Annotated in this window: 51 protein-coding genes and 1 pseudogene (1 of these 52 cut by a window edge); 21 read left to right on the plus strand and 31 right to left on the minus strand. The window is 69.1% G+C overall.

All coding sequences use genetic code 11. The annotated features are described in order from the left end of the window. From ligD to E3T37_RS08070, 8 genes are all read right to left on the minus strand, one after another. Positions 1-260 carry the 5' end (the start) of a non-homologous end-joining DNA ligase gene (gene ligD, locus E3T37_RS08035; protein WP_134366280.1) on the minus strand. It extends 763 nt beyond the left edge of the window, so the window shows 260 of its 1,023 coding nt (coding positions 1-260); its start codon is at positions 258-260; its stop codon lies off the left edge, out of view. Between the two features lie 69 nt (positions 261-329). Beyond that, entirely contained in the window at positions 330-2,471 is a 2,142-nt protein-coding gene (malQ, locus tag E3T37_RS08040; protein ID WP_134366281.1) for a 4-alpha-glucanotransferase, read from the minus strand. Positions 2,472-2,503: 32 nt separating this feature from the next. Continuing rightward, on the minus strand, positions 2,504-3,025 hold the full coding sequence (locus E3T37_RS08045) for a hypothetical protein (protein ID WP_134366282.1): 522 nt from the start codon (positions 3,023-3,025) through the stop codon (positions 2,504-2,506). After that, positions 3,022-3,513: a hypothetical protein gene (locus E3T37_RS08050; RefSeq protein WP_134366283.1), complete on the minus strand. Its 492-nt coding sequence runs from the start codon at positions 3,511-3,513 to the stop codon at positions 3,022-3,024. Before E3T37_RS08050 ends, E3T37_RS08045 begins: the two co-directional genes overlap by 4 nt. Before the next feature lie 9 nt (positions 3,514-3,522). After that, the gene (locus E3T37_RS08055) at positions 3,523-4,212 is read right to left on the minus strand and encodes a universal stress protein (RefSeq protein WP_134366284.1); all 690 of its coding nucleotides are present in this window, start codon (positions 4,210-4,212) and stop codon (positions 3,523-3,525) included. 70 nt (positions 4,213-4,282) lie between these two features. Further along, positions 4,283-5,020, minus strand: a complete 738-nt coding sequence (locus E3T37_RS08060; protein ID WP_134366285.1) for a glutamine amidotransferase — start codon at positions 5,018-5,020, stop codon at positions 4,283-4,285. A gap of 16 nt (positions 5,021-5,036) precedes the next feature. Further along, positions 5,037-6,452, minus strand: coding sequence for a HAMP domain-containing sensor histidine kinase (locus tag E3T37_RS08065; RefSeq protein WP_134366286.1), 1,416 nt, complete (start codon positions 6,450-6,452; stop codon positions 5,037-5,039). Beyond that, positions 6,449-7,135, minus strand: a complete 687-nt coding sequence (locus E3T37_RS08070; RefSeq protein ID WP_134366287.1) for a response regulator transcription factor — start codon at positions 7,133-7,135, stop codon at positions 6,449-6,451. The genes E3T37_RS08065 and E3T37_RS08070 overlap by 4 nt, the downstream gene beginning before the upstream one ends. Positions 7,136-7,278: 143 nt before the next feature. On the opposite strand from E3T37_RS08070, the gene E3T37_RS08075 reads away from it, so the two are divergent. Continuing rightward, positions 7,279-8,025 (plus strand): DUF2202 domain-containing protein, encoded by a 747-nt coding sequence (locus E3T37_RS08075; RefSeq protein WP_134366288.1) that lies wholly within the window; start codon positions 7,279-7,281, stop codon positions 8,023-8,025. Between the two features lie 79 nt (positions 8,026-8,104). Here the strand turns inward: E3T37_RS08075 and E3T37_RS08080 are convergent, their stop codons facing one another. The 3 genes from E3T37_RS08080 to E3T37_RS08090 form a co-directional block, all read right to left on the minus strand. Then, complete coding sequence (locus tag E3T37_RS08080) at positions 8,105-8,482, minus strand: rhodanese-like domain-containing protein (protein WP_134366289.1); 378 nt, start codon at positions 8,480-8,482, stop codon at positions 8,105-8,107. A gap of 253 nt (positions 8,483-8,735) precedes the next feature. Further along, the gene (locus E3T37_RS08085) at positions 8,736-9,287 is read right to left on the minus strand and encodes a hypothetical protein (protein ID WP_134366290.1); all 552 of its coding nucleotides are present in this window, start codon (positions 9,285-9,287) and stop codon (positions 8,736-8,738) included. Beyond that, positions 9,284-9,757 carry a hypothetical protein gene (locus tag E3T37_RS08090; RefSeq protein WP_134366291.1) on the minus strand — a complete coding sequence of 158 codons (474 nt, stop codon included), beginning with the start codon at positions 9,755-9,757 and terminating at the stop codon, positions 9,284-9,286. The genes E3T37_RS08085 and E3T37_RS08090 overlap by 4 nt, the downstream gene beginning before the upstream one ends. A gap of 220 nt (positions 9,758-9,977) precedes the next feature. Between E3T37_RS08090 and E3T37_RS08100 the strand changes: the two genes are divergently transcribed. The 6 genes from E3T37_RS08100 to E3T37_RS08120 are packed head-to-tail and all read left to right on the plus strand — an operon-like array spanning position 9,978 to position 13,436. After that, entirely contained in the window at positions 9,978-10,922 is a 945-nt protein-coding gene (locus tag E3T37_RS08100; RefSeq protein ID WP_241976080.1) for a 1-phosphofructokinase family hexose kinase, read from the plus strand. A 51-nt stretch (positions 10,923-10,973) separates the two neighbouring features. After that, positions 10,974-11,282, plus strand: coding sequence for a hypothetical protein (locus E3T37_RS08105; protein WP_134366293.1), 309 nt, complete (start codon positions 10,974-10,976; stop codon positions 11,280-11,282). Further along, a complete protein-coding gene (locus tag E3T37_RS08110; protein WP_174235665.1) occupies positions 11,279-11,722 on the plus strand; it encodes a DoxX family membrane protein in 444 nt (147 codons plus the stop codon). The genes E3T37_RS08105 and E3T37_RS08110 overlap by 4 nt, the downstream gene beginning before the upstream one ends. Positions 11,723-11,774: 52 nt before the next feature. Continuing rightward, positions 11,775-12,122 (plus strand): hypothetical protein, encoded by a 348-nt coding sequence (locus tag E3T37_RS17355; protein ID WP_241976079.1) that lies wholly within the window; start codon positions 11,775-11,777, stop codon positions 12,120-12,122. Beyond that, positions 12,119-13,219, plus strand: a complete 1,101-nt coding sequence (locus E3T37_RS08115; RefSeq protein WP_241976078.1) for a glycosyltransferase — start codon at positions 12,119-12,121, stop codon at positions 13,217-13,219. Before E3T37_RS17355 ends, E3T37_RS08115 begins: the two co-directional genes overlap by 4 nt. Next, on the plus strand, positions 13,209-13,436 hold the full coding sequence (locus E3T37_RS08120; RefSeq protein WP_134366294.1) for a hypothetical protein: 228 nt from the start codon (positions 13,209-13,211) through the stop codon (positions 13,434-13,436). Before E3T37_RS08115 ends, E3T37_RS08120 begins: the two co-directional genes overlap by 11 nt. Here the strand turns inward: E3T37_RS08120 and E3T37_RS08125 are convergent. Further along, on the minus strand, positions 13,433-14,014 hold the full coding sequence (locus tag E3T37_RS08125) for a hypothetical protein (protein WP_134366295.1): 582 nt from the start codon (positions 14,012-14,014) through the stop codon (positions 13,433-13,435). The two genes, E3T37_RS08120 and E3T37_RS08125, sit on opposite strands and share 4 nt — an antisense overlap. Before the next feature lie 73 nt (positions 14,015-14,087). Here E3T37_RS08125 and E3T37_RS08130 point away from each other — a divergent pair. Beyond that, a pseudogene (locus E3T37_RS08130) lies at positions 14,088-14,810 on the plus strand (SUMF1/EgtB/PvdO family nonheme iron enzyme). On the opposite strand, the gene E3T37_RS08135 reads toward E3T37_RS08130, so the two are convergent. The 5 genes from E3T37_RS08135 to E3T37_RS08155 form a co-directional block, all read right to left on the minus strand. After that, positions 14,807-18,190 carry an ATP-binding protein gene (locus E3T37_RS08135; protein WP_166806083.1) on the minus strand — a complete coding sequence of 1,128 codons (3,384 nt, stop codon included), beginning with the start codon at positions 18,188-18,190 and terminating at the stop codon, positions 14,807-14,809. The pseudogene E3T37_RS08130 and the gene E3T37_RS08135 overlap by 4 nt on opposite strands. Next, the gene (locus E3T37_RS08140; protein WP_166787163.1) at positions 18,187-18,918 is read right to left on the minus strand and encodes a DUF4194 domain-containing protein; all 732 of its coding nucleotides are present in this window, start codon (positions 18,916-18,918) and stop codon (positions 18,187-18,189) included. Before E3T37_RS08140 ends, E3T37_RS08135 begins: the two co-directional genes overlap by 4 nt. After that, positions 18,908-20,413, minus strand: coding sequence for a DUF3375 domain-containing protein (locus E3T37_RS08145; RefSeq protein WP_134366298.1), 1,506 nt, complete (start codon positions 20,411-20,413; stop codon positions 18,908-18,910). The genes E3T37_RS08140 and E3T37_RS08145 overlap by 11 nt, the downstream gene beginning before the upstream one ends. A 71-nt stretch (positions 20,414-20,484) precedes the next feature. Continuing rightward, positions 20,485-22,701 carry a cation-translocating P-type ATPase gene (locus tag E3T37_RS08150; RefSeq protein ID WP_134366299.1) on the minus strand — a complete coding sequence of 739 codons (2,217 nt, stop codon included), beginning with the start codon at positions 22,699-22,701 and terminating at the stop codon, positions 20,485-20,487. 135 nt (positions 22,702-22,836) lie between these two features. Continuing rightward, positions 22,837-23,097: a heavy-metal-associated domain-containing protein gene (locus E3T37_RS08155; protein ID WP_134366300.1), complete on the minus strand. Its 261-nt coding sequence runs from the start codon at positions 23,095-23,097 to the stop codon at positions 22,837-22,839. A gap of 116 nt (positions 23,098-23,213) precedes the next feature. Here E3T37_RS08155 and E3T37_RS08160 point away from each other — a divergent pair, with 116 nt between their 5' ends. Beyond that, positions 23,214-23,522 carry a hypothetical protein gene (locus E3T37_RS08160; RefSeq protein ID WP_134366301.1) on the plus strand — a complete coding sequence of 103 codons (309 nt, stop codon included), beginning with the start codon at positions 23,214-23,216 and terminating at the stop codon, positions 23,520-23,522. Between the two features lie 9 nt (positions 23,523-23,531). Here the strand turns inward: E3T37_RS08160 and E3T37_RS08165 are convergent, their stop codons facing one another. Next, entirely contained in the window at positions 23,532-25,097 is a 1,566-nt protein-coding gene (locus E3T37_RS08165) for an HNH endonuclease signature motif containing protein (protein WP_134366302.1), read from the minus strand. Between the two features lie 105 nt (positions 25,098-25,202). Continuing rightward, on the minus strand, positions 25,203-25,673 hold the full coding sequence (locus E3T37_RS08170) for an isoprenylcysteine carboxylmethyltransferase family protein (RefSeq protein ID WP_134366303.1): 471 nt from the start codon (positions 25,671-25,673) through the stop codon (positions 25,203-25,205). A gap of 120 nt (positions 25,674-25,793) precedes the next feature. On the opposite strand from E3T37_RS08170, the gene cls reads away from it, so the two are divergent. The 5 genes from cls to E3T37_RS08195 all read left to right on the plus strand — a co-directional run bounded on the left by cls (position 25,794) and on the right by E3T37_RS08195 (position 33,484). Next, entirely contained in the window at positions 25,794-27,251 is a 1,458-nt protein-coding gene (gene cls, locus E3T37_RS08175; RefSeq protein WP_134366330.1) for a cardiolipin synthase, read from the plus strand. A gap of 21 nt (positions 27,252-27,272) precedes the next feature. After that, the gene (locus tag E3T37_RS08180) at positions 27,273-29,825 is read left to right on the plus strand and encodes a cation-transporting P-type ATPase (protein WP_134366304.1); all 2,553 of its coding nucleotides are present in this window, start codon (positions 27,273-27,275) and stop codon (positions 29,823-29,825) included. Positions 29,826-30,051: 226 nt separating this feature from the next. After that, positions 30,052-30,588 carry a hypothetical protein gene (locus E3T37_RS08185; RefSeq protein ID WP_134366305.1) on the plus strand — a complete coding sequence of 179 codons (537 nt, stop codon included), beginning with the start codon at positions 30,052-30,054 and terminating at the stop codon, positions 30,586-30,588. A gap of 14 nt (positions 30,589-30,602) precedes the next feature. Beyond that, entirely contained in the window at positions 30,603-32,576 is a 1,974-nt protein-coding gene (locus E3T37_RS08190; protein WP_166806084.1) for an ATP-binding cassette domain-containing protein, read from the plus strand. After that, complete coding sequence (locus E3T37_RS08195) at positions 32,576-33,484, plus strand: ECF transporter S component (RefSeq protein WP_134366307.1); 909 nt, start codon at positions 32,576-32,578, stop codon at positions 33,482-33,484. The genes E3T37_RS08190 and E3T37_RS08195 overlap by 1 nt, the downstream gene beginning before the upstream one ends. On the opposite strand, the gene metH is transcribed toward E3T37_RS08195, so the two are convergent. Then, the gene (metH, locus tag E3T37_RS08200) at positions 33,372-37,034 is read right to left on the minus strand and encodes a methionine synthase (RefSeq protein WP_134366308.1); all 3,663 of its coding nucleotides are present in this window, start codon (positions 37,032-37,034) and stop codon (positions 33,372-33,374) included. The two genes, E3T37_RS08195 and metH, sit on opposite strands and share 113 nt — an antisense overlap. A 260-nt stretch (positions 37,035-37,294) precedes the next feature. On the opposite strand from metH, the gene pflB reads away from it, so the two are divergent. After that, positions 37,295-39,559, plus strand: a complete 2,265-nt coding sequence (gene pflB / locus E3T37_RS08205) for a formate C-acetyltransferase (RefSeq protein WP_134366309.1) — start codon at positions 37,295-37,297, stop codon at positions 39,557-39,559. Between the two features lie 163 nt (positions 39,560-39,722). Here the strand turns inward: pflB and E3T37_RS17360 are convergent, their stop codons facing one another. The 4 genes from E3T37_RS17360 to E3T37_RS08235 all read right to left on the minus strand — a co-directional run bounded on the left by E3T37_RS17360 (position 39,723) and on the right by E3T37_RS08235 (position 44,057). Continuing rightward, complete coding sequence (locus E3T37_RS17360) at positions 39,723-40,739, minus strand: lytic transglycosylase domain-containing protein (RefSeq protein WP_241994551.1); 1,017 nt, start codon at positions 40,737-40,739, stop codon at positions 39,723-39,725. A gap of 253 nt (positions 40,740-40,992) precedes the next feature. After that, on the minus strand, positions 40,993-41,685 hold the full coding sequence (locus E3T37_RS08225; protein WP_134366311.1) for a thermonuclease family protein: 693 nt from the start codon (positions 41,683-41,685) through the stop codon (positions 40,993-40,995). A 256-nt stretch (positions 41,686-41,941) separates the two neighbouring features. Beyond that, positions 41,942-42,979: a citrulline utilization hydrolase CtlX gene (gene ctlX, locus E3T37_RS08230; RefSeq protein WP_198416009.1), complete on the minus strand. Its 1,038-nt coding sequence runs from the start codon at positions 42,977-42,979 to the stop codon at positions 41,942-41,944. A 46-nt stretch (positions 42,980-43,025) separates the two neighbouring features. Beyond that, complete coding sequence (locus tag E3T37_RS08235) at positions 43,026-44,057, minus strand: ornithine cyclodeaminase (RefSeq protein ID WP_134366312.1); 1,032 nt, start codon at positions 44,055-44,057, stop codon at positions 43,026-43,028. 125 nt (positions 44,058-44,182) lie between these two features. Between E3T37_RS08235 and E3T37_RS08240 the strand changes: the two genes are divergently transcribed. Beyond that, positions 44,183-44,632 carry an Lrp/AsnC family transcriptional regulator gene (locus E3T37_RS08240; protein WP_134366313.1) on the plus strand — a complete coding sequence of 150 codons (450 nt, stop codon included), beginning with the start codon at positions 44,183-44,185 and terminating at the stop codon, positions 44,630-44,632. A 10-nt stretch (positions 44,633-44,642) separates the two neighbouring features. Here E3T37_RS08240 and E3T37_RS08245 read toward each other — a convergent pair whose 3' ends face one another. Next, entirely contained in the window at positions 44,643-44,996 is a 354-nt protein-coding gene (locus E3T37_RS08245; protein ID WP_134366314.1) for a TM2 domain-containing protein, read from the minus strand. Between the two features lie 81 nt (positions 44,997-45,077). Further along, positions 45,078-45,407 carry an antibiotic biosynthesis monooxygenase gene (locus E3T37_RS08250; protein ID WP_134366315.1) on the minus strand — a complete coding sequence of 110 codons (330 nt, stop codon included), beginning with the start codon at positions 45,405-45,407 and terminating at the stop codon, positions 45,078-45,080. A 38-nt stretch (positions 45,408-45,445) separates the two neighbouring features. Here E3T37_RS08250 and E3T37_RS08255 point away from each other — a divergent pair, with 38 nt between their 5' ends. Then, positions 45,446-46,129, plus strand: a complete 684-nt coding sequence (locus tag E3T37_RS08255) for a histidine phosphatase family protein (protein WP_338144967.1) — start codon at positions 45,446-45,448, stop codon at positions 46,127-46,129. 9 nt (positions 46,130-46,138) lie between these two features. Here the strand turns inward: E3T37_RS08255 and E3T37_RS08260 are convergent, their stop codons facing one another. From E3T37_RS08260 to E3T37_RS08270, 3 genes are all read right to left on the minus strand, one after another. Beyond that, complete coding sequence (locus E3T37_RS08260; RefSeq protein WP_134366316.1) at positions 46,139-46,489, minus strand: MmcQ/YjbR family DNA-binding protein; 351 nt, start codon at positions 46,487-46,489, stop codon at positions 46,139-46,141. A gap of 10 nt (positions 46,490-46,499) precedes the next feature. Beyond that, complete coding sequence (locus tag E3T37_RS08265; protein WP_134366317.1) at positions 46,500-47,144, minus strand: CoA transferase subunit B; 645 nt, start codon at positions 47,142-47,144, stop codon at positions 46,500-46,502. A 71-nt stretch (positions 47,145-47,215) separates the two neighbouring features. Continuing rightward, entirely contained in the window at positions 47,216-47,932 is a 717-nt protein-coding gene (locus E3T37_RS08270) for a CoA transferase subunit A (RefSeq protein ID WP_134366318.1), read from the minus strand. 202 nt (positions 47,933-48,134) lie between these two features. Between E3T37_RS08270 and E3T37_RS08275 the strand changes: the two genes are divergently transcribed. After that, positions 48,135-48,932 carry an IclR family transcriptional regulator gene (locus E3T37_RS08275; RefSeq protein WP_241975755.1) on the plus strand — a complete coding sequence of 266 codons (798 nt, stop codon included), beginning with the start codon at positions 48,135-48,137 and terminating at the stop codon, positions 48,930-48,932. A 45-nt stretch (positions 48,933-48,977) separates the two neighbouring features. After that, positions 48,978-49,910 carry an FAD-dependent oxidoreductase gene (locus E3T37_RS08280; protein WP_134366319.1) on the plus strand — a complete coding sequence of 311 codons (933 nt, stop codon included), beginning with the start codon at positions 48,978-48,980 and terminating at the stop codon, positions 49,908-49,910. Positions 49,911-50,048: 138 nt separating this feature from the next. On the opposite strand, the gene E3T37_RS08285 is transcribed toward E3T37_RS08280, so the two are convergent. After that, positions 50,049-50,891, minus strand: a complete 843-nt coding sequence (locus E3T37_RS08285; protein ID WP_134366320.1) for an NAD(P)-dependent oxidoreductase — start codon at positions 50,889-50,891, stop codon at positions 50,049-50,051. A gap of 94 nt (positions 50,892-50,985) precedes the next feature. Between E3T37_RS08285 and E3T37_RS08290 the strand changes: the two genes are divergently transcribed. Continuing rightward, positions 50,986-51,471: a DNA alkylation repair protein gene (locus tag E3T37_RS08290; RefSeq protein WP_134366321.1), complete on the plus strand. Its 486-nt coding sequence runs from the start codon at positions 50,986-50,988 to the stop codon at positions 51,469-51,471. Between the two features lie 19 nt (positions 51,472-51,490). Here the strand turns inward: E3T37_RS08290 and E3T37_RS08295 are convergent, their stop codons facing one another. Next, positions 51,491-53,179, minus strand: coding sequence for a long-chain-fatty-acid--CoA ligase (locus E3T37_RS08295; protein ID WP_134366322.1), 1,689 nt, complete (start codon positions 53,177-53,179; stop codon positions 51,491-51,493). A gap of 79 nt (positions 53,180-53,258) precedes the next feature. Between E3T37_RS08295 and E3T37_RS08300 the strand changes: the two genes are divergently transcribed. After that, positions 53,259-54,690 (plus strand): DEAD/DEAH box helicase (locus E3T37_RS08300; protein ID WP_134366323.1); only part of this gene is annotated, 1,432 nt, incomplete at its 3' end.

Raw genomic sequence — 54,690 nt, forward strand, 5'->3', positions numbered from 1 at the left:
CGCACGAAATCCGGCGCCCCCTGCGGCGGGTTCTTGGAGAAGTACTGCTCCCCGTCGATGCCCCCGGGAAAACGCTGAAGCGAGATCGGACGGTCCCCGTTGGCCAGGGTGAAGGCCTCACCCACGTCGACGAGATAGCGGGCGAGGTCGAGTTTGGTCAGGCCGAGGTCCGGCCAGAGGATTCTGTCCGGACTCGTGATGCGCACGTCACGGGTGCCGTGGGGTCCCGGCACGGGAAGGAGAACGGCGGGGCCGGCCATGACCACACTGTAGTCACGGCTGGCCGGCTCCGCCACGGCCGGCCGGCCACCGGGTCAGCCGCCGCAGGGTCAGGGAGTGATCGCCCTGACCAGGGCTGCGAACCGCGGGTTCGCGGGCAGGTCTTCGATCAGCACGAGGTCCAGATCCGGCCCGGCCAGCGGAATCCGCCAGTTCGGGTACTCGTCCGTCGTCCCCGGCTGGTTCTGCGTGCGCCTCTCCCCGACCGCATCCACCAGGGCCACGCCCAGGAGCAACGACGGCGTCAGCGCGGTGTACGCGTACAGCGCCTCCACCGTCTGCTGCACCGGAAGGGCCGGGCCGTCCTCGGTCGTCGGCAGCAGTCCCCGCTCGCGCACAGCGGCGAACATGGTTGCCTGCTCGGCGCGGTCGGCTTCCCGTTCCTCGGCCACCGGGCGACCCAGCAGGCCGAGCGATTCGCGCAGGGTGACGTGGTCGCCGGCCAGGTAGCCGGCCGTCGGCGGCAGGTCGTGGGTGTTCACACTGGTCAGGCACTGCTGGCGGTAGTGCTCCGGGGGCACGGGCACGCCGTTGTCCCGCTCGAACCACAGGATCGAGGTGCCGAAGATGCCGCGTTCGGCCAGGTAGTCCCGCACCCAGGGCTGGAAGACGCCCAGGTCCTCCCCGATCACGATCGCGTCGGCGCGCTGGGCTTCGAGGGCCAGGATGCCGATCAGCGCCTCGTGGTCGTAGTGCACGTAGGTGCCTTCGCCCGGGCCTCCGCCGGCCGGGATCCACCAGAGCCGGAACAGCCCGAGGATGTGGTCGATCCGCAGGCCGCCCGCGTGACGCAGGATGCTGCGGAGCATGTCCCGATAGGCGGCGTAGCCCGATTCGGCGAGCCGGCCCGGGTGCCACGGCGGCTGGGACCAGTTCTGGCCCTGCTGGTTGAACATGTCCGGCGGCGCGCCAACGGTCATGCCCTGGGCGAGCACGTCACGCAGGGTCCACGCATCGGACCCCGTGGTCTGCACGCCGACGGCCAGGTCGTGCATGATGCCGATGGACATCCCGGCATCCGTCGCGGCCCGCTGTGCGGTCTCCAACTGCTGGTCGCAGAGCCACTGCAACCAGCTGTGGAACTCGACCCGTCCGGCCAGCCCGTCCCGGTGCGCGGCGGCGAACGGGCCCTGCGGGCCGCGCGGCTCGATGCTCCACTCCGCGGCGTCGACGGGGAAGCGTTCGGACAGGGCGCACCAGAGGGCGAAGTCCGAGAGTCCCTGCCCCTGCTCGGCGCGGAACGTGTCGAACTGCTGCGCGCGGGCCGGGCTGCGGGGCACCTCGTGGATGGCTTCCAGGGCGGTCAGTTTGGCGGCGTAGGCGGAATCCCGGTCGAGCCGGTCCACGTTCAGGTTGGCCGGATGCTGCCGGGCGGCCAGGGCTTCCACGACCGAACGCGCCTCGGCGGGGAGGTAGGCGTATTCGGCCACGTCCTCCACCCGGATGTAGAGCGGGTGGAAGAATCGCCGGCTGGACGGCAGGTACGGGGAGGGCTCGACCGGCGGCGCGGGCTCGGAGGCGTGGAGGGGATTGACCAGAACGAAGCCGGCACCGTACTGGGAGCCGGAGATCGCGGCCAGGTCGCCCAGGTCGGCGAAGTCACCGATCCCCCAGGAGCGGGAGGAGCGCACCGAGTAGAGCTGTGCCATCAGGCCCCAGTCGCGGCGCCCGGCGGCGAGCCAGGGGGTCCGGAGCCGGGCCGGGGTGACGACGAGCACGGCCTCCCCGGTGCGGCCGTCGTCGTCGGCGTGCAGGGTGTGCCAGCCCAGGGGAAGTCCGGTCGGAATGGTGAAGGCGAGCCGGCTGACGGGCCGGCCGTCGACGTCGCGCGTCTCCCCCGCGTCGCCGTGCTGCGGCACCTCGAAGCGGGCGCCGTCCTCGGCGATGATCCAGACCGATGTGGCGGAGCCCTGGCGCGCGTGGACGGGCAGCTCGAATTCGCTGCCCTCGCGGATGACGACGCTCGGCGGCAGCAGCCGGCGCCACGGCGCCAGGCGCTGCTCGGCCAGGGACGACTCGATCTCGACGCCCGTTCCGGCTGCGACGCCCAGCGCGGTCAGCACGCCCCGGAGGGTGCGGCTCTCGATCGGACGTTCCACGCCGTCCCAGCCGCAAAATGAGGTGTCGACCCCGAGTAGCCGTGCCAACTCCACCAGCGCCGCCGGAGTGCCGTCGATCTGTTCGTGTTTCATGGTCCAACTCTACGGGCCGGCATCGCCCCGGATTACTGCCCCGAACGGCCCTGAGCCAGCGGGAACAGCGGGCGGCAGGTCGTGCACACTTCACCGTCTGCACCGGTGGTGGCGTCGTGCTCGCTCTGCAGCCTTTCGCGCAGGGCCCACACCAGCAGCACCACGGCCGCGACCGCCACCACGGGGCGCACGAATCCCTCGAGCAGCGGCACCGCCGTGCGCAGATCGGTCGAGAGCGACAGTGCGATCAGGCCGAGCACGGGCCAGCGCAGATCGCACATGGTGGCCTCCGCGCCGATTGGCGCGTCGACGTAGCCGGCGACGACCAGGCCGACCAGCCCCGAGCCGACCACGGTGAGCAGATACCCCCACCACGCACCGGGGAAGACAATCGCGCCATCGATCACCGAGAGGGTACCCGACACGATGGTCAGCCCGACGAGCGCGGCGGCGGCCACGCCGGCGGCAATCAGCCGGCGTGGCACCGACCAGGATCGGAGTTCTCCGAACAGGACCGTGATGCTTGTGATGCCGGTGATTCCGGTGACGCTCATACTGTGGCTGACTCCTTGTCGGGTGCTGCGGCGGTGAGCCGGCAGGAATTTTCGCGGGTGAGGCGCGCCCGGAGCGCCCAGCCGAGCAGCGCGATGGACGCGGCGGCGAGGTAGGGCTGGACCGGTTCGAAGAACTGCAGGGCGCCGGTGGTGCCGAGCGCGAGGAGAACGATCTTGTTGCACACCGGGCAGCCGACCGCGAAGAAGGTGATCAGCCATCCGGCCAGGCCGAGGCGCCCCTCCGCCTTTCCGGGCTCCGCACCGTCCGGATAGGCGACGTAGGTGGCGGTGACGAGGCCGGCCAGGATCGCGCTGAGCAGGAGCACTGGCCAGGACCACATTGTCGGGGGGACCTCGCGGGCGAAAAAGGGCGTGTCGATCAGGTCGGTCGGGATCGCGATCACGAGGACCGTCACGATCGCGCTCAACAGGGCCACGCCCCAACGCCGAGCGGGCCAGCGTCGCAGGGCGTTCCATCCGATTCGCATTTTTATACCCTACGGGGTATTTTCCCGAGTGCCAAGCCCCGTCGCATCCGTCGTCGTCGCCGCCGCAAGCCGGGCCGGAGGAATGATCAAACCCGGGATCGGCGACCTCTCGGCCACCCGATTCGTCACGCTGCCGAGGGGTGACTGCCGGCGCCGATGCGAGCCCAGGACGATCAGGTCGTAGTGCCCGGACGCCGCGCTGAGAGCGATCTGCTCGGCCGCCCCGCCGCTCGCCCGGGCGCTGTGCGGACGCAGGCCCATCGCCGAGAGGGTGCGCACGGCAGCGGCCTGGGCATCTCCGATGATCCGGTCCAGCCGGGCGGCGGATGCGCCGAACGCCGTGTCGTAGTCAAGGGTCGTCAGCAGCGTGACGGAGCTAAGCCGCGCCCCAAACATGGTCGCGGCGGCCACGACGGCATGGGTGGCGGCGTCGGAGCCGTCGATGCCGGCCAGCATCCGAATCCGATCGGTGAGGAGCTGATCGGTGCGAGGCTGATCGGTGATTTCCACCGTCTTGAGAACCGGGATCTGCCGCTCCAGGTAGGCCCCCAGTCCGGCCAGGGCGATCGCGAACGGGCCTGCGGCGACGCCGAGTACGAGCCAGATTACGACGTCGTGGCCCCGCCGGATCATCACCAGCGCCACGGAGAGACCGACCAGGATCCAGCCGACCAGCACAATCATGATGACCTGCCACATGCCGTCAGCATGGGCGGCCTGCGCCCAACCCGCAAGTGCCGGGTCGCACGTGCCCGGCTGCAGGCGGAGATCAGTCCTCGGTGGCGAACCGTTCGACGAAGGCCTTCATCAGGGTGGCCGGCTCGGTGACGACGGATGCGTCGATCGCCGCGATGACCTCGTCCATCCCGTTGGGGTCAAAGTAGCCGAACTCGCGGTAGATGCGGATGCGGGTCAGGATGCCCGCATTGGTCAGTTCCGGATGGAACTGGGTGGCGTAGACGTTGCGTCCCACCCGGAAGGCCTGCACCGGGCAGTCCCGCCCGGTCGCGAGCAGCACGGCGCCGGCCGGCAGGACCGCGCACGCCTCCTTGTGGCCGACGAACGCCTCGAAGGTCGGGATCAGCCGGGCGAACAGTTGGTCGGTCGAACCCTCCTCGGTGAGGGATATCATGGTCGGCCCGGCCTCCTCCGCCCCCTCGCCGTTGAGCGTGCCCTCGAGGTGGCTCGTGAGCAGGCCGATGCCGTAGCAGGCGCCGAGGAACGGGAAGTCCTCGGCCAGGACCCGGTCGAGTAGCTCCCCGAGTTCGCCTTCGATCCGGCGCTGAAGCGCGCTCTTCGTCTCCGGCGGATCGCTCGCGTTGAACGGGCTGCCCCCGACGATGATGCCGGAGTAGTCCGACAGGACGATCGGCGGCATCGGGCCGGCTTCCAGGCGCACGCGCCGGAGCTGGTCAGGCGCCAGTCCCCCGGCCTCGAGAAAACCGGCGTACTCGTCGTCGGCAGCCTCATCTTCGGGACGCGTGGCCAGCAGCAGAAAGGGCTTCACAGCATCATCGTAGCGGTCACCGGCCCGGGCTCAGTGGCAGCCGGATCGTGATCGTGGCGCCCCGCCCCGGAGCGGACGTCGCCCCGATGGTGCCGCCGTGGCTGGTGACGATCTCGCGCACGAGGGCCAGCCCGATCCCGGAGCCCGCCACCTCTTCGGCGGCCCGCCCCCGCCAGAGCCGGTCGAAGATGAACGGCAGCTCATCCGCGGGGATTCCCGGGCCGCTGTCGGCGACCGTGAGCACCGCATGCCCACCGGATCCACTGGATCCACCGGCGCCTTCGACGGTGACCGCGAGGGTGACCTCGTCCCCCGGGCGGCAGTACCGGGCCGCGTTGGCCAGCAGGTTGCCGACCGCCTGGTGCACCCGGTCGGCGTCGGCTCGGACGGATACCGGCCCCGCCAGGTCGAGGATCACGCCCAGTCCCACCGCCCGCAACTGCGGCTCGCGCAGCGAAGCCTCCTCCCGCACCAACCGGGCGAGGTCGACCGGGGCCAGGTGCAGGGACAGGCCCGCCGTCTCGACCGCGGACAGCTCGGCGAGGTCGGCCACCACCCGGCCCAGCCGGAGGGACTGGTCATGCAGACCGGCCAGGCCCTCCGGGGTCGGCTGCACCAGACCGTCACGGAGTTCCTCCAGTCCGGCCTGCAGCGCTGCCAGCGGAGTGCGCAGCTCGTGGGCCACATCGGCCGTCAGATTGCGCCGGTCCCGGTCGGAGCGCACGACCGCGTCGGCCATCCCGTTGAACGCGACGGACAGCTCGCCCAGCTCCCCCGGCGCCGTCCCAGTCACGCGCGCCTGGCGGTCGCCGGCGGTGAACGACCGTGCGGCATCCGTCATTCCGCGGATCGGTCGCACGAGCCGGCGGGTGACCAGCCAGCTCGTACCGATGGCCATGACCAGTGCGACGCCGGCCGCCACGGCGATCCACGCCCAGGCCACGTCGAGCACCCGGGTGCCCGCGGAACCCCCGAAGGCCACCCGGATCGTGCCGACCCGGGTGCCGTCGACCACGATCGGCGCCGTGACGACGACCTGGCCCATGCCCGAACCTGACCCGGACCCGTTGCCCTGGCCGGGCCCGCCGGGGTTCCCGCCGGAGCCGTGTGTGGCGCTCTGCAGCGTCGCTCCGTCCTGATCGAGCACGGCCAGGCGGCCGGAGGCGGCCTCGCCGACGGCCAGTGCACGGCTCAGATCGGCCGTTTCCCAGCCGCCGGCCTGCTGATACGCGTCGGCGGCGGCGGCAGCGGCCGACTGCGCGACCTGTTGATGCTCGGCCGCCTGGGCGACCTGTTCGCCGCGGTCGACCCCGATCAGGGCGGCCGCGGTGAGAACGAGCACCGACGAGACGGCGACCAGGACGAAGGCGAGCAGAAGCCGGCGGCCGAGCGATCCCAGGCCTACACGCGGCCCGGATCCCACGGCGCTCACTGCGGATCCTGGGCGAACCCGAGGCGGTAGCCGACGCCGAGCACGGTCTCCACGACATCTGCCCCGTCGACCCCGAGTTTGCGCCGGAGGTTCTTGATATGCGAGTCGATCGTGCGCTCGTAGCCGGCGTACTCGTAGCCGCGAACCCTGTTCACCAGTTCATAGCGCGAGTAGACCCGGCCCGGGGCGGCAACCACGGCCGCGAGGAGACCCCACTCGGTGGGGGTCAGGTCGAGCAGGGTGTCATCCAACCAGGCCCGGTGTGAGCCCTCATCGATCCGCAGCCTCCGGTTGCCGTAGGTGACCGGGCCGGCCTCCGCGGTCACTCCGCTGTAGCGGTGAAGGACGGCCTGCACCCGCAACACCACCTCATGGGGGCTGAAGGGCTTCGTCACGTAATCGTCCGCGCCCAGCTCGAGCCCGCGGATGCGATCCTCGGTGGTGCTGCGTGCGGTCAGCACGATGACGGGCAGATTGCCCAGGGCATGCACCTCCCGGAGCACGTCGGTCCCGTCGATGTCCGGAAGACCGAGGTCCAGCACAACCAGGTCGGCCGTGGAGAGCAACCGCAGCGCCTCCGCCCCGGACGCGGTCGTGAGCACGGAGAATCCGGCCCGCTCCAGGTAGCGGCGCAGCACGTCTCGTATGTCGCGTTCGTCCTCAACGACCAGCACCGTGGGCATACCTCACCATAACTCCCGGCCGCCCCCGAGCGCCGGATGCCGGCCGGGATCTCCACACCGTCTCCACACGCCTGCCAGAGTCTCTGCACGCCCCTGCGGGAGATTGATCACAGCAACAACAAACTCAGTCAAAGGAGCACACCATGCGCAAGAGAATCATTGCCACCTATATCGCCACCGGCGCTGTGGCCACCGCCCTCATCGCCGCCGGGACCGTCCCCGCGATCGCCCAGAACAGTGATGCGCGAAACGGTGACGGGCAGGGGCCGGGAGCCGGATCGGGAACCAGCACCAGCCAGCCGCACGCCCACTCGGAGATGATGAAGAACGGCCAGGAGAACCACGTCGGAATGGGCGACGGCAACGGCGCCGGCACCGGCATGGGCGCCGGAAATGGCGCCGAGAAGGGCACCGGGAATCGCGGCGCCGGAATGGGCGCCGGCATCGCCGACGTGGCCAGCGGCACCATGACCGACGAGGAGAAGACCGCGATCGCGGCCATGGCCGAGGAGGAGAAGCTGGCGCACGACCTGTACGTCGCCTTCGCCGATCTGTACGACACCCCTGAATTCAGCAGGGTCGCGAAGGCGGAGGTCAAGCACCTGGACGCCGTCCGTACGCTCCTCGAGCGCTACGCCGTGACCGACCCGACCGACGGGATCGAGGCCGGCACGTTCACCACCGACAGCACCCAGAAGCTCTACGACACCCTGCTCGCCGATGGTTCGGCCAGCCAGGATGCCGCGCTCGAGGCCGCACGCACGGTCGAGAAGACCGACATCGCCGATCTCACGGCCGCGCAGGACGGCGTCACCGCCCCGGACGTGCTCGCTGTCTACGAGCACCTGCTCGCGGGTTCCGAGCGCCACCTCGTCGCCTTCGGCGGCTAGGTATCGCACGCGAAAAGCCGCACAGGGTGCCCACTTCGGTGGGCACCCTGTGCGGCTTGGTCGTGGTGCGGTGTCGCTGCTACGGCGTGGTCACGACCGCGAGGCCGGTCGACGAGGCCGCGGCGGAGATGCCGCCGCCGTCCGTGACCGAGGTGTAGCCCAGCTCGGCCAGGCGGGCCGCGGCTGCGGAGGAGCGGTTACCGGACTGGCAGTAGACGAGGTAGTCACCGTCGGTCGGGAGGGGGGCCATCCGGCTGTCGAAGTCAGGAGACTGGACGTCGATGTTGACCGCGCCCTCGAGGTGTCCGGCGGAGAACTCCCCCGGGGTGCGCACGTCGATCACGACGGCGTCGGCGGCCAGGGCCACGGGCGGAGCCGCAGGAGCGGCGGCGGAACAAGCGGTCAGGCCGAACAGGGCGACGGACGCCAGGGCCAGGGCTGCGAAAAAGGTTTTCATGACTCCACCTTATACCCCCGGGGGTATAAGATTCGCCCGGGTTGTCAACCCGCGCCGCACGCAGAAGAGACTGGCCGCCAGTGGTGGCGGTCAGTCTCTCGCGCGCTTTGCTGGCGCGGGGCAGGACTAGTTACAGGTGCAACGCTGCTCGGCGGGAACGCCGGCCATGACACTGTCGACGTGCTCACCGCAGCCGGTCCAGGTGATTTTATTGCAACGGTTGCAACGGATGGGACTGCACATGGTCACTCCTTCATTGATCTAGCGGAAACCCCAGTATACCCCCAGGGGTATCGCCTTCCGCAACTGCCGCGTTGAGGGTCTCCTTGATCGCGCCGTCGACGGCCAGCACGTCGGCCAGACGATCCGCCGACGACGCCAGCTGCCGGTACGCGTCCTCCTCGGCACTTCGCCGGCCGTTCACGTCCTCGTTGGAGAGGTTGAACCTGAAACTGTCCCCGCTCAGCAGGAACTGCCTCATCGCGGGTGCGCTCGCCGCATCCAGTTGGGTCAAACCGGCCAGCTCCTGAGCGGTGACCACGGTCTCGTCCCCCAGCGTGGCAGCGAAACCCGCCTTGGTACTGGCTTCGGCGTAGCGTCCCAGGGCTTGACTGCGCTGCACACTGGAGTTGACGAACGGCACGGAGGCCACGCCCAGGACGAGGCCGATCACCAGCACGCCCAGCCCCACCCAGAAGGCCGGTCCCCGGGTGGGCGGAAGCGGCACGGTGACGTACTCGGCCGGCCCCGGGGCATCCGGGCTGCCGCTGTTCCAGGCACCGTTCGGCCAGGCACCGTCACTCATGGCACCGCACCGTGGAGCGCATCGACGGCCGCAGCCAGTTGCTCCTGCCAGTCGTGCAGGTCGGCGACCGATCCCCGGTACCGGTCGATCAGCGGCGGCAGCTCGCTCTGCACGATGTCGACCGCGCCGGAGGAGTTGTACTGGTCGATGCCGCGATTGAAGCCTTCCACCAGCTCGTTGCGCGCGGACATGTGTTCCTCGGCCGCACGCACAGCCGCCGCCATCGCGGCGGCGACGCCGTCGGTCCGGGCGCTCAGTTCGGCCGCCACCACGCCCGACCCGCTCAGGTCGCCGCGCAACTCCTGGAGCTCGGTCGAGAACACGGCCCTCGTGACGCTGTCGATGTGGTTGGCGGTGGCGAAGCCCGCGCCAGCGACGGCCAGGGCCAGGGCAGCCAGAACCCATACGGTCACGGTCGCCGCACGACCGCTGGAAGGCCGTGTGACCGTGCTGCCCTTCGTTCCGGCCATGACCACTCCACCTCCTCAGCGCGCCTCCCGTGACTGTAGGCCCGCCGATATCCGGGTGCTAGTGCTGCGCCGGCGAGATATTGACGAGCCAGCTCACCCCGAATTTGTCCGTGCACATGCCGAAGCTGTCACCCCAGGGAGCCGGATAGCGCGGCATGGTGATCGCGCGGAATCTTACGCTGGCTTCATGGAAGCCTCAAGGAAGACACAGACAACCGGGATGTCGACGCGACCGATTCTGACCCTCACCGTGAACCCGGCCCTCGACGTGAGCACCTCGACCGAGCGGGTGGTCAGCGAACACAAGCTGCGCTGCGGCGCTTCGCGCCTGGACCCGGGCGGCGGAGGGATGAACGTCGCCCGGGTGGTGCAACGGCTGGGCGGTCAGGCCCTGGCTGTGTACACCGCGGGCGGACCCACCGGGGAAGCGTATCGCCGCCTGATCGAGGCCGAGCACATTCCGACCCTGGTCGTGCCGATCTCCGGCAGCACCCGGGAAGACTTCACCGTCGATGAGACCACCACGGGCAAGCAGTTCCGTTTCGTGCTGGAGGGCCCCGAACTCGGCGAAGCCGAGTGGCGCGCCTGTCTGGCACTCGTCGAGGCGGCGATTCCGGTGAACGGTTTCGTGGTCGCCAGCGGCAGCCTGCCTCCCGGCGTGCCGGACGATTTCTACGCCCGGGTTGCCCGCCTGGCGCACCAGCGGGATGCCCGGTGCATCGTGGATGCGTCCGGGGACGCTCTCGCCGAAGCCCTCGCCGAAGGGGTGTACCTGGTCAAGCCGAGCCGGCGGGAGCTGGGCGAGTATGCCGGTGCCACGCTCGAGAGCGAGGAGAGCCAGGTCGACGTGGCCTCCACCTTGGTCGGCCGAGGGGCCGCGGAACTCGTGGCCCTGACACTCGGCGGGGCAGGGGCCGTGCTGGCATCGGCCGCGGGCGTCATGCGGTTGCCGGTGCCCCGCGTGCAGGTGCAGAGCACGGTCGGCGCGGGCGACAGCTTCCTGGGCGCCTTCGTGCTGCGCATCGCGCAGGGCCACCCGGTCGAGGCAGCCTTCCGGGCCGGCGTCGCGGCCGGCAGCGCGACGGCGATGACGCCGGCCACGGAGCTATGCCGCCGAGCGGACGTGGAACGGCTGGAAGCCGAACTCGAAGGGCTCATGGCGTAGGACAGCACTGCGCAGGACAACACGGATGACGCAGGAAGTACAGTTGCGAGCATGAAGCTCACCGCCATCGACCCGCCCGGTCGCAGCTTTTCCCGTTGGCTCACAGACGAGGAGGTCGGTCAGGTCCTCGCCCACGACCGTGGCTGGCGGCTCGCTCCCGACGGAAGCGTGATGGCCGGCACGCTCCGTAAGACCCGTATCGCCCCCTCCCTCACCGTTCTGGGTGCAGCCGCGATCCGACATCGCTGGACCAGCCGGGCCGCCGCACCGGGCAGCGACGGCAGCGGTCCGACCCACATCATGTGGGGCGTGTTCAACGCCCGCACCGACGCGGATATCGCGGCCGCGGTCGGCGCGTGAGCGCCCGGCCCGCAGCCGCCGTGACGGCCCCGGCTTCCCTCCCCCGCACGACCGCCCGGCTCATCCTCGGCGCGTTCCTCCTGCTCGCCGGGATCAGCCACCTGACCTGGAACAGAACGGCGTTCCTGGCCCAGGTACCCCAGTGGGTTCCCACGGATGGGGACTTCGTCGTGGTCGCGTCCGGGATCGTCGAGATCGTTCTCGGCATCGCGCTGCTGACGCTGGCCAGGCGACGGGCGCAGGTCGGTTGGATCGTGGCCGCGTTCTTCGTGGCGATCTTCCCCGGCAACATCTCCCAGTTCGTGACCGGCACGGATTCCTTCGGTCTGGATTCCGACCTCGGCCGCGGCATCCGGCTGGCGTTCCAGCCGCTGCTGGTGCTCTGGGCCCTGTGGTGCACCGGCGCCTGGCGCGCCTGGCGGGCGAGCCGACGGGGCTGAGGCCGTTGCCCCGAGGAATCTGACCCAAGGAATCCTCCGATAGGGTGGCCATATGGGGGCCAATCTGTTCAGCCGCGTCGTCGGTCTTGCCGTTGCCGTGATCGCCGGCGGCGCCGCGCTCCTGCTCTGGTTCGCGGTCGCTTCGACCGATCCGTCGGAAGGCCCGCCCCCGACCACCCATTCCCTCCGCGGGATCTGGGGCCTGTTCTACGACCTGGAGGCGCCGACCGGTCGCGTCCTGACCGCCGCCATTGCCCTGGCGCTCCTGTTCGCGGCGGGAATCGGCCTGCTGGAGCGGCTGACGGCGAGAAAGTCACATCGCTCAACGAATCGTCGGATCACTCCGCTCGCACCCAAACTCCTCATGGCGTCGACCCGGGGCAGTTCGCCGGCCCGGTGACCGTGACGGTACTCATCCCCGCGCACAATGAAGAAGCGTTGTTGCCGGCGACGCTCTCCGCACTTCTCGCTCAGTCGCACCAGCCCGATCGGGTGATCGTCGTTGCCGACAATTGCACCGATTCGACGGTCGCCATCGCCCGGGCTCACGAGGTCGAGGTTTTCGAATCGGTGGGAAACACCGAGAAGAAGGCCGGCGCGCTGAACCAGATCCTGAAACAGCTGCTTCCCCTGCAACGCGACAACGACGTCATCATGGTGCTGGACGCCGACACCAGGCTCGATGACGGATTTCTGGCCGCCGCGGTCGACCGCCTCACCGATGACCGAGCCCTCATGGCCATCGGGGGCCTCTTCTACGGGGAAGAGGGTTTCGGGCTGCTCGGCCAGCTCCAGCGCAACGAATACATTCGCTACTCACGCCAGATCCGGCATCGACGCGGCCACGTCTTCGTGCTCACCGGCACCGCGTCCCTGTTCCGCCCGGCCGCGCTGCGGGCGGTGGCGGAGAATCGGAGCGTCACGATCCCTGGAAAACTGGAGGACGTCTACGACACGGCCGCGCTCACGGAGGACAACGAGCTCACGATCGCACTCAGATCACTCGGCGCGCTGATCATTTCTCCCGCCCGGTGCACGGTCGTCACCGAACTGATGCCCGACTTGCGCACCCTGTGGGCGCAACGACTGCGGTGGCAGCGCGGGGCCCTGGAAAACCTCGGGGCCAACACCTTGACGCCGCCCACGTTCCGCTACTGGGCCCAACAGTTGGGCATCGGCTACAGCGTCATCGCGCTGTCCTCGTTCATGTTCCTCCTGCTGCTGACGGCGCTGTCCGTGGACGCGATGGTGGTGTTCCCCTTCTGGCTGGGGGTGGGCTCGCTCTTCATCGTTGAACGCGTCGTTTCCGTGTGGCGGGAAGGGTGGCGGGGGCGCCTCCTGGCCGCAACCCTGTTCCCGGAACTCCTCTTTGATATGTTCCTCGATGCCGTGTACGTCAAGGGCATCCTCGACATCACGTTCGGCCGTCAGGCACGCTGGGGAAACGGCGACGGTCTCACTGCGACGACACCGGGAAGAAGATCTCATGCACGCTGACCTCAGGGCTCCGACCGGGATTCTCCTGCCCGAGACCTTCCTGCAGACCGACTTCTTCGCCGTCCTGGCCACGTCTGTGGCGATCAATACCGTGATGTATGCGGTGCTGGCCGTCGCGAAGATCCTGCCCAGGATCTACCTCATCGATTGGCTGCCGAGCCACAATCGCCGATCCGAGACGCGCAGCATCTACCCGGACGCGCACGAACGACGCTAGTAGTCGCTCTCGGCGGCGCCGGTCGCCACGCCGTGGTTCAGCGCCAGCACCGCGAGGTCGATCTGCACGAACATCTCGGTGCGTTCGGCGCGCTCCCGTTCGTAGTCGGGATCCCGCGAGTCGATGGCGAGCCGGATCAGGCGGGCAGAGAGGGCGGCGCTGATCTCGTCGCTGGCCACATGCTGGGCGCGTTCGACGATGCGGGCGACCTGCTCGTCGTCCTCGGCCACGTGCATCAGGGCGAGGGCGAGCTTCTTGTGCACGCGCCGCCGGAGGGCCAGCTGGCTGATGTCGTGTCGCTGGTCGGCGGTGATGTCGGCCGACCACCGGGCCTTGGTGAGTGTCTTCCGGAGATGGCCGACGCGCAGCCCGTATTCCTCGTTCTGATGAGCGACCAGGGTCAGCTCTTTGCGGGCGGCGGCCGCGTAGACCGCCGGGTCGTAGTCGAGGTTGTCGCGGAGCGCGCCGACGATGATGTCGTTCTTCACGGCCATGCCCACGGCGGAAAGCGCGATCAGCAGGCCTTCTTCGACGATTCGCTTGATGGGAGGCAGGGCGGCACTCACTTTCTGGTGCATGACTCCCCAAAATTCTAGTCGTGCGATACTGGCCGCGAAAACGCGGCAGCGCCCGAATGCAGATGGAGACGTGATGACCACCACCCCGCTCAGACACCCGATCGGCCAGGTATCCGTTCCCGGCCAGGTCTTCCTGATGGGCGACTCGAGCGGCGTCGGCAACCCCGGGGACGGGGAGTGGCCGGTGCACCCCGTCCGGGTCGACGGTTTCGAGCTGGACGCCACCTCCGTGACCGACTCGGCCTTCGCGGCCTTCGTCGCCGACACCGGCTTCCGCACCGAGTCGGAGGTGTTCGGCTACTCGGCCGTCTTCCACCTCGCCCTCGCGGCGGAGCTGGAGGATATCCTGGGCCGGGCGCGGCTGCCGACCGAGGCCGAATGGGAGTGCGCCTCCCGCGGCGGCCTCGAGGGGCGCCTGTACCCCTGGGGCGACGAGTAAGGCGACCGGTACCGGTGCAACACCTGGCAGGGCGAGTTCCCCGCGGTCAACACCCGAGCGGACGGCTGGCTGACCACCGCGCCGGTGCGGGAATTCGAGCCGAACCCGTACGACGTCTGGCAGAGCGTCGGAAACGTGTGGGAGTGGTGCTCCGACTGGTGGGACGCCAACTTCTACGCGCACTCCCCCGGCAAGAACCCGACCGGCCCAGCCGCCGGCCGCCAACGCATCATGCGCGGCGGCTCCTTCCTGTGCCACGACTCCTACTGCAACCGTTATCGCAACTCCGCCCGGGCCTCCAACACCCCCGACTCGGCCGCCGCGAACATCGGGTTTCGCACGGTGAGCCTGGCTTAGGCCACCGGCGAGGACAGCACCGGCGAAGACAGCGGGGTGACGTACGAATATCCCGTGCTGTTGTTCTTGGTCATCGACAGCACCAGCTCCATGTGCGGCTCGAGGGCGGTGACCTTGTCGAGCGGGGAACCGATGATGAGCTGGAAGCCCAGCCCCTTCCAGGCGGCCACGGCCCGGCCCGCGAACTCCGAGTCCGATTTGACGAACCCCTCGTCGAGGAAGACCGGAGCGAAACGCGGCCGGGTGCGGCTCTCGTCGCCCAGCTGGAACCGCAGCGCCGCCCCGACGACGAAGGCCACGAGCTCCTGGGATTCCCCGCCGCTCTTGCCGCCGAGGGACGAGTAGGTGCTGACTTCGGTGCCGTCGGGCGTGATCCGGACCGCGGTGATCTCCACGTGCTTGCGCACATCGAGCAGTAGGTCGCGCTGGGCGGCGGCCCTGGAACCCGCATCGGACCGGCGGATCAGGTGCATGAAGGCCTGCAGCCGCTTGAAGCGGCTCTCGGTCTGATCGTCGGTGAACTCTTCCGTCGCGCCGGAGGAGAGGACCTTGAGCTCCTTCCGGAACGCGGTCGCGTCATCTCGGTGCAGGCGGCGCAGGGCGATCTTCAGCCGGTCGCGCCCGGCGCCGAAGGGCAGCGTCGTGAGGATCTCGTTGATCGGACGGAGCCGGTCCTCGATCTCCTCGATGGAGGTGTTGAACGCCCCCGCCAGCGGAACGAGGTCCTGGCCGCTCCACAGGGACAGGCGCCGCTTCCACTCCTGGCGCCGCTCGTGCAGGCCCAGCGTGTAGACGGCGTCGAGGATGTCGCGGTAGCTCGTGTACGAGTCCAGCGAGACGCCGATGTTCGGGTCCGGCCAACGACTCTGGAAGGTCTCGAAGATGCCGACCAGGGTGGTGCGGGCGCTCGTGGCGCTGTCGCGATCCTGGCTGGACTGTTCGGTCAGCCGGTCGCGGAGACGCCGGACGCCGCCGTCGAATGCGGCGAGGTCGCTCCGGTCACCGACCATGGCGAACTGGGCGTCGAGGTGGGCGGCATGCTCCTCCGACAGGGACACGGACTGCTCACGTTCGATCCGGTCCAGCCGGTTGCTGACCGCGTCCTGCCGGTCCACGAGGCGCCCCTGTTCGGCCACGAGGCCCTGGCCGTCACGGTCGGCGGCGTGCTTATCCTTCTGGGCGCTCTCCAGCTCGACCGACAGCCTCTGCTCCTCGTCTTTGAGGGCACGCAGAACGTCGCTGTCGGCCAGGACGCGTTCACGTTCGGCCTCCTTGTCCTGGATGCGGGCCTCCGCGCCCGGCACGTCGATGGCCGGCCACACGCTGTCGATGATGTACTGGTGGGCGCCCTTCCTGCCGCGCAGGTCCGCGATGCGGTTGGCCACAACGGATGCCTCGCGCGCAAGGGAATCGGCGTTCGCGCTCAGCCGCAGCAGATCCTCGTCGATGTCGTGCAGGCGAGCCCGGCTGGAGAAGCCGATGATGGACTTCTGGTCGCTGTTCCAGCCGTGGGCGCCCCGCTTGCCGTTGCGGGTTTGCCCGCTCGGGGTGACCCGGGGGCCGTCGCCGAACAGGCCGGCCGGGGTCTCGACACACAGCGCGTCGAGGTTCTCGGACTGCACCCGGTCCTGCACCCAGCCGCTGAACGGCGAGTCCTTGAACACGAGCTTGCCGGAGACGTAACGGTCGTCGCCGGCGATGTCCTGGTGCGGCCGGAGCGCCACCCCTTCGAAGTGGATCCGCACCGGGATGCTCAGCGGGTCGATGGCCCGACTCAGGGAGGCCAGGCGAGTCTCGTCAACGAGCATGACGCGCACGACGGAGGACAGGGTCACCTCGGCGGCCTGGCGCCACTCGTCCTCGCCGGGGGCGATGTCGACGAGTTCGGCCACGAACGGCAGGTCTTCGACCGGGATCCCCGCGGCCTCCGCGATCATCAGGCGGGCGTTGTGCAGATGCTGGGGAACCAGGCTCGCCCGCCCGCTCAGGAATCCGTGTTCCTGCTTCAGGGTGCGGATCTGGCTTTCCACCGGGTAGGCCTCCCGCTGGAGCAGCACCCGTTTGGCCTCGAGGCTCGCCTCGGTCGTGGCGAACTGGGCGAGGAAGAGGTCGGCGATGCCCTGGGCTTCGACGAATTCGTCGTGCGAGGGAATGGCCACGTTCAGGAGCCGGATGCGCTCGTCGAACTTCGCCCGGTCGCCGGCCACGTCGTCGCGTTTGTCGGACAGCCGGGCGAGGTCGTTCTGCAGGCGCAGCAGCACGTCGCCGCCGTTGGCTCGCTGCTGGTCCTGGATCTTGGCGACCCGGCCCTTCAACTCGGTCTCGGCATCCCGTGCCCGGGTCGCCTGCTCCTGGTTGTCGCGGCGCTCCGCCCGGTTGGCGTCGGCGGCGGCTTCGAGCAGGACCTGCTCGGTCTGGAGCTGCCAGAGCACGAAGGGCGTGTCCCCGGAGCGGTGCACCCCGAAGACGTCGATCAGGTCGGCCTGGCCGTTCGCCGTCTCGTAGTCGCTGTGCAGGTCGGGCAGCCGCTCCAGCACCCTGGCCTTCTGCGCCTCCGTGACCATGGCCCCGTAGGACCGTTCCAGGTCTTCGAAGTGGTCGACGGCCTTTTCGGCTGCGGCGAAGGTGGCCGGTTCTTCCAGGACCATGGACTTGTAGAGCCCGTCGACCGTTTTGACCTGCTGCCCGGCCTGGATGCGCGCAAGCAGGCGGAGGGCCTTGCCGCCCTCGCCGTTGGCGCCGATGCCCAGCCGGGTGTAGAGGGTCTGGGCGAACGCCGCATAGGTGTCGAAGACATCCATCTCCGGGAACCGGGTCTTCAGCGCCCGCTTGTCGAACCGCGACTCGGTCACGCCGGCCAGGTCGCGCAGGTCGAGATAGCCGTCCGTGGTGGCCATCTTCATCGTGATATCGGCGAATCTGCTCGCTCCGCGGGGAACGAAATAGGCCCGCAGCACGGTGAAACGGCGGTGGTTGTCGTCGATGAACGTCATCGACACGGCCCCCCAGGTGGACTCGTTGGCGCCGCGAAGCACCTGGTCCTGCATCTCCCCCGTGCCCGCCTCCCGGTTGGAGTCGGTCTTGCCCTTCAGGTAGGTCATCAGGTTGCGCTGGTCGACGCTGCGGGCGCGCCCGGAGCCGGCGTCGTTCGAGGCGCCGTTGAAGGGGGTGTCGGAGGGCATCATCAGTGCCAGATACGCGTCGAGCAGGCTGCTCTTGCCGGTGCCGGACGCGCCGGAGACGAGCGTGGCGGTGGGGGCGAAGGTGATCTCGTGGTGGCCCTGGAATCCGCCCCAGTTGACCATCTGGAACGAGTCGGCGCGCCACTGGGTGGTGCCCTCGGTGAGGCCGTCGGCGTAGAACAGCGGGGAATCGGTCATGAGGTGGCCTCCACCCGGGCGTCGGTCAGGATCTCGGGCAGGGTCTCGGTCAGGTCGGTGGAGTCGGCCGACGGATCGAATTCGGCGTCCAGGGCGTTCTGCGCCACCAGCCATTCGAGCAATTCGTTCAGCCGCTCCACCGGCAGCAGCACCTCGATCACGGCCGAGATGCGGAACCGGTCAGGGTCGCTGGTCTTCAGCAGCACCCGAGCCTTCGCGAGGCTGTCCACCGCGGCCGCGGCCTTGCGGGCGTCGCCCGAGCGGTCGGTGGCGTGCTCGGGGCGGAAATGGGCGACATTCTCGACCAGGTTGTCCCGATCCACGATCACGATCTCGTGGCCGTTGGCGCGCTCGCTGCGGAACCGCTGGCGCAGCAGCACCAGCAGGATCGTTTCCTCCCGCGTGTACGACACGTCGTGCAGGAGGGTCGGGAAACGGTCGCCGCCCTCGGACACGGCCTGCCGTTTGAAGGCCACCTCGTAGTGCAGGTCCACGTGCAGGTCGAGGAAGACGTCGTTCAGACGCGACTTGAGCAGCTTCCGAGACGCCAGCAGCGTCTGCCATTCCGCCGGCTGCAGGGCCGCGGAGATGTAGCGGTGCTTCATCAGCAGCACCAGCGTGCGGCGCTGCTCGACGGTGAGCCCACCCTCGTCGCCCTCGAACAGCGAGAAGCTGCGCGCCTCCTCCTCCGGGGCAAGGTCAGTGTCGTCGGTCAGCTCAGTCGTCATTGTCAGATCCATAGTTCAGGGCGGACAGCGCCGCGGTTTCGTCCTCGTTCAAAATGATGCGCGGCACGTCGAAGCTGCGGCTGGAGCCGTCGGGCCGCACCGTCTCGAACCGTTCGAGGGTCACGGCGCGGCTGACCGCGTCGATCTGGGTGGCGATCTGCAGCATCCCCAGGATTTCGACCGGGCGACGCAGGTTCGGGTCCAGGTCGTTGAAAGCGTCGCCGACGGATGCCGCGTCCCCGGTGCTGAAGGCCGTCACGATGGCGTCGCGCAGCTCCCCCAGCAGCGGGCCGCCCTGCTTGCGCATGTCGTCCAGGCTCGGCGGCGGCGGGGCATCCTCGGAGACGTCGACCAGGGCCGGCGGCGGCAGGTGCGCGCCGGGGTCGTAGAACCGTTCCCTGAGGTGCTCGACGTCGAGCGTGCCCGGCATGAGTTCGGCGGTCACCGTGGACCGGGGCCCGGCGGACTGCATCCAGGTGGCGAGCTCCTTGTTGATCTCCCGCAGCAGGCGTTCCAGTTCGCGGTCCTTGACCACGTCGTGGTTGACGATGTGTTCCCGCAGGGTGGTCGTCAGCCCGTTGCGCTGGGTCAGGACGTCATCGATCCCCTTGCGGATCAGTCGCACGGTTCCCATGAAGCCGATCCGGTCGTTCTTCGTGAGCGAGAGGGCGAAGGGGTGCAGCAGGATCGTCTCGAGGTCGGTCTTCAGTTCCAGGAGCAGCTCATCGTTGCGCAGCAGGGTGAAGGCCCCCTCGAAGGCGCGACCCTCCGGGGTCGAGGACATCAGGGCATCCGTCTTGGACAGGTACTCGTCGAGCACCTCGCTGATCGGGCGCTCCTCGCCGCGGAAGTCGTTCACGATCTGCCGGTGCATGGCGGCGACCGACTCCTCAACCCGCTTGAAGTCGCTGGGCAGCTGGTTGATCAGGTCGATCAGGTTCGCGTACCCCTCGAACATCTGCTCGTTCGACACGGCCGCGATCTCCCCGCCGGCGGCGAGGCGGTCCCGTTCGCTCGTCCTCTCGGCGATCTCCTGGTCGAGCCGGCGGATGCGTTCGTCCCGGTCGGGGTTGGCCTGCGTGGCGCGGTGGCGCACGGTGTCGACGATCGTGGTCAGGCGGGACTCGCTGATCAGGGCTCGATCCCGCGACAGGCTGTCGACCAGGAGCAGCGCTTCGAGCGCGTGCGAGGTGAGGGAGTAGTGTTCCTCGTCGCCCTCGCCGGTCTCACGGTAGAGCCACTGGTCGTTCATCCACTGCACGCAGAGGGCACGGCCGTTTCGGCCGGGGACGTCGCTGCCGACCGAGCGCAGGTCGGCCAGGTAGGCGTCGACCTGGGTGTGCAGCAGGTCGGCCTGCACGCTGCGCCGGTCCCGGCTGAAGGAGGATTTGAAGACGGCAAGCACGAACGGCGCCCACTTGCGGTCCAGCAGGCGCAGGGTGGGTTTGTCGAATGCTTCGCGCACCCGCGCCAGTTCGCCCGCGATTTCGCTCATGGTGGAGGTTCCTTTCTCGGGCCTCCTCAACCGTAGTCGCACCGGCCCGCCGGTCGGCACGCCGGGCGCTGCTACGCGCCCGGCGTGAGACCGCGGAACCCGCGCAGGCGCAGGCTGTTGCTCACCACGAAGACCGACGACAGGGCCATGGCGCCGCCCGCGATCAGGGGATTCAGCAGCCCCAGCATGGCCAGCGGGATCGCGGCCACGTTGTAGGCGAACGCCCAGAACAGGTTGGCCTTGATCGTGGCGAGGGTGCGCCGGGACAGCCGGATGGCGTCGGCCGCCGCGATCAGGTCGCTCCTGACCAGGGTCAGGTCGCTGGCCTCGATGGCGACATCGGTTCCGGTTCCCATCGCGATGCCAAGGTCGGCGGTGGCCAGGGCCACCGCGTCGTTGACGCCGTCGCCCACCATCGCGACGACGCGTCCCTCACCCTGCAGGGCCCGGATGATCTCTGCTTTCTCGGCCGGGAGCACACCGGCGCGGACGTCCGTGATGCCGACCTCGGCGGCAACGGAGGCCGCGACGGTCTCGTTGTCGCCGGTGAGCAGCACGGGTCGGAGGCCGAGACGCCGGAACTCCGCGATCGCGGCGGCACTGGTGTTCTTGACTACGTCGGACACGGCCACGATCCCACGCGCCTTGCCGTCCCAGGCCACGGCGACCGCGGTGCGGCCCTGGCCCTCGACGACGGCGAGCGCGGCGCGGAGCTCGGAGGGGAGGGTGATGGCCCACTGCTCGGTCAGCCAGCGCGGCCGCCCGACCAGCACGACCCGTCCCTCGATCAGCGCCTGCACGCCGAGCCCGTCGGTCGAGGCGAACGATTCGGGGGCCGGCAGCGCTCCGACCCGGTCGCGAGCACCGGACACGATGGCCTGGGCGATCGGATGCTCTGACCCGGTCTCCGCTGCTCCGGCGAGCGTGAGCAGTTCCTTCTCGTCGACGCCAGCCACGGGCACGGCCGCGACGAGCGTCATCCGGCCGGTCGTGACCGTGCCCGTCTTGTCCAGCACGATGGTGTCGACCCGGCGGGTCGATTCGAGGATCTGCGGCCCCTTGATCAGGATGCCCAGCTGGGCACCGCGCCCGGTGCCCACCAGCAGGGCGGTCGGGGTGGCCAGTCCGAGCGCGCACGGGCACGCGATGATCAGGGTCGCCACGGCCGCGGTGAACGCCACCACGGTGCCCGCGCCGAGCAGGAGCCACGCGACCAGGGTGGCCAGGGACAGCGCGATCACGATCGGCACGAAGATGGCCGAGACCCGGTCGGCGAGGCGCTGCACCTCGGCCTTGCCGGTCTGGGCCTGCTCGACCAAGCGGCCCAGCTGGGCGAGCTGGGTGTCCGCGCCGATGCGGGTGGCCCGCACGACCAGGCGGCCGCCCGAGTTCAGGGTGGCGCCGACGACGGCGTCGCCGGGGCCCACCTCGACCGGCACGGACTCGCCGGTGAGCATGCTGGCGTCGATCGCCGAGTTGCCGTCGACGACGGTGCCGTCCGTGGCGATCTTCTCGCCCGGACGCACCACGAACAGGTCGCCGACGACCAGGGACGAGGTCGGCACGGTGATCTCGTGGCCGTCCCGCAGGAGGGTCGTCTCCTTCGCCCCGAGTTCGAGCAGGGCCGTGAGTGCCGCGCCGGACTGTTTCTTTGCCCGAGCCTCGAAGTAGCGCCCGGCCAGGATGAACACGGTGACGGCGGAGGCGACCTCGAGGTAGATCTCGTCCGCTCCCCCACCCGGGCTCGCGGTGAAGCTGAAGGTCATGGTCATGCCGGGCATGCCGGCCATGCCGAAGAACAGGGCGTACAGGGACCAGCCGAGCGCGGCGAGCACGCCGATGCTGATCAGGGTGTCCATCGTCGCCGCGCCGTGGCGCAGGTTGGCCCACGCTGCGCGGTGGAACGGCCAGGCTCCCCAGACCGCGACCGGAGCCGCAAGGGTGAGGGCCAGCCACTGCCAGTTCGTGAACTGCAGCACCGGGATCATCGACATCAGCACGACCGGCGCGGCCAGGACACTGGACAGGATCAGCCGCCGGCGCAGGGCGGCCACCTCGAGGTCCTGCGCGGTGGGGGCTCCGGGAGCGTCGGGCTGCTCTGCCTGCGGCGGCCGCGGTCGGGCGGCGGTGTACCCGGTCTCCTCGATCACGGCGATGGCCTGGTCGACCGTGGTGCCTTCCGGTACGAAGAGGCTGGCCTTCTCGGTGGCGTAGTTGACCGACGCCTCGACGCCGGGCATGCGGTTCAGCTTCTTCTCGATCCGGGCCGCGCAGGACGCGCAGGTCATGCCCCCGACAAGGAGGTCGACCTGTTCACCGCGCGCCGGGCTCGAACCGGCTGGACGTGGACCAGCGGGGATCGGACCGGCAGGGATCGGACCGGCCGGTGTCGGACTCACGGGGACAGTGCTCACGGCGTCAGCTCAGACGGATTCTGAGACGAGCTCGTAGCCTGCCTCATCGATGGCGGCGGCGACGGCGGCGGGATCGAGCGGACCTGTGCTGGCGACGGTGACCAGGGAGACGCCACCCGCCACGAGGTCCACGTCCACGCTCTCGGCGCCGCCGAGCTTCGACAGTTCTGCGGTCACGGCGGCGACGCAGTGCGAGCAGGTCATGCCCGAGACATGGAGAGCGGTGGTCGTCGCGTCGTTCTGCTGGGTATTCTGCTGGGTTGTGAACATGGTTCAACTATACCCCCAGGGGGTACTGGCGGAATGAGAATCCGAGCGACCCTGGATCCGCTGCGTGGCTTTGTCCGTGTGAGACTGACAGCCAGGACTCGTGAAGGAGCAACACAGTGGACGACCCGCGCGCCAAAATGGAGGGCAACAACCTCCTCAATCTCGGAGCACCGCACCTCGACTGGTCGAAGACCCCCGGTCGCAGGCCCGGATTCTGGCTGTCTGCGGCCAGCGTCGTGCTCGCCGTCCTGCTCCCGTTCCCGGCCGCCATCGCCGCCGGGCTGGGTCTGTCGTTCGCGATGCAGGCATTCCAGGTGATTCCAGCGGGCGCCCGCGGGCGTGGGCTGGTGATCACGTCCCTGGCTCTGGCTTCGGCGACGATCCTGGTGGTCGTGGCCCGGACGATCGCAGCGATTCTCTTCTAGAACGCCTGCTCAGAAGGGCGGTGGGTCGACGTCCGCAGCGGGCTCCACAGGTTCGAACGGGACCGCCGGATCCGACCGGTAGTTCAAACCGCTCGGCGCCGTCCAGTCCAGCACTCCCCCGGCTTGCTGGGTCACCGTCCAGTTCGTCTGCGTCTTCAACCGATGATCCGGAGCACACAGGCACGCCAGATTGTCGTAACGGGTCTCCCCGGTGTGCTGCCACTCGTGACCGTGATCCACCTGGGCCCGCACCGCCGGCCGGGTGCAGCCCGGGAACCGGCAGGTCCCGTCCCGGATCTCGATCAGCCGCCGCAGGTCTTTCGGGACCCGGTACTGATCCCGGCCCACCGAGAGCATCACCCCCGTCTCCGGATGAACCAGGATCCGCGTGAAACTCGGCGCCCCCGCCGCCAGCAACCGGGCCGTCTCCGGATCGATCGGACCGTACCCCTCCAGCAGCCCCGGTTCCTCACTCTTGCCCAGCAGAGTCAGAACCGGCACGGTCACGTTCACCGTGGCCCGCACACCCCGGCCGAGGCCCGCCGGCGTCACCCCGTCGACCATCAGGTCCGCGAACACATCCGCCCGCAACTGCGCCAGGGTGCGCTCCTCGTCCAGCCCCTGCAGGCTCGCCGCCATGTCGCTCACCCGGGTGAATATGGCCTGAGCCACCGGCATCGGCTGATAACTGTGCAGCCAGCCCATGCCGTCCTGCGCGGGCTCGAGCACCAGAACCCGGTCGGCCTCGCACTTTCGCCGGCGCACCGTGATCGACTCCGGATGCGTCCGTTCCCGCACCCTTCGGGCCACCCGGTCGAACTGAGCCACCGTCACCCGCTCCGCGACCGGAAGCACCTCGGCCTCGAAACTCGCCCCGGCCTCCTCGGGCAGTGAATTGGCCTGCTCGATCAGCACCCGGGCATGCGCGTAACTGATCCGGCCGGCCGACAGAGCGTCCCGGGTCGCCATGAACGCCCCCGAGAGGGCCTCGCTCTTTGCGAGAAGATTCGACGCGGCCGCCTGCGACACGTGGAGCGCGCAGGCCAACTCGGCGATCGCCGTGCGATGGGCGATCTCGAGCGCATCCCACCTTGACCCCAGCACACCCGCCGAGACCGCTGAATGCGGGCGGCCGACCTCGTCGTCAGCGTCGTCAGCGTCGTCAGCGGTCACACCGTGCTCGACCGACCGCGCGACCAGAGCGCGCCGGGTCCGCTCACGCTCCGCGTTCGCCTCGGTCTCGAAACACCAGGACCGCACGCGCTCCACCGCCTCGGCCCGCGCCGCGGACACGGATGCCAGCAGTCGATCGGCGGCCGCGGCCGCCCCGACCAACTCGGCCAGCATGCCGACCCGGCGGTCGAGGAACCGCAGTTCGCCCGCAGCCGGGCCGGCTGCCTGCAGACCGGTTGCGTACAAACCGGCATCGTCGAATTCCTCAACGTCAAAGAAGGCCTCGGCGTCGAACTCGAAGCCAGGACCGCCGGCGCTGTTCCGGAACGCCGGGCCGGTCAGGGTGTCGAACGCGGCCAGGGCGTCCAGCGTCGTGGTGCTCTCATTTCTGAGGTTCTCCATGCGACCAGAATATCACGATCCAGAACACAGGTGTGAAATAATGTCAACTATTTACCGCTTAGTTTAGAACTGAACGACGATACTTTCACTCGGCGTCATCCCGGATCAGCGCGGCGAGCGCAGCCGGCCCACCGCCGGCAGGAAGCGTCCGATGTGGGCGCCGTACGCGGCGTAGTCCGGATGCTCGGCCACCAGCATCCGTTCCTCCCACCGGGCCTTGCCGGCCAGGAGCAGCAGGAGGGCAACCCAGGCCACCAGGTGCCCGACCGAGGCGCCGATCAGTGCAAGACCAAGCGCGCCCGCGATGAGTCCGGCATAGATCGGGCTCCGCATGAGCCCGTAGACGCCGGTGGTGACCAGGGGCGCGTGTTCACGCGGGACCGGGCTGGCCGTCAGCGCCGGACCGAGACCGACCACGCCCAGCACGGCCAGAACCGCGCCGGCCAGGCAGAGCGCGGCCGAGGCCACGGCGACGACAACGGTGACCGGCCACAGAGAACCGTGGGGCAGGAACGCCAGCGCCGCGAGCAGCACGAATTGTGCGGACACCAGGCCGACCGCGAGCGCGCGTTTCATGATTCGAGGCTCCGCCCGCGGGGTGCGTGCGGGCGCTATTGAGCGGGGCCGACCCGCGCTAGGTTCATGTCATCGACTGGCCGACGAACGGAAGAGAGTGCCGACGTGGACTCGCAACAGATGCCCCTGCTGATCGCGGTGCTCGCCGCCCTGGTCGACCTGGCGATCCGAATCGCCGCCATCATCGTCATACCGCGCAATCGGAAGCCGACCGCGGCGATGGCCTGGCTGCTGGCGATCTTCCTGATCCCCTTCGTCGGCATTCTGTTCTTCCTGCTCCTGGGCAGCTCCAAACTGCCGAAGAAAAGGATGGAGAAACAGGCCGAGATCAACAGGTCGATCGCCGACAGTGTCGCGGGCATGGACCTCACGGACGGCAGGACCGAGTGGCCGGACTGGTTCGCATCGGTGGTCACCCTCAACACCGGCCTCGGCGCCGTGCCACTCGTCGGCGGCAACACTGCGCACCTGATCGGCGACTACCGGGCCTCCATCGCCGCCATGACCGCCGAGATCGACGCCGCCACGACGTTCGTGCACGTGCAGTACTACATCGTGTCCCTGGACGACACGACGAAGGACTTCTTCGCCGCGATGGAGGCGGCCGTCAAGCGTGGGGTGACGGTTCGCCTCCTGGCGGACCACATCGCCTCGATCCGCACGGTCGGCCATGCGGCGACGTTCGCCGAGCTCGACCGAATCGGGGTGATGTGGAGCTTCATGCTGCCGGTGCAGCCGTTCAAGGGCAAATACCAGCGGCCCGACCTGCGCAACCACCGCAAGATCGTGGTCGTCGACGGGCGGGTGGGCTTCATGGGCTCTCAGAACCTGATCGATCGCAGCTATCTCTCCGCGAAGAACCTGAAACGCGGGCTCCAGTGGCAGGAGCTGGTGGTTCGGGTGACCGGGCCCGCCGTCAGCGGTATGAACGCCGTCTTCCTCTCCGACTGGTACAGCGAGACCGACGAGAAGCTGCTCGACGAACGGGTTCCCGCCGCCGCTGTTCCCCGTGACACGTCCCCGGAGGCCCTGGAGTGCCAGGTCGTCCCCAGCGGTCCGGGCTTCGAGGGCGAGAACAACCTGCGGCTCTTCCTCGCATCGCTCTACACCGCCCAGAAACGCATCATCATCACCAGTCCCTACTTCGTTCCCGACGAGGCCATGATGTACGCCATCACGTCGTCGTGCCAGCGCGGCCTGGAAGTGCAGCTCTTCGTGTCCGAGATCGGCGACCAGGGGCCCGTCTACCACGCCCAGCGTTCCTACTACGGCGCGCTCCTTCAGGCGGGCGTGCGCATCTGGCTGTATCCGGCGCCGTACATCCTGCACGCCAAGCACCTCTCCATCGATGAGGACGTGGCCGTGATCGGGTCGAGTAATATGGACATCCGTTCTTTCAGCCTCGACCTGGAGGTGTCGCTGCTGGTGCGCGGCGCTTCGTTCGTCGCCCAGATGCGGGAGGTCGAAGAGGGCTACCGGACGCTCAGCCGCGAACTCACCCTGGCGGACTGGAACCGGGAACCCGGGCGGGCCACGGCGCTGGACGGTCTCGCCCGGCTGACCTCGGCCCTGCAATGACCGGGTGAGGGGGGTTTCACCATGGCGGAGACAGGCGGGCTGACCTCGGAGGAAGCCGCACGACGGCTCGCCCAGGACGGCCCGAACCTGCTCCCCCGACTGGCCCGCCCCTCCCCCCTGCGCGAGCTCGCCCGCCAGTTCACGCACCTGCTCGCGCTCCTGCTCTGGGCGGCCGCCGGGCTCGCCCTCCTCGCCGGCACGCCCGTGCTGGCCGTCGCCATCGTGGTGGTGATCGTGTTCAACGCCGTCTTCGCGTTCGCCCAGGACTACCGGGCAGACCGGTCCACCGAGCGGCTGCGGGCACTGTTGCCCAGCAGCACCCGGGTGCGCCGGGACGGCCGCATGCGCACGATCGACCCCGTTGATCTTGTGCGCGATGATGTGGTGCTGCTCAGCTCCGGCGACCGGATCGCGGCCGACATGGAGCTGACGGAGGCCAACGAGCTCGGCGTGGACGAGTCCATGGTGACGGGCGAGAGCGAGCCGGTGCGGCACGACCGAGGAGAGCTCCTCAGCGCGGGCACGTTCGTGGTGCAGGGCGAGGCGGAGGCACGGGTGACCGCCACCGGGGCGACGACGACCCTGGCCGCCATCTCCGCGCTGGCGCGTTCGGCGACCAGGCCGCCCAGCCCACTGACCCACGCGCTCAACCGGGTGGTGCGGACCGTGGCCGTGTTCGCGGTCACCACGGGCGTCGTCCTGGGCATCGCCGGCGTCGTGATCGGGCTCCGGCCGGTCGATGCCTTCCTCTTCGCGGTCGGGGTCGCCGTGGCGCTCGTCCCCGAGGGCCTCCTGCCCACCGTGACGCTGTCCCTGGCCCGCGGCGCCCAGACCATGGCGCACGAGCAGGCCCTGGTGCGCCGGCTCGACGCCGTGGAGACCCTGGGCGCGACCACGTTCATCTGCACCGACAAGACCGGCACCCTCACGCAGAACCGGATGTCGGTGGTCGAGATCTGGACCCCCGGGGGCCTGGTGCGGGTGCAGGGCGACGGCTACGAGCCGACGGCGACCATCACCGGGCCAGCCGAGGCCACGACCCTGCTGCCGGGCCTGGCGGCATCCGCCGTGCTCTGCGTGACCGGACGGGCCGTGTCGCACGCCGGCAAGTGGCAGGCCGAAGGCAACCCGCTGGACGCCGCGATCTTCGCCCTCGCGATGCGGTGCGGGTGGCAGGACGACCCGAGCCGGCCCGTGACCCGCCTGCCCTACACGGCGAAACGGATGATGAGCTCCGCCGTGCTGGCCGGCCGGGCCAGCACCATCGGCGCGCCGGAGCGGGTCTTCGAGCGGTGCTCCCGAGTGCCGGAGGAGGCACACCGCGCGCTGTCGCGGATGACGGCCACCGGCCAGCGCGTGCTGGCGGTGGCGGGACGCCCCTGGTCGGCCACCCCGACCGAGGAGGCCGTCGAAACGGACCTGGAGCTGCTCGGCCTGCTCGGCCTGGAAGACCCTCCCCGGCCCGATGTGCACGAGGCGCTGCAGGCCTGCCGGGACGCGGACATCCGCGTGATCATGGTCACCGGTGACCACCCGAACACGGCCGAGGCGGTGGCGCGGGAGGTCGGCCTGCTGCAACCGGGCGGCGCCGTCCTGGGCTCGGGGCTTCCCGAGGATGACGCCGAGCTCGGCGAACTGCTCGACCACCGGGCGGGAGCCGTCGTGGCCCGGGTTACGCCCGCGGACAAGCTCCGCATCACCCGGGTGCTCCGGGAGCGCGGGCACGTGGTGGCGATGACCGGCGACGGCGTCAACGACGCGCCTGCCCTGCGGGAGGCCGACGTCGGGGTCGCGATGGGCCGGAGCGGCAGCGACGTGGCCCGGGAGGCGGCCGACCTCGTGCTGCTCGACGACCATTTCGGCACCATCGTGACCGCCGTGCGGCTGGGACGGGCGACCTTCGCCAACGCGCGTCGCTTCCTCACCTACCACCTCACCGACAACGTCGCCGAGCTTGCGCCGTTCGCGGTCTGGGCGTTGACCGGCGGCCAGTTCCCCCTGGCGATCGGGGTGCTCCAGGTGCTCGCCCTGGACATCGGCAGCGACATGCTGCCCGCGCTGGCGCTCGGGGTGGAGCCGCCGAGCAAGCGCGTCATGCTCGGCCCGGTGCGCTCGCGGTCGCTGATCGACCGCCCGCTGGTCTGGCGGGCGTTCGGGGTGCTCGGCCCGGTCGAGGCGGCCGCCTCGCTCGGCGGGTTTGCCGCGGTGCTGGTGCTGGGCGGCTGGTCGTGGGGGCAGCAGGTCGCACCCGGGCTCCTGGCCGCCGCGTCGGGCACGGCGTTCGCAACGATCGTGGTCGCTCAGATGGCGAACGCCTTCGCCTGCCGCAGTGAGGCGATCCCGGCGTGGGGGCTCCCTTTCCTGGGCAACCGTTCCCTACTGGCCGCGGTCGCCGCCGAACTGCTCCTGCTGCTGGCCTTCCTCGGTATCCCGGCCGCGAGCGGGCTCCTGGGCGGCGGCTGGCCTCCCCCGGCCGCCTGGCTCTTCCCGCTGGCCGGCGCCGTCCTGGTCATCCTGGCCGACGCCGCCTTCAAAGCCGTGCTCCGACGCCGGCGCCGCGGCCGCGCCGCGTAACGGTAGCGCCGGCCGGTTCCACTAATCCCCGCCAATCCCCGCCAATCCCCGCCGAACCGTGACTTCGGACCCTGTTTTTCGTCCGTTCAGGGGCGCTACTCACGGTTCGGCGAGTCTGGCGGCTGGTCTGGCGGCTGGTCTGGACGGCGGGGCCGGGGAGCCGCGGCGCGTAACAGAGCGCGTAACAGAGCGGGACCGGCGCCGGGGCCTCGGTATTCTTGAGCGCATGAAGCTGACAGCACTCGCCACCCTGACCCTGGTGGGGGCGCTGGCATTGAGCGGATGCTCCACCAGCCTTCCCGAGACCGGCTCGACCCCGGCCGCCTCCGCGGCCACGGCCGCGCCCACGGACGGCTCCTGTGCCGGGGTGAGCGTGGTCGTCGACTTCGGCTCCCTCGACGCCGCCCGGATCACGGACTGCGTCGACACCGGCGCGGCCGGCACCGTTGCCGCGAGCGAGGTTATGAAGTCGGCCGGCGTGACGACCGAGGGAACCGTGGAGTGGGGCGACCAGGTCGTCTGCCGCGTCAACGACCGCCCCGCCGCCGCCGAGACCATCGAGATCGACGGAGAGGCCCCCTTCACCGAAGCCTGCCAGTCCATGCCGGCGGCCGCCGCCTACTGGGCGCTCTGGGTCAAGCCCACCGCAGACGCCTCCTGGGAGTACGCGTCGGAGGGTCTCGGCAGCCTCAAGCTGGAGCCGGGCCAGTCCGTCGGCCTCGTCTTCACGACCGGCACCGAGACACCCACGCCCGGCAGCTGATGTTACGGCTCCGCATGGCCCCCCTGCGCTCCGCGGCGTTGCTCGCGGTCGCGTTCGTGGCCCTGCGGGTCGTCTACCGGGTCGTCTTCGGCGGGGCATCCGGCGGCGGCGCGGTGCTGCTCGACCTGCCGCGCATTCCGCTCGGCGGGCCGTTCGCGCACATCGCGCTGCTCGGACCCGTCAGCACGGGGGGCCTCTGGAACGCGGCTCAGAGCGCGCTGCCCTTCGCCGCCGTCATCCTCGCGTTCGGTGTGCTGAACGCCGTCGTCGACGTGCGGCGCTTCTTCGCCCGAGGCGCCGCCCGGGGCCCGCTGCGCGCCCTGTCCCGGTCGCTCGTGATCGCGTGGGCCACGTTCCCGGCGCTGATCGCCTCGGTGCGGCGCGTTCACACCGCCAGTGCGCTCCGCGGCGAACGGTCGATCCCGGCACTGCTCGTGCCCGTCTTCGAACAAACCGTGGAGCGGGCGCTCTGCCTGGCCGCGTCGATGGAGTCCCGCGGGTTCGCCGCCGCCCGCACCGCCCCCGGCGTCTGCGAGCGGCCGGTGGTGATGACGGATGCCGCGCTCGGCTTCGCGGGCGGCGGCTGGCAGCTGGAGGGCCTCACCCTGAGCCTCGCTCCCGGCACGCTGACCGTGATCACCGGGTCGACCGGATCGGGCAAGACCAGCCTTCTGCACAGCATGAGCGGACTCTTCCAGCACTTCCACGACGGCGGGCAGCACGGAGTGATCGAGGTGGGCGGCCTGGACCGCGCGGCCACTCCCCCCCGCGAAACGGCCGGCTTCGTCGGGCTCGTCTCCCAGAACGTGCGGCTCTCCTTCGTGGCCGAGACCGTGCGGGACGAGATCGGATTCGCCCTGACCGTGCGGGGCGTCGCCGCCGTGATCGTGGAGCAGCGCGTGCACGAGGTGGCCGCGCAGCTGCAGATCGAGCACCTGCAGGGCCGCACCGTGGAGGCGCTGTCCGCCGGCGAGGCCAGCCTGGTGGCCATCGGCGCCGCCCTGATCTCCCAACCGATCCTGCTGCTCGTGGACGAGCCCCTCGCCGACCTGGACGCCCCGGCGCGAGGGCGGGTGGTGCGGGTACTCGACCGGCTGGCCCACGAGGCGCAGGTGTGCGTCGTGGTCGCCGAGCACAACACCCGCGAATGGGAGAGCGCAGCGGATGCCTGGCTCGAGATCCGCGGAACAGACGTGCGCACCCTCGGCCCCGGTGAGCGTCCGAGCGCGCTGATCGCGGCGGAACGGGCGGCGCGGACGACAGCGCGACCCGCGACCCCAGCCGGACCTGCGGGGCCGCTCGCCGGCATCCGTCATCTCACGGTTCTGCACGGGACCGAACTGGCGGTCGATGACGTCTCGTTCGAGCTCGCGGCCGGCGACCGGGTGGCCCTCGAGGGCCGGAACGGCGCGGGCAAGAGCAGCCTGCTCCGCGCGATCGCGCTGCCCTCGGCCCGCGGGAGCGTGCTGGTGGCCGGGCAGGACGTCTCCTTGCTGCGTGCGGGAGCCCGGCGCGCGTTCGTGGCCCTGGTGCCGGAGAACTTCGACGATCTGCTCTTCGCCGTGACCGTGGCCGAGGAGTGCAGCCGGGCGGACCGCCAGCTGAAGCCGGGCAACGGGCCCGGGACCGCTGCCCGTTTCGCGGACCTGCTCGGGCTCGGTGCCGGGATCGGGGCCGGTGCCAACGCCGGTGCGGCGCACCTGATGCAGCAGCATCCGCGGGATCTCTCGGCGGGCGAACGCCTCTGCCTGGTGATGGCGATCCAGCTGGCCGCCGGCCCCAGGGTGCTGCTGGTGGACGAGCCGACGCGCGGGCTGGATCCGCGTGCGCGGGAGCTCGTGGGTTCCGCGCTGGTCCGCGCCTCGAGTGACGCCTCGGCGGTGCTGTTCGCCACCCACGACCGCGACTTCGCCCGGTCCCTGGCCACGAAGACGCTCGTGATGGCCGCCGGCCGGCTCACCACCGAACCGGCGCTGGTGAGGCCCTGATGCGTGCGCGGTGGACGTCCTGGCTGCTCGCGGGCGGCAGCCTCCTGGCCGCGGCGGGTTTCGCCTGGCCGTTCTTCGCGTCGGCGCTGCCGGAGGACGCCAGGGCCGCGGCCCCGATCGTGGCGTTCGCGCTCGTTCCGGCTCTGATCGTGGCCCTCGCACTCACGCTCGACCGGGAGATGTACACGGCCAAGACCGTGGCCCTGCTCGGGGTGCTCTCGGCGGTCGGCGCCGCGGTGCGCATCGCGGGAACCGGGGTGGGCGGCGTCGAGGCGGTGTTCATCCTGCTGATCCTGGCCGGGCGCGCCTACGGAGCCCGGTTCGGGTTCCTGCTCGGCCTGCTCACCATCGCGGTGTCCTCGGCACTGTGGGGCGGGTTCGGCCCGTGGACCCCGTTCCAGATGTTCGCCTGCGGCTGGGTGGGGGCCGGGGCGGCGCTGCTGCCGCGCATCCGTACGCCACGGATCGGCACCCCGCGGAACGGCACCGCCCGGCTCGAGATAGCCATGCTCGTGGCCTACGGCATCGCCTCGTCGTACCTGTTCGGGCTGGTGATGAACCTCTGGTTCTGGCCCTTCGCCGTGGGCTCGGGCACCGACATCTCCTATGCGGCGGATGCCCCGCTCGGCGAGAACCTCGCCTCCTTCGCGCTCTACACGCTGGTGACCTCGACGCTCACCTGGGACACCGTTCGTGCCATCACCACCACGATCGGCATCGTGCTGGTGGGCCCGGCCGCACTGGCCGCCCTGCGCCGGGCGAAGCTGGGCAAGCCGGGCAGGCCCGGCAGGCTCGTCACACCGAGAAGTACTTCGCTTCCGGGTGGTGGAACACGAACGCATCCGTCGACTGCTCCGGGTGCAGCTGCAGCTCCTCCGACAGCACCACGCCCATCCGCTCGGGCCTGAGCAACTGGACCACCTTGCGGCGGTCCTCCATCTCGGGGCAGGCCGGGTAGCCCAGCGAGAAGCGGGCGCCGCGGTACTCGAGCTTGAACATACCGGCCAGCTCGGCCGGGTCTTCGGCGCCCAGGCCGAGTTCGCCCCGCACCCGGGAGTGCCAGTACTCGGCGAGGGCCTCGGTCAGCTGCATGGTCAGGCCGTTGAGTTCCATGTAGTCGCGGTATTTGTTCTCGGCGAACAGCTTCGCGGTGACCGTGTCGACGTTCGCGCCGGCCGTGACCAGCTGGAGGGCGACGACATCCGTCTGCCCGGAACCCTGCGGGCGCACGAAGTCGGCCAGGCACAGGTGCCGGTCGCGGCGCTGGCGGGGGAAGGCGAAGCGCAGTCGCTCGGAGCCCACCGGGCCGCCGGAGCCGCCGTCGGGCGCGAGCAGACCGGGCACGCCCAGCACGCCGGACGGGTCGTCGCCGTGGTGCAGCACGACCAGGTCGTTGCCCTCGCTGAAGGCGGGGAAGTAGCCGTAGGCGACGGAGGCGTCGAGGATCCCCTCGGCGAGGATGCGATCGAGCCAGTAGCGCAGCCGGGGCCGGCCCTCGGTGTCGACCAGGTGCTGGTAGCTCGCGCCGTCTTCCCCGCGGCTGGGCTTCAGGCCCCACTGCCCCATGAACGTCGCCCGCTCGTCGAGGAACGCGGAGTACTCGGCCAGCGCGATCCCCTTGACGATGCGGGTGCCCCAGAACGGCGGCACGGGCACCGGGTTGTCGGCGGCCACGTCGGAGCGGGCCGGCATCGCGTCCGGCTCGGTCACGGTCAGCAGGCTGCGCTTGTGGATGCGTTTCTTCAGGGGCGGCAGGCCGACGGATGCCGGGTCGGCGCCGCGTGCGACGGCGACCAGCGGTTCCATCAGGGCCAGGCCCTCAAAGGCGTCCCGCGCGTAGCGCACGGTGCCCTCGAACAGTCCCGCGAGGTCTTCCTCGACGTAGGCCCGGGTGAGGGCCGCGCCGCCGAGGATCACGGGCCACTTGCCGGCCAGGCCGCGGGAATTGAGCTCGAGCAGGTTCTCCTTCATCACCACGGTGGACTTGACCAGCAGCCCGCTCATGCCGATCACGTCTGCATTGCGCTCCTCAGCGGCCTGGATGATCTCGTTGATGGTCTTCTTGATGCCGATGTTGATCACGTCGTAGCCGTTGTTGGTGAGGATGATGTCGACGAGGTTCTTGCCGATGTCGTGCACGTCGCCGCGCACCGTGGCCAAAACCATCGTGCCTTTGCCGGCTGCCTCGGTCTTCTCCATGTGGGGTTCCAGCAGCGCGACCGCGGTCTTCATCACCTCGGCGGACTGCAGCACGAACGGCAGCTGCATCTCGCCGCTGCCGAACCGGGCGCCCACCACCTGCATGCCCGCCAGCAGGTGCACGTTGACGATGTCGAGGGCGCTGAGGCCGCCGGCCCGCGCCAGGTCGAGGTCACCCTCCAGCCCCTTAGCTTCGCCGTCGATGATGCGGCGTTCGAGGCGTTCGCCCACCGGCAGGGCCGCGAGCTCGGCGGCGCGCTCGTCCTTCAGCGCGGCGGAGTCGACCCCGGCGAACAGGTCGAGCAGGGCGGCCAGCGGGTCGTAGGTGAGGTTGCCCTCGGCGTCGTACTCGCGGCGGTCCCAGACGAGGTCGAGCGCCACCTTGCGCCGGTCGTCCGGCACGGAGGCCAGGGGCACGATCTTGGCGGAGTTGACGATCGCGGAGTCGAGTCCGGCCTCGGCGGCCTCGTGCAGGAACACCGAGTTGAGCACCGACCGGGCCGCGGGGTTCAGCCCGAAGGACACGTTCGAGACGCCAAGCGTGGTGTGGATGCCGGGATAGAGGGCCTTGATCCGGCGGATCGCCTCGATCGTCTCGATCCCGTCCCGGCGGGTCTCCTCCTGGCCGGTGGCGATCGGGAAGGTGAGGGCGTCGACGATGATGTCCTCGACCCGCATCCCCCACTCGGTGACGAGGGTCTCGACCAGCCGGGTGGCGATGCGCACCTTGTGCTCCGCGGTGCGGGCCTGTCCCTCCTCGTCGATGGTCAGTGCGATCACGGCCGCGCCGTGCTCCTTGACCAGCGGCATGATCCGGCCGAAGCGTGAGCCTATGCCCTCGCCGTCCTCAAAGTTGACGGAGTTGACGACCGGGCGGCCGCCGATCAACTCCATCCCGGCCTGCAGCACCGCGGGCTCGGTGGAGTCGACCACGAGCGGGAGGGTGGACGCGCTGGCAAGCCGGGACACGACCTGGCGGATGTCGGCGACGCCGTCTCGGCCGACGTAGTCGATGCATACGTCGAGCAGGTGGGCGCCGTCGCGCACCTGGGCCCGGGCGATGTCGACGCAGTCGTCCCAGCGCTCCTCGAGCATGGCGTCCCGGAACGCCCGCGACCCGTTGGCGTTGGTGCGTTCCCCGATCGCGAGGAAGGCGCTGTCCTGATCGAAGCTGACGTGCTGGTAGAGGCTGGCGACGCCGGGATCCTCCTCGACCTTGCGGGCGGGCACGGGGGTGCCGCGCAACCGGTCGACGACGGCCTTCATGTGCGCGGGGGTGGTGCCGCAGCATCCGCCGACCAGGCCCAGGCCGAACTCCTTCACGAACTGTTCGTGTGCGGTGGCCAGCTGCTCCGGGGTGAGCGGGTAGCTCGCACCGGTGGCGGTCAGCATCGGCAGGCCCGCGTTGGGCATACACATCACGGGCACGTGCGAGTACCGGGAGAGGTGACGGAGGTGCTCGCTCATCTCGGTCGGGCCGGTGGCGCAGTTGAGGCCGATGGCGTCGATGCCGAGCGGTTCGAGGGCGGTGAGGGCGGCGCCGATCTCGCTGCCCATCAGCATGGTTCCCGTCGTCTCGACCGTCACCTCCACGAAGATCGGCAGACGGATGCCCGTCTCACTGATCGCCTGCTTGCATCCGTTCACCGCGGATTTGGTCTGCAGCAGGTCCTGCGAGGTCTCGATCAGGAAGGCGTCGGCGCCGCCGCGGATGAGGCCGATCGCCTGCTCGGCGAAGGTCGCCTTGAGGTGGGAGTAGGTGGTGTGGCCGAGGCTGGGCAGTTTGGTGCCGGGGCCCATCGAACCGAGGACCCAGCGCATCCGTCCGTCGCGGGCCTCGTAGGCCTCGACGCTCCGACGGGCGATTTCCGCTCCCAGACGCGCGAGCTCCTCGATCCGGTCTTCGATTCCGTAGTCGGAGAGGTTCGACCAGTTCGCGCCGAAGGTGTTGCTCTCCACCGCGTCGACGCCGGTGTCGAGGTAGGCACCGTGGATGGCCTCGATCATGTCGGGGCGGCTGACGTTGAGGATCTCATTGCAGCCCTCGAGCTGCTGGTAGTCCTCGAGGGTGGGGTTGTGCTCCTGCAGCATCGTGCCCATGGCGCCGTCGGCGATGACGACGCGCTCCGTCAGGGCATCGATCAGCGCCTGCGCCCGGGCCGGCGTCACCGCATCCGTGGCCCCCGCGCCATCCGCGTCGGCCGGCGGCCGTCCGGCTTCGGGGCGTGTGACGGCGTCGTGTGCACGGGGTTCGGTCATCCGGCCAGTTTAGAGGCGGGGCAGGCTGCCGTTTCCCGTGTTACGCCGGGCTCCTTCGACCTCTGGGCCTCGTGGACACTCCCCCCGGCCGCACCGAAAGTCCACCTGTTTTGCAGCTTCCAAGGCGAGTACCGTGGCAGGCAGAGAGGAGATCCGGGCGCGCACGAGTACTGTCGGCGGCCCGCGATCGGCTCTCACGGCCCGACTGCGGAAGGGACTTTCGCGGCGGGGAACTCGATCCCCCGAGGAGAGCAATCCAGATGACCAGTACAGAAGAAGTCCGCCGCAACGACAACGGGCCCCAGCCCGTTCGACCGGATTTTGTTTCCGGCCCCTGGCAGGATTCGATCGACCTACGCGATTTCATCCAACGCAATTACACGCCGTATCTGGGCGATGCAAGCTTCCTCGCGGGAGCGACGGAGCGCACGAAGGGGATCTGGGCCAAGCTGTCCGAGATGTTCCCCGAGGAACGCCGCAAGGGCGTCTACGACGTCGACGCGACCACCCCGGCCTCCATCACCGCTCACGCACCGGGTTACATCGACCGGCCCAACGAGGTCATCGTGGGCCTGCAGACGGATGCCCCGCTCAAGCGCGCGATCATGCCCTTCGGCGGCTGGCGCATGGTCGCCACCTCGCTCGAGACCTACGGTTATCCCGTGTCTCCCGAGCTGGAGAAGATCTTCACCGACTACCGCAAGACGCACAACACCGCCGTCTTCGACGTCTACCCGCCGGCGGTGCGCCGTGCGCGTAACAGCCACCTGATCACGGGTCTGCCCGACGCGTACGGCCGTGGCCGGATCATCGGCGACTACCGCCGGGTTCCGTTGTACGGCGTCGACGCCCTGATCGCAAGCAAGAAGAACGACCGCGCCGAACTCGACATGGAGCCCTCGACCGAGGACATCATCCGCGCCCGCGAGGAGAACTCCGAGCAGATCCGGGCCCTGAAGGAACTCGTCCAGATGGCCGCGAGCTACGGATTCGACATTTCGAAGCCGGCCGTGACGGCGAAGGAGGCCGTGCAATGGCTGTATTTCGCCTACCTCGGGGCGGTCAAGGAACAGAACGGCGCTGCCATGTCGTTCGGCCGCAACGCGGCGTTCCTCGACGCGTACCTGGAACGCGACCTGGCCGCCGGAGTGCTGACCGAAGAAAGCGCCCAGGAACTCATCGACGACCTCGTGATCAAGCTCCGGATCGTGCGCTTCCTGCGCACCCCGGAATACGACGAGATCTTCGCCGGCGACCCGACGTGGGTGACCGAATCCCTCGCCGGCATCGGTGAAGACGGCCGTCCCCTTGTCACCAAGACCACGTTCCGGTTCCTGCAGACGCTGTACAACATCGGCGCCGCACCGGAGCCGAACCTGACCGTGCTGTGGAGCAGGTCATTGCCCGAGGGCTTCAAGCGTTTCTGCGCCCAGGTCTCGATCGATACCTCGGCGATCCAGTTCGAGTCCGACGAGATCCTCCGGGCCGCGATGGGTGATGACGTCGCGATCGCCTGTTGTGTCTCGCCGATGCGCGTGGGCAAGCAGATGCAGTTCTTCGGTGCACGCGTCAACGCCGTCAAGGCGCTGCTGTACTCGATCAACGGCGGAAAAGACGAGGTGTCGGGCAAGCAGGTCGCTCCGGAGACCATGCCGAACGCCGAAGAGGTGCTCTCGTACGACACCGTCTTCCCGGCCTACCTGGAAACGCTCGAGTGGCTCGCCGAGACCTACATCAACGCGCTGAACTGCATCCACTACATGCACGACAAGTACGCCTACGAGCGTCTGGAGATGGCCTTGCACGACAAGGACGTCATCCGCACCATGGCCTGCGGCATCGCCGGCCTGAGCGTGGTCGCCGACTCCCTGTCGGCCATCAAGTACGCCACGGTCCGCCCGGTGCGCGACGAGACCGGCCTGGTCGTGGACTACGACGTCGAGGGCGAGTTCCCGCTCTTCGGCAACGATGACGATCGGGTCGACTCCATCGCGGTGGACATCGTCGAGCGGTTCATGAATATGATCCGCAGCCACCCGACCTACCGCGACGCGATCCCCACCCAGTCGATCCTGACGATCACGTCCAACGTGGTCTACGGCAAGACCACCGGCAACACGCCCGACGGCCGTCGGGCCGGCGAGCCGTTCGCGCCGGGGGCCAACCCGATGAATGCTCGCGACACGCATGGGCTCCTCGCGTCCGCGCTCAGCGTCGCCAAGCTGCCGTTCAGTGACGCGCAGGACGGCATCTCGCTGACCAGTACGGTCGTGCCGAGCGGGCTCGGCCACAACGAGGAGGAGCAGATCACGAGCTTGGTCGGCCTGATCGACGCGTACACGTCGGCGACCGGCTACCACATCAACGTGAACGTGCTCAACCGCGACACGCTTGAAGACGCCATGGCGCACCCGGAGAACTATCCGCAGCTGACGATTCGCGTCTCCGGCTACGCGGTGAACTTCGTGCGGCTCACCCGCGAGCAGCAGGTGGACGTCATCAGTCGCACGTTCCACCAGCACTGACCCGACCGCCATCCAGGACGAACGTCAGGCCCGGGTGCGGAATCGGTTCCGCGCCCGGGGTCTGAACATCTTCTGAGTCTCCCCAACCGGTGTCAGTACCAGCCTGAGGATTCGGAATGGTTCCAGGCGGCGCACGGTGTGCCGTAGCGGCCCGCGATGTAGCTCAGGCCCCAGGTGATCTGCGTGGCTGGGTTGGTCTGCCAGCGGCGCCCGCCGTGGCCATCTTGCTGCCGGGCAGTGCCTGCGGGATGCCGGTGGCACCGCTCGAGGAGTTGTAGGCGTTCAGGTTCCAGCCTGATTCCCGTTGCCACAGGCTCACGAGGCAACCGAACTGGTCGGCGCCCCAGCCGTACTGCGCGGCCATCAGATCGCGGGCGATCGCCTGGGCTCCGCTGGGGTTGGCCGGCGCTGACGGTGCCGGGGCGGGTGCGGGAGCGGGAGCGGGAGCGGGAGCGTTCGCCGCAGCCTCGGCCTCGGCCTCGACCTCGACCTCGGCCTGCGCGTCAGCGGCAGCCTGAGCCGCAGCGGCGGCCTGGGCTGCCGCTGCGGCCTGCGCGGCGGCGGCCTGTTCGGCGGCCTGCTTCGCGGCCAGCTCGGCGGCCTGCTTCGCGGCTTGCTCGGCGGCCACCCGGTCGACCTCGGCCGTGGAGGCCCGCACAGTCGCCGTTTCGGCCCTGGTCTGGTCGACGAGATCGAAGACCCGCTCGGGTTCGAGAACGGTGTAATGGGCCAGTGAGGTGACGGCGCTGGAGAGGGACGTGATGTCCGTCTTGCCCTGGCCCGCCTCCATCACCATTTGGGCGTCCGAGAGAACGCTCCTCGCGGCAAACGCCGCATGCGCCGGCAAGATGACGGCGAAGCCGGACGTCTGCTCGGGATGGGCGCCGGTGGTCACAGACAGTGCCTTCGTGGCGGCGACGCGCTCGCTCTCGGCCTGGGCCGACAGGGTCTGCCAGACGAGACCGGTGCCCAGGATGGACCCGACCGCAAGAACGGCACCGGCAACGAGCAGGCGCTGGCGTCCTCTGCGCCGATGGGTCTCCTCATGGCGGGTGACGCCATGGTCGGCGCTGGCTTGGTCTGCACCGGCCTGATCGGCACTGGCTTCGTCGTTACCGACTTGACTGCCGGTTTCCTCGGTGATGGCGGACAGGAACAATTCAAATTCAGAGGTAGGCATGACTTCCACGGAGCGAATCGCTCGTGCGTGAAGCGCCAACGGTTCTTGTTCGACTTCCTCAGGCGGGGACCCGCCCGGGCGAAGCTGCAAAAATGCACCCGTTTTCTGGATAAATCCTCATGTTAAGCTGGCAAACTCCCGTTAAGAGTGGCTGACCGGTGCTCTTCCGCAGCCGGTCTGGCCAGTTGATCTCACGCTGATCGGGAGATCCGCTCTCGCGCCTCATTCCGTTGGTTTGTCTGAACGTGCCCCCTCAACAGGCCGCCCACATGCCGGCGCGGGCCAGCGCTGCGGAGTCTTCGGCGGCTCGGAGGAGACCGTAATAAGCGTCGTTCGGGGCGATCATGAGCGACTCGGCCGCACCGGCGGCGACGAGTTCGTAGTTGACGAAACGCCCGTCATCGGTCCACAGGTAGAACAGGCTGCGGCCGTACCGGTCGGTCGGATCCCGGTCCGCCGTGACCCAGACGGTGCTGCCGTCGGGCAGCATTGCCTCCAACTGGGCTCTCGCCTCAGCGCCGAAGCATTCGGCGGCGTCGCCGATCTCGGGAGTGTCGAGTCCGACCAGCCGCACCTTGACGTCATCGGTGTTCGGCACGAGGTCGTTGGGCGCACCGGCGCTGAGAAAGAGGGTGTCACCGTCGTGCACATGCTCGACGGTCATGGCGACCGCGTTGGCCGGTCTCCCCGGAACCGCGGCCGGGGACACGCTCGGGTCGCCGGCCGCGGCCGAAGAGTCCGTGCTACCGGAGCCCGGGTCTCCCACCTGAGTGCTGCTCGAGTCGTTGCTGCCGGAGCCCGTGCCGCCGATGCTCTGCCAGCCTCGGAGCCAGGTGTCCGCCACCGAAGCGAGCGGTCCCGGCCCCTGCAGCGCGACGACCCCGAGCAGGCCGGCAACCACCACCAGAACCAGCAGGCGCGAACCGGACTTTCTCTTCTTCCCCATGCCTTGAGACTAGGAGATCGCGCGACCCACGCGCCCCACGCGACCCAGACTCGCGTTGCCTGAACGGGCGCCGGGTCGGCGTAATCGCTGCCGGCAGATCAGCCGCGTCCCTGACGAATTCGACGGAGATTTTGCCCAAAACGCCCCCAAACCCACCGAAACGCCCTCTTTACAGCAGAATCTCCGTCGAATTGGTTCGGGGACCCACGCGGGAGCCGCGAGCGACGGCCGATCCGCGCAACCGATCGATCCGCGCTCACACGGCCAGGCCCGGCTCCGTCCGTGACGCACTGCGCTCGTGCGGCGTGGCCGCCAGCGAGACGGCCTGGGTGGAGAGGGAGGCAGTCGAGAGCGACGTGGCCGACAGGGACGGAGCACCGCGCCGATCGAGGTGGATCCCCGCGAGCATGCAGCGGATGGAGCCGCCCGCCAGCTCGATCGTGGGCACGTCGAGGGGCAGAATCGTGCAGCTGCGCTCGATCACGCTGCGCTGCCCGGCGGTGAGGCAGTCGAGGGCGCGGCGCGAGAGCACCAGCATCCGCCCGCCCGGGCCGTGCAGCTCGATGGCGTTGCCAGCGAAGTTGCGGATCTGCTCCCGGTCGAGGGCGATCACCTCGCGGTCCTGCGCGGTGAGTCGTTCCACGACGTGGCTGCGCCGCGAGGACGACTGGATCAGGTCCAGCCCGACCAGGGCGAAGTCCGTGGCGATGCACATCAGGACATTGGTGTGATAGATCGGCCGGCCGCTCTCGTCGGCCGCGTCGAAGACGATCGGTTCGTAGCCGAAATTGGTGCAGAAGCGCTCCAGCGCGATCGGGTCCGCCCGGCGCGACCGGGCCACATAGGCGATCCGCCCCGCGTGGTCGAGCACCATCGCCCCGGTCCCCTCGAGGAAGACGTCGTCGAGTTCGAGCCCGGAATAGTCGACGACGTCCTGCACCCGGTAGCGCTGTTTCAGCATCTCGACGATGTCGCCGCGGCGTTCCGTGCGGCGATTCGGCGCGTGCATCGGGTACAGGGCCACATGCCCGCCCGCGTGGGTGGAGATCCAATTGTTCGGGAATACGCTGTCCGGCCGCCCGGGCCCGTCGTCGTCGAACAGGTGCACGACGATGCCCCGTGACTCCAGAGTCTCGGCCACCCGGGTCACCTCGGCGTAGGCGGCTTCGGCGATCAGGGCCGCATCGTGCCCGGCATCGACGGATTGGAAGGCGTTGTCGTGCGCCGTTTCCGGGTTGGGCGTGAAGAAATGAGGTCGGATCAGCAGAACGGCCGACGGGGCCTGTACGGACATCGGACTCAGACTCGGCTCAGACTCGAATTCGGACTCAGGCTCGGACTCAGACGAGAACGGGCGCGCCGGCGGTGACGAGCCCGAACAGGTCCTTCGGGTCGTCGGGGTCGGCCACGAGGTCGATGTCGGTGTAGAACCGGGTCTGGTCGACGGCATCCTGCAGGAAGCGGAGCGCGGAGAAGTCCTCGATGGCGAAACCGACCGAGTCGAAGACGGTGATCTGATCAACGGATGTGCGTCCAGAAGCCTGGCCGAGGAGGACCTGCCACATCTCGGTGACGGGGAACTCGGGGTGCATCTGCTGGATCTCGCCCTCGATCCGGGTCTGCGCCGTGAACTCCACGAAGACGTCCGAGCGGTGCAGGATGGCGCCGTCGAGTTCGGTCTTGCCCGGGCAGTCCCCGCCGATCGCGTTGATGTGCACTCCGGGGCCGACCATGGCGTCGGTGAGCACGGTGGCGTTCGCCTTGTCCGCGGTGCAGGTGGTGATGATGTCGGCGCCGGTCACGGCATCCGTGGCGCTGGCCGCGACGACGATCTCGAAACCGAGCGGAGCCAGGTTGCGCACGAACTTCGCGATGGCGTCGGGATCGGTGTCCCAGACGCGCAGCCGGTTGATGCCGAGCAGGCCGCGGAACGCCAGGGCCTGGAATTCGGACTGCGTGCCCGTGCCGATCATCGCCATGGTCTGCGAGTCGGGCCGGGCCAGGGCGCGGGCGACCATGGCCGAGGTGGCGGCGGTGCGGAAGGCCGTGAGCACGGTCATCTCGGACCAGAACGTGGGGTAGCCGCTCTGCACGTCGGCGAGGACGCCGAATGCGGTGACGGTCTGCAGGCCGCGCGACGGGTTCGACGGATGTCCGTTGACGTACTTGAATCCGTACGTGACGCCGTCGCTCGTGGGCATGAGTTCGATCACGCCGAGCGGGGAATGGCTGGCCACCCGCGGCGCCTTGTCGAACGTGGGCCAGCGGCGGAAGTCGCGCTCGATGTACTCGACCATGTCCGTGAGGATGCGCTCCACCCCGGTTTCGGCTGCCCACCGGTTGATGTTTCCCACGTCCACAAATCGCACCATGTGCGGCTCCTCTCGATCAGGGTTTCAACCGTATGCATAGGCGATGTGCAGCCGCCATGGGTTCATCGCCGCAATCTGACCACTTCATCGATCACTCTGTGCGGTGTTTATATACACTTTGGGTAATGTATCCCCTCGGCGACCTCGACCGCCGCCTCCTGTCCGCCCTGCGCGTGAACGGCCGCGAGCCCGTCGCCAGCCTGGCCCGCGACCTCGGGGTCACGAGGTCGACGATCAACAGCCGCCTCAAGCGTCTCACCGACTCCGGCACGGTGGTCGGGTTCGGCGTCAGGATCAGGGAGGACCGGGACCCCAATTCGATCCGGGCGATCACGCTGATCGAGGTGGAGGTCCGGGCCATCGCCCAGGTCATCCACGCCCTGCGCGGCTATCCGGAGGTGAAGGCCCTGCACTCCACGAACGGCGGCTGGGACCTGGTCGCCGAGCTGCGCACCGACACCCTGGCCGACTTCGACCGACTGCTCGGGCAGGTGCGCTCGATCGAGGGCGTGCTGAACAGCGAGACCAGCCTGCTGCTCAGTTCGGTCTCGACCGGGGACCTGCCCGGCACCTGAGACGCCGAACCTAGGAGTTCAGCGAGGAGGCGAGGCCCGAGGAGAGCATGGACAGCACGAACCCGGCCGCCGTGACGATCCAGGCGACGGTCTTGTTCTCCGCGTACCCGGCCAGTGGCCGGCCGTGTTTGTCGCGCTGGGCGCCCGCCAGGACGAGGATCAGGTCGATCAGCCACCAGAGCCCGAAGCCGCCCACCGTCAGCAGCTTCAGCAGGCCGGTTCCGACCTTGCCAAGGTAGAACCGGTCGATGGCGAGGAAGCCGAGCAGCCAGGCGAACAGCCAGGTCGCCACGAACGACTTCGGCGGCGGCGAGTAACCGGGCGTGACTGGCGGGTACGGCTGCGGAAGGTACTGCTCTGTCATGGCGGGGATCTCCTTGTCGATGAGAGAGTGTCGCTAGACATAGTGATACCGATACCCGACCCGTGGGCCTTGAACCTCAGATCAGGCCGGGGAACCGCCCGCAATCTCGTAGGACCACAGCTCGCTGCTCATCCCGACGGGCGGCCGCGCCGCGGGCTCGCCCTCCGTGGCCGGCTCGGCGCGGTGGCCGTGTCCGAAGGCCGGCGAGCTGACCCAGGCCCGGAAGGAGTCCTCATCGGCCCAGCGGGTCACGACCAGCCAGGTGTGGCGGTCATCCGTGGGCCTCAGCAGTTCGAATCCCTCGAAGCCGGGCCGGTCGTCGACGGCCCCGGCTCGGGCGGCGAACCGGCGTGCCAGCTCGTCACCGTTGTCGCCCGGCACGGTGATCGCGTTGATTTTGATGATCGTCATCGAAGTTCTCCCTCTCGTTGATCCACAGTCTGCATCCCATGCTGTCACTCCCGGATACCTATGCTGGAGTCGACATGCGACTCTTCCTGATCCGCCACGGCCAAACGCCCGCCAACGTCCTCGGACAGCTCGACACCTCCCACCCGGGGCCGGGCCTGACCGAGCTCGGCACGCGGCAGGCCGCCGTGATCCCGGACACGCTCCGGCTGGACTCGGTCGACGCCATCTTCGCGTCGACCCTTCGTCGCACGCAACTCACGGCCCGGCCTCTGGCTGCCGACCGGTCCATCGAGGTGCGGGTGTCCCCCGGGCTGCACGAGATCGAGGCCGGCTCCCTCGAGGGGCTGAACGACCCGGCATCCGTTCACACGTACATGCAGACCGTCTTCGCCTGGGGCGCCGGCGATCTCGACGCCCGGATGCCGGGGGCCTCGGACGGACACGCGTTCTTCGCCCGGTACGACGCCGACATCGCGGCCGCCACCGCCGACGTCGAGACGGCCGCCGTCTTCAGCCACGGCGCGGCGATCCGGGTCTGGACCGCGGCCCGCACCCTCAACATGCCGCCCCGATTCGCGGGCTCGCACGACCTCGAGAACACGGGAGTGGTGGAACTGAGCGGCTCAGCGACGGATGGCTGGACGCTCGTTTCGTGGGTCGGCCTGCGGATCGGCGGGCCTCTGGCCGACCTGGATACCGAGGGCGCCCAGCCAGTGGCGTGACCGCCGGCTTCAGATCTCTCTCCCCCGCGGCACCTTCGGCCGGACGAGGGCGTGACTGTCCCGCAGCAGTTGCTCGACCAGGGCGTCGTCGATCTGCCCGTCAAGCACGATCGTGATCCAGTGCTTCTTGTTGAGGTGGTAGCCCGGCGTGATCTGCTGCGGGAACTCCTCCCGGAGCGCACGGCTCTCCTCCGGGTCGCACTTGAGTGAGACCGCGAGCGGTTCGCCAGCGAGGGCGCTCAGGGCGAAGATCTTGCCGTTGCCGCTGGTCTTGAACACGCTTGTCTCCTCACCGAAGGGGAACGTCTCAGTCGCCTGCGGAAGACTCAGGCAGAACTCGGCAAGGGCATCCGGTGTCATGGCTACGAGACTAGACGGACTCCGGCGCGACGGTGAAGTCCGGCTCCGTCGCCGCACGGACCTCCTCGACGGTGACGCCGGGGGCCAGACGTCGCAGCAGGAGTCCGGCATCCGTCACATCGAAGACGGCGATGTCGGAGATGATGCGGTCGACGACCTTCAGTCCGGTCAGCGGGAGGCTGCATTCGTTGACGATCTTCGCCGACCCGTCCCTGGCCGTGTGCTCGGTGAGCACGACCACGCGGGGGGTGCCCGCCACGAGGTCCATGGCGCCGCCCATGCCCTTGACCATCTTTCCCGGGATGGTCCAGTTGGCCAGGTCACCGCGGCCGGAGACCTGCATGGCACCCAGAATGGCCACCTTGATGTGCCCGCCGCGGATCATGCCGAACGAGGCCGACGAGTCGAAGATCGAGCCGCCGGGCTGCACCGTGACGGTCTGCTTGCCGGCGTTGATGAGGTCGGCGTCTTCCTCGCCGTCGAACGGGAACGGGCCCATGCCGAGCAGCCCGTTCTCGCTCTGCAGGGTCACCTGCACGCCATCGGGCAGGTTGTTGGCAACGAGCGTGGGGATGCCGATGCCCAGGTTCACGTAGTCGCCGTCGGAGAGTTCCTCGGCCGCGATTGCGGCCATTTCGTCGCGCGTCCATGCCATGGTCTTGCTCCTTGCGGTCGGTGTGTGGTCGGTGCGGTGTGTGGCTGGTGCTTGTGTGCCCGGCGAGTTCGTCAGGCCGGCACGGTCACGGGCCGCGGGCGCACCGTGCGCTGTTCGATGTCCTTGACCCGATTCGAGGCCCGCACCAGGCGCTGCACGAACACCCCGGGGGTGACAACGTCGTGAGGGTCGATCTCGCCGGGCTGCACGATGATCTCGGCCTCGGCGATCGTCAGACGGCCGGCCGTCGCCACCACGGGGTTGAAGTTGCGGGCGGTGTAGCGGTAGACGAGATTGCCCGCGGTGTCGGCCCGATAGGCGTGCACGAGGGCGACATCCGCGATGATCGCCCGCTCCTGGAGGTAGGTCTCGCCGTCGAAGTCGGCGAGCGGCTTGCCCTCGGCGATCAGGGTGCCCACGCCGGTCTTCGTGTAGAAGGCCGGGATGCCGGCGCCGCCCGCGCGGAGCCGCTCGGCCAGGGTGCCCTGCGGGCTGAACTCCACCTCCAGCCTGCCGTCGATGAGCTGCTCGGCGAAGAGCTTGTTCTCCCCCACGTAGGAGGCGATCACCCGCCGCACCTGGCCGGCCTCGAGTAGAACGCCGAGGCCCTTGCCGTCGACGCCCATATTATTGGACACGACGGTGAGATCCTTCACCCCGGATGCCCGCACGGCGTCGATCAGGTCGGCCGGGATGCCGCAAAGACCGAAGCCGCCGACCGCCAGGACCATGCCGTCCCGGAGGACGTCGCTGAGAGCGTCATGTGCGCTGGACCGAACCTTGGTCATGGAATTCTCCTCGTTGAGCATCCGTGTTGATCAATCGGGTTGAGCATCCGGTTCGTATCCACCTTATGGACGCTGCGTCTGTCCGTCATGTTAGGGGTCTGATCGGGCGGCTGTCAATCAGGGCGGATCTGCCCATTTCATTGTGTATCCACGCCGTGATCACTAGGCTGCACAACATCCACATTATGGACAGGAGCCAGGCATGACCGGCATGAAAATCAATCAATCCGTCCCGGTGCAGGGCGCCCAGGTGGTCACCCGCGTCGCCAGGCTCCTGCAGCTCGTCGGACGCAATCCCGCCGGCACTCCCCTGGCCGAGATCGTGCGGGACTCCGGGCTGACCAGGCCCACCGTGCACCGGTTGCTCAGTTCTCTGGCCGCCGAGGGCCTGCTCGACCATGATCCGGTCACGCACACGTGGCACTACGGGCCGGAGATCTTCGTGATGGGAACGGTCGCCGCCCACCGCTACCCGATCGAGGAGCTGGCGCGGCCGAGCCTGCTCCGTTTGGCGGAGGAAACCGGCGAAAGCGCATTCCTCTCGATCCGGCGCGGCGCGGAGACGGTGTGCCTGCTGCGCGAGGAGGGCAGCTTCCCCATCCGGTCGTTCGTGCTCTACGAGGGCCTGCGGCTGCCGCTCGGGGTCGCCTCGGCGGGCCTGGCCATCCTGGCGTACCTGCCCGAGTCCGAGGTCGGGCAGCTCCTGGTGCAGGACGACGCCTTCGTCGATCGGTGGGGTCAGAACCACTCGCCCACCGCCATCCGGGCCAATCTGGAACAGACCAGGATCACCGGCTACTCGGTCAACCCGGGGTTGATCCTGGAGGGCAGTTGGGGAATGGGGGCGGCCATCTTCGACCGCTCCGGGCAACCCGCCTGGGCTCTGTCGTTGACGGGCATCGAGCGGCGTTTCACCGCGGAGCGGCGGGAGATCCTCGGCCAGCTGCTGCTCGAGGAGGCCAGCCGCATCACCCAGGCGCTGCAGCGCGCACGCGTCTAGGGCCTGTCGACGGCGCACGGGCCACCCGTGCATTAGCCTCCAGAGATGGGGACTTGGGACGTTGTCGTGGTCGGATCAGGGGTATGCGGGCTCACGATCGCCCACAATCTGCAGGAGCACGGACGTTCGGTGCTGCTGTTGGACAAGGGATCGCGCCCGGGCGGACGCCTGGCGAGCCGCCCCCTCGCCGGGGCGCTGCTCAACCCCGCCGCCGACACGGTCGTCACCCACGATGCGCACGTGATGAGGGAGATCGCCCGCAGAACCGAAGCCGAGTTCGCTGCGGAACCGGATCATGGCGCGCGCTGGCGATTCGCGGCATCCGCCGGCGATGTGGCTCGCACGTGGGCGGCCGGCACCACGCTTCAGCGCACCTTTGTGACGCAGATCGAGGTGGCGGACTCCGGGCTCCTCCGCGTTGTACCCCACGCGTCCGGCGACCCCGTCATCTGCCAGGCGGTCGTGCTGACTCCGCCGGTTCCGCAGAGCGTTCAGATTCTGCGCACGAGTCACCTCAGGGTCAGCGCGGCCCTGGCGGAGGTCGGCTACGACAAGCGGGCCGTGCTGCTGTGTGTCCTGCGCGGGGATGTGGGCGGCGAGCTGGCGTCGCACGAATCGACACTCGTCGACGCCATCCGCGTTCGGCGGCGGGACGACTCGGGGCTGGTCTGGCTGGAGGTCTTCGCGACCCCGCACTGGAGCGAGTCCACCTGGAACCTGGACGCGAATTTCGTCCACTCGGCGCTGCTGGTCGAGATGAAGCGGCTGTTCCCCGGTGCGCACGCCGTGGACTCCGAGCTGAAGCGCTGGCGTTACGCGAATGCGGTCGCCGCGCTGCCGGGCGCCGGGTTTGATCAGAGCCAGGACCACCCGGGTATCTTCGTCGCGGGTGACGGCTTCGGCAGTGTGGACGGGCATCCGGCCGGGGTCTCTCGCGCGGTCCGCTCCGGCCTGGACGTGGTGCGGGCGCTCTCCTGAGAGTCGTCGATCACTGGGGTGGCTCCAGCACAGCGTGCGGTGCCGCGTCTAACCAATTCGACGGAGATTCTGCCGTAAAAACCCGATTTCAGCCCGATTAGGGCCGATTTGGGCAAAATCTCCGTCGAATTCGTTCAGTCAGACGTGGTCGCGCCAGCTGTGCTCGGGTGCGTAGCCGAGCATCCGCCGGGCCTTGTCGATCGAGAGCAGGGTGACGTTCTCGCCGACCTCCCGCAGGTCGACTCCCGGGAAGACCTCGGCGGCCAGCTCGGCGTTCGGCCGGCTCATCACCGTGTCGGCCGCGGCGATGATGAATGCCTCGAAGCCCGGCTTCGCGTTCTCCAGGGCCCGCAGCACGGCCTGGGCGCCGTCACGGCCGTCGATGTAGCCCCACAGGTTCCATTTGCGCAGGGTGGCGTCGGCGTCGAAGGCGGGGAAGGCCGCGTAGTCCTCCGGGTCCTTCACGTTGGAGAACCGCAGCGCCGTGATGCTGAGCTCGGGGTCCCAGCGGGTGAGCTGGATCGCCATCTGCTCCTCGAGATGCTTCACCAGCGAGTAGGTGCTCTCGGGCCGGGCCGAGTATTCCTCGTCCACCGGAAGGTAGGGCGGGGCGATGTCGAACGGCAGCCCGAGCACGGTCTCGCTGGACGCGTAGACCAGCTTCTTGATGCCCGCCCGCCGGGCCGCCTGGAACACGTTATAGGTGGAGAGGATGTTGTTGTGGAACGTGGCCACGTCGGGAACCAGGCCAGGTGCCGGGATCGCACCCAGGTGCACGATGGCGTCGAACCCGGTGTGCCGGTCGTCGACACCGAGGACCGCGTCGACGACCTGGCCGTAGTCCTTCAGATCGACGACGACCAGACCGGGGTTCCGGTCGCCGTCGCGGTCGAGGTTCAGCACCTCGTGGCCCTCGGCGATCAGCCGCTGCACGACCGTCCGGCCGAGTTTTCCGCTTCCGCCTGTGACAACAACCCTCATGGAGAACTCCTCTTTCGTTGATCACAAGCGTACGTTGCAACGCCGTGCCGCCCACCCGGCTCGCTCGCCCGAAAGCCGGAGAGAGAATGAAGGAGTGAGCGACGCCGGCGAATTCGTGGACATGACACTCCGAAACGAGGGGGATGCGTACCGGGCGGCGGCGGAGAAGGACCGCCTGGGCAGTGACCTGCGGTTCTACGGTGCGACGGTCGGTGCGGTGCGGGGCACGATTCGCGATGTCGCCCGCCGGTATCCCGGTCTGACGCACGACGACATCACCGCGCTGAGTTCTGAACTGTGGGCGGTGCCGGTGTTCGAGCGCCGCCTCGCGGCAGTCGTGCTGCTGCAGTCGAACGTGCTCGTTCTGGACAACTCGGATCTGACCCGGATCGAGGGCTTCGTGCGCGGCGCACGTCTGCCTGCCCTGGTCGATCCGCTCGCCCGCGACGTGGTCGCTCCCCTGCTGGAAAGGCTCGACCAGTCCGGTCGCACCCGGGCGAACATCGTTCTCGAGCGCTGGGCCGGGGACAGCGACCGGTGTCTCCGCCGGGCCGCCCTGCTGGCGACGACCCTCCGGTAGAGCGGCCTCGGCAAGAGCGTCAGAGCTGCGGCAGCACCTGCTCGCGCACCTGCTTGCGCAGGATCTTGCCGAGCATCGAGCGCGGCATGTCCTGGATCTGTACGATCCGCCGTGGGATCTTGTACGCCGCGAGGTGCTCGCGGCAGTGCGCGCGCAGGGCCTCCTCGTCGAGCCGGGCGCCCGGTTTGAGTTCGACCGCGGCGACGACCAGTTCCCCGCCGCGTTCGAGTGCCTTGCCGAACACGGCCGCGTCGACGACATCCGCGTGCAGGCGGAGCACGGCCTCGACCTCGGAGGGCGAGACGTTGAAACCGCCGGTGATGACGAGTTCCTTGGCGCGGTCCACGATCGTGGTGAAGCCGTCTTCGTCGACGGTCACGATGTCCCCGGTGCGCAGCCAGCCGCCGGGCAGGAGCGTCTTCGCGGTTTCCTCCGGGTTGTTCCAATAGCCCTGGAAGACCTGCGGGCCGTTCAGGAGCAGCTCTCCCGGCTCGCCCTGCGGCACCTCCCGGGTGGGGTCGTCCAGGTCGACGACCTTCATCCGGGTGGACGGGAACGGCACGCCGATCGTGCCCGTGCGCCGGGTCGGGTGGAACGGGTTGCCCAGCGCGACCGGCGAGGATTCGGTCATGCCGTAGCCCTCCACGAGCAGGCCGCCCGACACCGATTCCCACAGTTCGACCACGTGGTCGGGCAGGTTCATCGCACCGGAAATGCAGTATTTGCAGGAACGGAGCGAGATTCCGCGCTCTTTCGCGACCACGGCGGTGCGCTCGTAGATGGGCGGCACCGCGCAGTAGACCGTCGCAGGCGACTTCTTCATGGCGTCGAGGATCAGGTTGGGGTCGAACTTGGGGAACAGCACCAGCAGGGCCTGCTTACGGATGCCGTAGGTCAGGTAGAGCGTCATGCCGAACGCGTGGAACATGGGCAGGATCGCGTAGAAGATCTCCTTGCGGTACTCGGCCCCCTGCATCCAGGCCTCGCCCTGCAGGGCGTTGGAGTACAAGTTGAAATGGGTCAGCATGGCGCCCTTGGGCTGGCCGGTCGTGCCGGAGGTGTACTGGATGGCCGCGAGATCGGTGACCGCGGGCCGGGGGTGCTCTGGATCGATCGGACCGTGGCTGAGCAGGTCTTTCCAGGGGATCGTTTTCGGGGCCGGCCCGGTCAGTGCCTCACGGGACTCGCGCAGGCTCTTCACCGGCAGGTGCAGGGCGAGGCGCTTGATCGCGGGGAACGCCTCGAGGAGGTTGACGGACACGATGTGGTCGATCTCGATGTCCGCGGGGAAGGTGCGAATGGATGCGACGGACTTGTCCCAGGCGATCACGATGCGGGCCTGGTGGTCCTCGAACTGGTGGCGCAGCTCCCGGGCGGTGTAGAGCGGGTTGTGCTCCACCACGACGGCGCCCAGGCGCAGCACCGCGTAGAAGGCGACAACGTGCTGGGGGCAGTTCGGCAGGAGCAGGGCCACACGGTCCTCCGCCCGCACTCCGAGGCCGCGCAGGCCCTCCGCCGCCCGGTCGATCTGGTCGCCGAGCTCGGTGTAGCTGGTGCGGCGGCCGAAGAACTCCAGCGCCGGATGGCTGCCGGCCTCGGCCACGGAACGCTCCAGCATGGCCACGAGCGACTCCTCGGGGAGGTCGATTTCGGCCGGGACGCCCGGCTGGTAATTCTTCACCCAGGACTGTTGTTCGATATTCGACATTCTCATATCCTCCCGCGATTCACCCCGCGGCTTGGACAGGGTAGACGAACAGGGCGCCCACGTCGACTACCGTTGTAATATGCACACCCCTGACACCAGCGAGGCAGAGACTGCCCGCGTAACGAAGACCTTCGCCGACCTTGGGCTCGGAGATTCAATGCTCAAGGCCCTCAAGGACGTCGGGTACGAGACTCCCTCCGCCATCCAGGCCGCCACCATCCCCCCGCTTCTCGCGGGGCGCGACGTGGTGGGCCTCGCCCAGACCGGAACCGGCAAGACGGCCGCGTTCGCCCTCCCGATCCTGTCGCGCCTCGACCTGGCGCAGAAGACCCCGCAGGCACTCGTGCTCTCCCCGACCCGTGAGCTCGCCCTGCAGGTCTGCGAGGCATTCGAGAAGTACGCCGCCCACATGCGGGGCGTGCACGTGCTCCCCGTCTACGGCGGCCAGGGCTACGGCGTGCAGCTCTCCGCGCTGCGCCGCGGGGTGCACATCGTCGTCGGCACGCCCGGCCGCATCATGGACCACCTCGAGAAGGGCACGCTCGACCTGTCGCAGCTGAAGTACCTGGTGCTCGACGAGGCCGACGAGATGCTGAAGATGGGCTTCGCCGAAGACGTCGAGACGATCCTGGCCGACACCCCGGAGGACAAGCAGGTCGCCCTGTTCTCGGCGACCATGCCCGCGCAGATCCGACGGATCTCGAAGAAGTACCTGAACGACCCCGAAGAGATCACGATCAAGAACAAGACCACGACCTCCGTGAACACGACCCAGCGCTATCTGATGGTGTCGTACCCGCAGAAGGTCGACGCGCTCACCCGCATCCTCGAGGTGGAGAACTTCGAGGGCATGATCGTGTTCACCCGTACCAAGAACGAGACGGAACTACTCGCCGAGAAGCTCCGCGCACGTGGCTACTCGGCCGCGGCCATCAACGGCGACGTCGCCCAGGTGCAGCGTGAGCGCACGGTCAACCAGCTCAAGTCCGGCAAGCTCGACATCCTGGTCGCAACGGATGTCGCCGCCCGCGGCCTCGACGTGGATCGAATCAGCCACGTCGTCAACTACGACATCCCGATCGACACCGAGTCGTACGTGCACCGCATCGGCCGCACCGGCCGTGCGGGCCGCAGCGGCGCCGCGATCAGCTTCGTCACGCCCCGCGAGCGCCACCTGCTCAACGCGATCGAGAGGGCGACCCGCCAGCCGCTGACGCAGATGCAGCTGCCGAGCTTCGAAGACGTGAACGTCACCCGTCTGGCCCGCTTCGACGATGCGATCACCGAGGCTCTCAGCCAGTCCGACCGGATCAGCGCCTTCCGCGACATCATCGGCCACTACGTCGCACACCACGACGTGCCCGAGGCCGACGTGGCCGCGGCCCTCGCCGTCGTCGCCCAGGGCGAGACGCCCCTGCTGCTCACCCAGGCGGATGCCCGCGCCCAGCGGCCCGAGCGTGCCGACCGCGGCGACCGCGCCGAGCGCGCCCGCGCCGATGCCGGTCGCGGTG

Source organism: Cryobacterium sp. TMT2-10 (assembly GCF_004403075.1).
GTDB classification, from domain to species: Bacteria; Actinomycetota; Actinomycetes; order Actinomycetales; family Microbacteriaceae; genus Cryobacterium; species Cryobacterium shii.

What these genes read in the sequence shown, in the direction of transcription:
- malQ (WP_134366281.1), bottom strand. Translation starts at nt 2,471, where the DNA reads ATGAAACACGAACAGATCGACGGCACTCCGGCGGCGCTGGTGGAGTTG.
- E3T37_RS08045 (WP_134366282.1), bottom strand. Translation starts at nt 3,025, where the DNA reads ATGAGCGTCACCGGAATCACCGGCATCACAAGCATCACGGTCCTGTTC.
- E3T37_RS08050 (WP_134366283.1), bottom strand. Translation starts at nt 3,513, where the DNA reads ATGCGAATCGGATGGAACGCCCTGCGACGCTGGCCCGCTCGGCGTTGG.
- E3T37_RS08055 (WP_134366284.1), bottom strand. Translation starts at nt 4,212, where the DNA reads ATGTGGCAGGTCATCATGATTGTGCTGGTCGGCTGGATCCTGGTCGGT.
- E3T37_RS08070 (WP_134366287.1), bottom strand. Translation starts at nt 7,135, where the DNA reads ATGCCCACGGTGCTGGTCGTTGAGGACGAACGCGACATACGAGACGTG.
- E3T37_RS08075 (WP_134366288.1), top strand. Translation starts at nt 7,279, where the DNA reads ATGCGCAAGAGAATCATTGCCACCTATATCGCCACCGGCGCTGTGGCC.
- E3T37_RS08080 (WP_134366289.1), bottom strand. Translation starts at nt 8,482, where the DNA reads ATGAAAACCTTTTTCGCAGCCCTGGCCCTGGCGTCCGTCGCCCTGTTC.
- E3T37_RS08085 (WP_134366290.1), bottom strand. Translation starts at nt 9,287, where the DNA reads ATGAGTGACGGTGCCTGGCCGAACGGTGCCTGGAACAGCGGCAGCCCG.
- E3T37_RS08090 (WP_134366291.1), bottom strand. Translation starts at nt 9,757, where the DNA reads ATGGCCGGAACGAAGGGCAGCACGGTCACACGGCCTTCCAGCGGTCGT.
- E3T37_RS08100 (WP_241976080.1), top strand. Translation starts at nt 9,978, where the DNA reads ATGTCGACGCGACCGATTCTGACCCTCACCGTGAACCCGGCCCTCGAC.
- E3T37_RS08105 (WP_134366293.1), top strand. Translation starts at nt 10,974, where the DNA reads ATGAAGCTCACCGCCATCGACCCGCCCGGTCGCAGCTTTTCCCGTTGG.
- E3T37_RS17355 (WP_241976079.1), top strand. Translation starts at nt 11,775, where the DNA reads ATGGGGGCCAATCTGTTCAGCCGCGTCGTCGGTCTTGCCGTTGCCGTG.
- E3T37_RS08120 (WP_134366294.1), top strand. Translation starts at nt 13,209, where the DNA reads ATGCACGCTGACCTCAGGGCTCCGACCGGGATTCTCCTGCCCGAGACC.
- E3T37_RS08125 (WP_134366295.1), bottom strand. Translation starts at nt 14,014, where the DNA reads ATGCACCAGAAAGTGAGTGCCGCCCTGCCTCCCATCAAGCGAATCGTC.
- E3T37_RS08135 (WP_166806083.1), bottom strand. Translation starts at nt 18,190, where the DNA reads ATGACCGATTCCCCGCTGTTCTACGCCGACGGCCTCACCGAGGGCACC.
- E3T37_RS08140 (WP_166787163.1), bottom strand. Translation starts at nt 18,918, where the DNA reads ATGACGACTGAGCTGACCGACGACACTGACCTTGCCCCGGAGGAGGAG.
- E3T37_RS08145 (WP_134366298.1), bottom strand. Translation starts at nt 20,413, where the DNA reads ATGAGCGAAATCGCGGGCGAACTGGCGCGGGTGCGCGAAGCATTCGAC.
- E3T37_RS08150 (WP_134366299.1), bottom strand. Translation starts at nt 22,701, where the DNA reads ATGACCTGCGCGTCCTGCGCGGCCCGGATCGAGAAGAAGCTGAACCGC.
- E3T37_RS08155 (WP_134366300.1), bottom strand. Translation starts at nt 23,097, where the DNA reads ATGTTCACAACCCAGCAGAATACCCAGCAGAACGACGCGACGACCACC.
- E3T37_RS08165 (WP_134366302.1), bottom strand. Translation starts at nt 25,097, where the DNA reads ATGGAGAACCTCAGAAATGAGAGCACCACGACGCTGGACGCCCTGGCC.
- E3T37_RS08170 (WP_134366303.1), bottom strand. Translation starts at nt 25,673, where the DNA reads ATGAAACGCGCGCTCGCGGTCGGCCTGGTGTCCGCACAATTCGTGCTG.
- cls (WP_134366330.1), top strand. Translation starts at nt 25,794, where the DNA reads ATGCCCCTGCTGATCGCGGTGCTCGCCGCCCTGGTCGACCTGGCGATC.
- E3T37_RS08180 (WP_134366304.1), top strand. Translation starts at nt 27,273, where the DNA reads ATGGCGGAGACAGGCGGGCTGACCTCGGAGGAAGCCGCACGACGGCTC.
- E3T37_RS08185 (WP_134366305.1), top strand. Translation starts at nt 30,052, where the DNA reads ATGAAGCTGACAGCACTCGCCACCCTGACCCTGGTGGGGGCGCTGGCA.
- E3T37_RS08190 (WP_166806084.1), top strand. Translation starts at nt 30,603, where the DNA reads ATGGCCCCCCTGCGCTCCGCGGCGTTGCTCGCGGTCGCGTTCGTGGCC.
- E3T37_RS08195 (WP_134366307.1), top strand. Translation starts at nt 32,576, where the DNA reads ATGCGTGCGCGGTGGACGTCCTGGCTGCTCGCGGGCGGCAGCCTCCTG.
- metH (WP_134366308.1), bottom strand. Translation starts at nt 37,034, where the DNA reads ATGACCGAACCCCGTGCACACGACGCCGTCACACGCCCCGAAGCCGGA.
- pflB (WP_134366309.1), top strand. Translation starts at nt 37,295, where the DNA reads ATGACCAGTACAGAAGAAGTCCGCCGCAACGACAACGGGCCCCAGCCC.
- E3T37_RS17360 (WP_241994551.1), bottom strand. Translation starts at nt 40,739, where the DNA reads ATGCCTACCTCTGAATTTGAATTGTTCCTGTCCGCCATCACCGAGGAA.
- E3T37_RS08225 (WP_134366311.1), bottom strand. Translation starts at nt 41,685, where the DNA reads ATGGGGAAGAAGAGAAAGTCCGGTTCGCGCCTGCTGGTTCTGGTGGTG.
- ctlX (WP_198416009.1), bottom strand. Translation starts at nt 42,979, where the DNA reads ATGTCCGTACAGGCCCCGTCGGCCGTTCTGCTGATCCGACCTCATTTC.
- E3T37_RS08235 (WP_134366312.1), bottom strand. Translation starts at nt 44,057, where the DNA reads ATGGTGCGATTTGTGGACGTGGGAAACATCAACCGGTGGGCAGCCGAA.
- E3T37_RS08240 (WP_134366313.1), top strand. Translation starts at nt 44,183, where the DNA reads ATGTATCCCCTCGGCGACCTCGACCGCCGCCTCCTGTCCGCCCTGCGC.
- E3T37_RS08245 (WP_134366314.1), bottom strand. Translation starts at nt 44,996, where the DNA reads ATGACAGAGCAGTACCTTCCGCAGCCGTACCCGCCAGTCACGCCCGGT.
- E3T37_RS08250 (WP_134366315.1), bottom strand. Translation starts at nt 45,407, where the DNA reads ATGACGATCATCAAAATCAACGCGATCACCGTGCCGGGCGACAACGGT.
- E3T37_RS08255 (WP_338144967.1), top strand. Translation starts at nt 45,446, where the DNA reads ATGCTGTCACTCCCGGATACCTATGCTGGAGTCGACATGCGACTCTTC.
- E3T37_RS08260 (WP_134366316.1), bottom strand. Translation starts at nt 46,489, where the DNA reads ATGACACCGGATGCCCTTGCCGAGTTCTGCCTGAGTCTTCCGCAGGCG.
- E3T37_RS08265 (WP_134366317.1), bottom strand. Translation starts at nt 47,144, where the DNA reads ATGGCATGGACGCGCGACGAAATGGCCGCAATCGCGGCCGAGGAACTC.
- E3T37_RS08270 (WP_134366318.1), bottom strand. Translation starts at nt 47,932, where the DNA reads ATGACCAAGGTTCGGTCCAGCGCACATGACGCTCTCAGCGACGTCCTC.
- E3T37_RS08275 (WP_241975755.1), top strand. Translation starts at nt 48,135, where the DNA reads ATGACCGGCATGAAAATCAATCAATCCGTCCCGGTGCAGGGCGCCCAG.
- E3T37_RS08280 (WP_134366319.1), top strand. Translation starts at nt 48,978, where the DNA reads ATGGGGACTTGGGACGTTGTCGTGGTCGGATCAGGGGTATGCGGGCTC.
- E3T37_RS08285 (WP_134366320.1), bottom strand. Translation starts at nt 50,891, where the DNA reads ATGAGGGTTGTTGTCACAGGCGGAAGCGGAAAACTCGGCCGGACGGTC.
- E3T37_RS08295 (WP_134366322.1), bottom strand. Translation starts at nt 53,179, where the DNA reads ATGTCGAATATCGAACAACAGTCCTGGGTGAAGAATTACCAGCCGGGC.